This is a genomic window from Falsigemmobacter faecalis, assembly GCF_003863335.1.
Lineage (GTDB): Bacteria > Pseudomonadota > Alphaproteobacteria > Rhodobacterales > Rhodobacteraceae > Wagnerdoeblera > Wagnerdoeblera faecalis.
In genome coordinates this window covers 1-53692 of record NZ_RRAZ01000009.1, presented here as the reverse complement: position 1 = coordinate 53692, position 53692 = coordinate 1, and the positions used below count along the sequence as shown (strand labels likewise).

The window sequence follows — 53692 nt, the reverse complement described above, 5'->3', positions numbered from 1 at the left end:
GATGAGCCGTCTCCCCCCGTCGCAGCGCGCGGATTATCCCGTCTTTGAGGCGCTCGCGCTTCGCTGGGATGACAATGATATTTACGGCCATCTGAACAACACGGTGCATTACCGGCTGACGGATACGGCGGTTAATCAATGGCTGCTGCGTGAGGGGCTGCTGGATCTGCACCACTCTGCGCATCTCAATATGGTGGTCGAGACCGGCTGCCGCTTTCACGCCGAGGCCGGATTTCCCGACCGGGTCTGCGCGGGGCTGAAAGTGCTGCAGATCGGCACCTCTTCGGTGCGCTGGCAGATCGGGCTTTTTCGCAACGACGACGCGAGCGCTTTTGCGGATCTGAGCTTCAGCAATGTCCGGGCGGGCAGGCTGTCGCGCCGCCCCGAGCCGCTGCCTGAAGATCACCGGGCGGCGCTTTCACGGCTGATCTTTCAGGGTTAAAACCCCTCGCCCTCTGCTTGTCATCGCCCGCGGCTGCCGCTAGGGTTTCGCACGCTTTCCTGCGGCGCTTTACGGGCTGCGGAGTGAGATTGAAGATCGGGCCAGCGGCCCGCCCCCAGGCGGTGCCGCACAGCCCGCAGAAAGGACATAAACAGATGTTCGCAACCCCCGCATTCGCTCAGGCCGCCGGTGGCGGTGCAGCCAGCGCCGTGACCAGCTTTCTGCCGCTGATCCTGATCTTCGGGATCATGTATTTCCTGCTGATCCGTCCGCAGCAGAAGAAGATGAAAGAGCACCGCGCCATGGTAGAAGCGCTGCGCAAAGGCGACAGCGTTCTGACCCAGGGCGGCATCATCGGCAAAGTGACCCGCGTCAAAGAAGACGGCGAAGTCGAAGTTGAGATCGCAGACGGCGTGAAAGTCCGCGTTCTGAAAGCGACCATCTCGCAGGTTCTGAGCCGCACGGAGGCTGCTTCGGCCTGAGTGGCTGGCAGTCGTAAGATTTCGGGCGCAGCGGTCACAGCCGCTGCGCTTTTTCATATCCCGCAGCCCGCAGAGCTTGCATTTCAGGCCCGCGCCTGGCATCGATCGGCCCAAGAGCGCGGCGACGGGACGGGGCCATGACTGATATTCTCCTTTCGCATCTCACGCTGGCGGCGCAGACCCCGGGTCTGTCCTGGCTGATCGGTGCGGCCTTTATGGCGGGGCTGACGCGCGGTTTTGCGGGCTTTGGCTCGGGCCTTGTCTTCATGCCTTTCGCGGGCGCGGTGCTGGCTCCTGCGCAGGCGGTGGGGGTGGTGGTGGTGATGGATCTCATCGGCTCGCTGGCCAATATTCCCGGAGCGATGCGTCTGGCGCGCTGGCAGGACCTGAAATGGCTGGGGCTGGCGCTGATCCCGGGCGTTCTGGCCGGGCTTTGGCTGCTCTTCTGGATTGAGCCTCTGGTCTTTCGCTGGGGTGTCAGCCTGCTGGCGCTCAGCACGGTGGCGGCGCTGGTCTGTGGCTGGCAGTGGCGCGGGCGGCGCGGCATTCGCGAAATCCTTGGCGTGGGCTTTCTGGCCGGGATCTTCGGCGGGGCCACGGCGCTGCCGGGGCCGCCGGTGATCCTTTTTTATCTCTCCAGTCAGTTGCCGGTGCAGGTGATGCGGGCCACGATGACGATCTTTATGGTCAGCGTTGATCTGCTTTTGGGGATCTCGCTCGGCCTGACGGGCCAGCTTGGGGCCGGGCTTGTGGCGCTGTCGGCGATCCTTCTGGTGCCTTTCGCGCTTGGCAATGCGATCGGGTCGTTTTTATTCCGGCCGGATCGCGTGAAAGTCTATAAAGTGGGATCGTGGCTTGTGATCGGAGGCTCGGCGCTTTATGGGCTGCCACTCTGGCAAGGCTGATGCAGCGTGCGGCTGCGGACCCGTCTGCGGGCCCGGGATGGACGCTGACTTTTACGTAGAGGCAGGCGGATGAATCTCACGGAAGTGCAGTTCGGGGCGCTGAAACCCATCGATGGTTATGGTCCGGGGTTTTTCCGCGTCGGCGGTGAAGTCTTTGAGGGCGCGGTTCTGGTCACGCCCGAGGGCACGATGCGCTGGAGCGGCAGTGCGGATCCGGCGGAACTTCTGGCGCTGCGGGGGGTGGTCGATGTGATCTTTTACGGCGCGGGCGCCGATGTGGCGCATCCGCCCAAAGCCCTGCGCGAGGCCCTGGAAGCGGCCGGGATCGGCCTTGAGCCGATGAGCACCTCTGCCGCCGCGCGCGCCTATAACGTCTGCCTCTCGGAAGGCCGCCGGATCGCGGCGGCGCTTTTGCCGGTTTGACAGGGTCAATGCTCAGCCTCAGCAATCTTACGGTGGCCCGCGGCGGCATTGCGGTGCTTGAGGGCGTCAGCCTGTCGCTTGGGGCGGGTGAGGCTCTGGTGCTGCGCGGCCCCAATGGTCTGGGCAAAACCACACTTCTGCGCACCATCGCCGGGCTGCAGCCCGCCATGGCCGGAGAGATCCATGCCGATCCCGAGAGCCTGGTCTATGCCAGTCACGCCGACGGGTTGAAGCCCACGCTGACGGTGCAGGAAAACCTGACCTTCTGGGCCTCGGTTTTCGGGCAGGGGCAGGCGGCTGTTACGGCGGCGCTGCGTGCGATGGATCTCGAAAAACTCACCGATCGTCCGGCGCAGAATCTGTCCGCCGGACAAAAGCGCCGTCTGGGTCTGGCACGGCTTCTGGTCACCGGACGCCCGGTCTGGCTGCTGGATGAGCCGACCGTCTCGCTGGACGCGGCCTCTGTGGGGCTTTTTGCCGCAATGGTAAAGCGTCACCTCGCCAGCGGCGGGGCGGCTGTGTTAGCGACACATATCGACCTGGGGCTTGAGACAGCGACAGTGCTGGATCTGAGCCCCTTTCGGGCCCGTCCCCCCTCTGAGGGGGGCATGGGCGGCGCTTTCGACGAGGCTTTTCTGTGACCCTTTGCCGGTTCCAACCTGATTTGTGTCTGCGGGAGCTGCCATGCTGGCACTGCTGATCCGCGATCTTCGCATCTCGGTTCGTGCGGGTGGTGGCTTTGGCCTCGGTCTCGGCTTTTTTCTGATTATCTGTATCCTTGTGCCGCTGGGTGTCGGGCCGGAGCGTGAAGTTCTTGCGCCGGCGGCTCCGGGGATCCTCTGGGTCGGCGCGCTGCTGGCCTGCCTGCTGTCGCTGGATCGCATTTTTGCGCTGGATCACGAGGATGGCTCGCTGGATCTGCTGGCGACCGCGCCGCTGCCGCTGGAGGCCGTGGCCTTTATCAAGGCGCTGGTTCATTGGATGACGACCGGGCTGCCGCTGGTGCTGATCTCGCCGCTTTTGGGTGTTTTGCTGCATCTGCCGGATGCGGCCATGGGCTGGCTGATGCTCTCGCTGCTGCTGGGCACGCCTGCGCTTTCGGTGATCGGGGCTTTTGGCGCGGCGCTGACGGTCGGGCTGCGACGCGGCGGGCTGTTGCTCTCGCTGCTGGTTCTGCCACTTTATATGCCGACATTGATCTTCGGGGCCGAGGTGATCCGCCGCGGTGCCCTGGGGATGGATGTCTCAACGCCGCTGGCGCTGCTGGCGGGGATTTCTCTGGGTTCGGTGGCGCTTTTGCCCTTCGCCGCCGCCGCCGCTCTGCGTATTAACCTGCGCTGAGGGGCGGACGGGCAGCCAATAAAAGGCCGCGACAGGCGGCGGGAAGGAGGGGGAATGTCACTTTGGGATTACGCGAACCCCCGGAAGTTCATGGAGACTTCCGCGAAGGTTCTGCCGCTGATCTGGACGCTGGCGGGCCTGTGTCTCACCATCGGGCTGATCTGGGGCTTTTTCTTTACCCCCGACGACTACAAACAGGGCTCAACCGTCCGGATTATCTATCTGCATGTGCCCGCCGCCATGATGGCGATCAATGCCTGGGTGATGATGCTGGTGGCTTCGCTGATCTGGCTGATCCGGCGCCACCATGTCTCGGCGCTGGCGGCCCGCGCGGCGGCCCCGGCGGGCATGGTCTTCACGCTGATCGCGCTGGCAACCGGGGCCTTCTGGGGCCAGCCCATGTGGGGCACCTGGTGGGAGTGGGATCCGCGGCTGACCGCCTTTTTGATCCTGTTTCTCTTCTACATCGGCTATATCGCCTTCTGGCAGGCGATTGAGGATCCCGACACCGCCGCCGATCTGACGGGCATTTTGTGCCTTGTGGGTTCGGTCTTTGCGGTGCTGTCGCGCTATGCGGTGAATTTCTGGAACCAGGGCCTGCATCAGGGCGCATCCCTCAGCCTTGATAAGCAGGAGAATGTCTCGGATGTTTTCTGGTATCCGCTGCTGGTCTGTATCGCGGGCTTTGTGCTGCTGTTTTTCGCCCTGGTGCTGACGCGCACCCGCACGGAAATCCGTATGCGGCGCATCCGCGCCCTTGAAGCCCGGGAGCGCCTGGTATGATACCTGATCTTGGAAAATATGCCTTCGCGGTGCTGGCCTCTTATGGCAGCGGTCTCGGACTTCTGATCGCGCTGGTGGTTGCAACCGTGCTGCGGGGCCGTAAAGTGCGCCATCGCCTTGAGGCGATTGAGAAACGACAGGGACGGACCAATGGCTAAGAAATGGCTGATGTTTCTGCCGCCCGCGATCTTCGGCGTGCTGGTGGGGGTTTTCGCAGCCGGGATGTATCGCGACAATCCTGATGCGCTGCCCTCGGCTCTGGTCGGGCGCGAGGTTCCGGCCTTTGAGCTGACGGCGATGGAGGGCGCGCCCTTGCTGACGTCCGAGGCGCTGCGCGAGCCGGGGCTGAAGCTGGTGAACTTCTGGGCCAGCTGGTGTGCGCCCTGCCGGGTCGAGCATCCCTTCCTGATTGAGATGGCGGGCGAAGGCATCAAAATTCACGGCGTGAATTACAAAGACCAGCCCGGCCAGGCCCAAAGTTTTCTGAAAGAACTCGGCAGCCCCTATAGCACCATGGGCGCCGATGCCGCTGGCCGCATGGCGATCAACTGGGGCGTCTACGGCGTGCCCGAGACCTATCTGATCGACGGCGAAGGCCGCATCCTTCTGCGCCACGCAGGCCCCATCACCCGCCAGGAATATGAGCGCGTGGTTCGCCCGGCGATTGATAAGGCGCTTGGCAAAACCGGCAGCTGACACCTCTGCAACCTTTGCATGTCAGAATATTTGCAGCACGGCGGAGCGCTCAGCGTTTCGCCGTGTTCTCTTTCGGAAACAAAGCAGAGCGGATTGCAGCTATGAGCGGATTACTGGCGCTTCTTGACGATGTGGCGGCCATTGCAAAGGTCGCGGCGGCGTCAGTGGATGATATTGCGGCAGCGGCGGGCAAGGCGGGCAGCAAGGCGGCGGGCATCATCATCGATGATGCGGCCGTGACGCCGAAATATGTCACCGGGGTTCCCGCCTCGCGCGAACTGCCGATGATCTGGCGTATCGCGGTGGGATCGGTCCGCAATAAGCTGGTCTTCCTGCTGCCCGCGCTGATGCTGCTGAGCTATTTTTTCCCCATCGCCATCATGGTGCTTTTGCTGATGGGCGGCGCCTATCTCAGCTTTGAGGGGGCCGAAAAGGTCCTGCACTGGATCCTGCCGCATCAAAGCGATGCCGCTGCCGCCCATGAGACCAAAGACCCCGAGCGTCTTGAGGAAGAGCGCGTGGCCGGGGCGATCAAGACCGACTTCATTCTCTCGGCTGAGATCATGACGATCTCGCTGGCACAGATCCCGGAATTCCCGATCTGGATGGAGGTGATTGCCCTGGCTGTGGTGGCCATTGCGGTGACGGCCGTCGTCTACGGCGCGGTGGCCCTGATCGTGAAAATGGACGATGTGGGGGTCTTTATCGCGCGCCATGGCCGTCTGGCCGCCACCCGGGGCTTTGGTCGTCTGCTGGTCAAAGGCATGCCGGTCGTCATGACCACGCTGTCGATCGTCGGCACGCTGGCCATGCTCTGGGTCGGCGGCTCGATCATCACGCACAGCCTGCATGAGCTGGGCTGGCATCTGCCCTATGAGGGAATCGCGAATTTCGCCGCCGGATACTCGGCGCCTGGCAGCTTTCTGCACTGGCTGATCGTGGCGGCACTTGACGGTGTGGTGGGTCTGGCGCTTGGCCTGCTCATTATCCCTGTGGTTGAGCGCGTGTTGAAGCCGCTCTTTGGCCGCCGGGCGCATTAATCAGGACGTTTCGCCCTTGAAGCCCGCTCAGCATCCCGACAGACTGCGGGCAACTGAAAGTGGGAGCTGCTTCAATGGTCTGGAATGTTTTTGATGGCCACAACGATCTTCTGCTGCGGCTGGCCCAGGCCCCGGGACGCCGCGCAGAGATCTGGCTGACCGGAGAGGGCCGCGGGCATCTGGACCTGCCGCGGATGATCGAGGGCGGTTTTGCGGCGGGATTCTTTGCGATCTATATCCCCTCGCCGGTCCCCCATGATTCCCCTGACTTTGACGCCGTCATGGCCAATCCGCCCTATAGCCTGCCGCTGCCGGATCTGATTGGCGCCCAGGCGGCGCAGCCACTGGCCCTCTCAATGGCGGGGCATCTTTTGTGGATGGAGCGCGCCTCTGAGGGCCGGTTCAAAGTGGTCCGCAGCCGGGCAGAGCTGAAAGACTGCCTCGCCAGGGGCGTCATCGCCGGGATCATGCATATGGAGGGCGCCGAGGCGATCGACGAAAGCCTTGATGCGCTGCATAGCTTCCATGCGCTTGGGTTGCGCAGCCTTGGCCCGGTCTGGTCGCGCCCGACGATCTTTGGCCATGGCGTGCCCTTTGCTTATCCGGGCAATCCCGACACCGGCCCCGGTCTGACCGATGCGGGCAAGCGGCTGGTGAAGGAATGCAACAGCCTCGGCATCATGCTCGATCTGAGCCATCTCAATGAGAAGGGTTTTGACGATGTGGCAAAGCTCTCGGATGCGCCCCTGGTGGCCACCCATTCCAATGCCTGGGCGATCACACAATCGACGCGCAACCTGACCGACCGTCAGCTGGCGGTGATCCGCGACAGCAAAGGCATGGTGGGGCTGAACTTCGCCACGGTTTTCCTGCGGGAAGACGGGCTGCAGGGCGGTGACATCAGCCTTGATGTGATGCTGCGCCATCTCGATCACCTCATCACGCATCTGGGCGAAGACCATGTGGGCCTTGGCTCGGATTTCGACGGCGCGGGCATCCCGGATCCGATCAAAGACGTGGCGGGTCTGCCGCGCCTGACCGAAGCGATGGAGCGTCACGGCTACAACGCCGCGCTGATGAAAAAGCTGACCTGCGACAACTGGGTCTCGCTGCTCGACCGCACCTGGAAAGACTGACCCTTTGGTGCCGCCCCTTCGGGGGCGGCGTCAGAGTTTCTGGTGCAAAATAAGAACGAGCAGCAAAAACGCGCCAATCAGGGTCAGCGCCAGAAGACCGGTGAGCACGAGGCCACTCGCGCCCAGCCCGAAAATCCACAGAAGAAACGACACCTCTTCTCCGCCAAAAAGCCGGGTCGTGAAGATCCAGGCTGTGACCAGAACAGCGGGCAAAAACAGCAGCTTCGCTATCCCGCGCAGCAGGCTTCCGAGCGCGGCAAAAAATCCGGCCATCGCCAGAACGTGGCGATGCTCGCGCAGCTCACGCGGGAAAATCGGCACGCCCGTACGCAGCTTCAGAAGCGTTTTCCCGGCCAGGTCGCGCAGGGCGTTCAGCCGTGTTTTATGCTGCGGCAGCAGGCGCTGCGCCGTCATGGCCCGGGCGCGGCGGGCAGATCTTTTCTTCATGGGCCCCTCATCGGCATCTGACAAAAACGGCAGGGCGGGCGTTACTTCATGCGCATTTTCACAATCAGCATGATGAGGAGATAGATCGGCGCTGCAAGGATCTGAAGCAGCAGCGACAGGCCGTCTTTGAGGCTTTGCTTCACGCCCCCCGCCAGCACGATCATGCGCGGGATCTCAAAAATCAGCGGCGTCAGCGCGATCCAGAGCCAGACCGACACCCGCTGACCCTGCCAGAGATACCAGCCGATCAGCGCCGCGATACCGCCCAGGGCATAGGGCAGGAAAAAGCGATAGATTTCATGCAGGCGCGCGGCAAACCAGGACGGCGCGGGAAGCCGCCCGCCAAAAAGCGGCAGCCGCCAGTTGAAGCGCCATTTTGTATAACCTGGCTTTTTACGCCAGTCGGTGCCATGGACATGCGGCTGAAGCCTCTCCAGCCGGTCCAGTCCCGAGCGCCGGCCGCTGCGCTTTTTGTCGGATGGAAGCTTTGCCACGCCTGTTCCCGCAGAAGATCCGGGCCGTCGCGCCCGCAATACAATCCTACGGTGCGCCGGGGCTTTTATGCAATCCCCGGAGGTTAACTGACGCTGCAGCCATGAAAAAAGCCGCCGGAAACCCGGCGGCTTTCGCAAGGGCAGGGCCCCTGTGAAATTACTCAGCCTTCAGGGCTTCGATTTCGATCTGGATCTTCACTTCATCGCCAACCACCGGCGCGAAGGCACCCATGTTGAAATCCGAGCGCAGGAAGCTTGCGGTGGCCGAGAAGCCAAGCGCGGGCTTTTTCATCATCGGGTGATCCGCGGCCTGGTTCATGACGGTGTCCAGCACGACCGGCTTGGTCACGCCGTTCAGCGTCAGATCGCCGGTGATTTTCGCGGTTTTCTCGCCGGTCACTTCGATCGAAGTGGAGACAAATTTCGCAATCGGATTGACTTCAGCATTGAAGAAATCCGAGGTCAGGAAATGCGCGTCACGCTCCGGCCAGCCGGTGGCCAGCGATTTGACGGCGAATTCGGTCTCGACTTTCGAGGCAGCCGGGTTCTCAGCGTCGAAGCTGATTTTGCCTTCAAAACCACCGAACATACCATAGGTGTTCGAATAGCCCATGTGGTTGTAAGAATAGAGAATCTGGGTATGGCTTGCATCAAAAACATAGTCCGCCGGCGCGGCGAAAGCGGGAGCTGCCATCAGCGAAGCGGCCAGGGCGAAGGGGGTCAGACGGATCATTGCTTACTCCTGAGGTTCGGGAAGGACCCGATACCGGACGTTCATGTACCGGACGGCTTATATTGCCAATCCCGATATGACGAACAGTTAACGTGCGCTGGTGAACACATTGCCGTGGGGAGGTCATCTGATACAGGTTCAAAGTATCTTCCCTTGCATCCCCGGTCTGCGCGTGTATAAAGCCCCATCCTTCCGCGTCTGATTTTCACCGGCGCATACCCTCATGGACGGGGTGCGGAAGGAACTGCTCCGTCCTACGAAATGCGCTCTGACATCGGAGTCCGCATGCCGCTTTACGAGCATGTCCTCATTGCGCGTCAGGATCTTTCCACCGCGCAGGCCGAAGGCCTCATCGAGCATTTCACCGCAGTAATCACCGACAACGGCGGCAAAGTCGTTGCTTCGGAATACTGGGGCGTCAAAACGATGGCCTATAAGATCAACAAAAACCGCAAAGGCCACTACGCCTTCCTGCGCACCGATGCTCCGGCAGCGGCTGTTCAGGAGATGGAGCGTCTGGCCCGTCTTCACGACGACATGATGCGCGTTCTGTCGATCAAAGTCGAAAAGCACGAGGATGGCCCCTCGGTTCAAATGCAAAAACGCGACGAGCGTGGCGACCGTGATGGTGCACCGCGCGGCGACCGCGGTGACCGTGGCGGTTTCGACCGTCGCGAACGTCGTTGATAGGGGAGCACTGACCAATGGCTAGCAAACCCTTCTTCCGTCGTCGCAAAGTCTGCCCGTTCTCGGGTGAGAACGCTCCGGCGATCGACTATAAAGACGTGAAACTCCTGCAGCGCTACATCTCTGAGCGCGGCAAGATCGTTCCGGCACGTATCACCGCTGTTTCGGCAAAGAAACAACGCGAACTGGCCCGCGCTATCAAGCGTGCCCGTTTCGTTGCTCTGCTGCCCTACGCTGTGAAATAAGGAGACACTTCGATGCAAGTTATCCTTCTTGAGCGCGTCGCTAAACTCGGCCAGATGGGCGATGTCGTCAACGTAAAGCAGGGTTACGCACGTAACTTCCTGCTGCCGCAGGGCAAAGCTCTGCGCGCTTCGGACGCGAACATCAAATCCTTCGAAGCCCGTAAGGCGCAACTCGAAGCTCAGAACCTTGAGACCAAAGCAGAAGCAGCCGCTGTTGCTGAAAAGCTCGACGGTCAGATCTTCGTGGTCATCCGTACCGCTTCGGACGCAGGTTCGCTCTACGGTTCGGTCACCGCACGTGATGCAGCAGAAGCGGCTACCGCTGACGGCTTCACCGTTGCACGCGGCCAGATCGTTCTGGACTCGCCGATCAAGAACCTGGGCGTGCATGGCATGACCGTGGTTCTGCACCCGGAAGTTTCGGCACGTATCTCCGTGAACGTTGCACGTTCGGCTGAAGAAGCTGAGCTGCAGGCCTCGGGCAAATCGGTTCAGGAACTGGCTGCAGAAGCGGAAGCTGCTGCAGATCTGGAAATCCAGAACCTGTTTGACGATCTCGGCGGCGCTGCCGGCGACGACGAATAATCAGATCTCCTTCGGGAGTTTTGAGGGCCCCCCGCAGCGCATAGCTGCGGGGGGTTTTTATTTATGATCAGTCGGTGACATGGTGACTGCCCTCGGGCAGTTTCCGGTGAATGCGGCGGCGCAGATCCAGCACATAGCCCACAAGTTCGGCCACCGCCGCCCAGTGCTCTTCCGGGATCAGATCTTCTTCTTCGGCCCCGGCATAAAGCGCGCGGGCCAGCGGCGGGCTTTCAATCACCGGCACATCATGATCGAGGGCAATGTCGCGGATGCGAAGCGCCTGAAGATCAGTGCCTTTCGCCAGGCAGACCGGGGCCGCATCCACCCCGCGCTCATAGCGCAGCGCCACCGCGAAATGGGTGGGGTTGGTGATAATCAGCGTGGCTTCGGGCACGGTTTGCATATGCGGACGGCGCAGGGCCCGGCGGCGCAGCTCCTGGCGTTTTGCCCGGATATGCGGGTCGCCATCGGTGTCCTTCATCTCATCTTTCTGATCCTGCTTCGTCATCTTTTGCTTTTTAAGCCACTGAAAGCGCTTCCAGAAAATGTCAAAGGCGACAAAGGGAATCAGGATGAGGGCCGCGGTCATCAGCACCTTCACGGCCGTATCGCCCAGAAGCGCAATCGCCCCCTGAGGGGCCAGGAGAACACCGGGCAACAGGCTGTCGAGCACCATTTTCATCGCCAGAAACGAGGCCGCCCCCAGAAGGGTGACCCGCAGGATATTCTTGGTGAACTCTGTGAGGTTCTGGGCTGAAAACATCCGCTTCAGCCCGGAGGCGGGGTTAAACTTTGAAAGCTTCGGCTTTAACCGCGCGGGGCTGACCAGAAACGGCCCGCTCATCACCATAGAGAGCAGCGCAAAAACAAACAGCACCCCGAGCGCGGGCAGAAGAAATCCCGCCACCAGCAGGGCGAAATCCTCCATGATTTGGGAGAGATCTTCCGATGTCTCCAGCGGCATCTGCGGTGCCAGCGAGAAAACCGAGGAAAGCGCCAGCACAAAGCCCGGGCCATAAATCGGCAGGACCAGCAGGCAAAGCACCAGAAGCCCGAGAAAAGCCATCAGGTGACCGGCCTCCCGCGAGGACCAGGTGTCGCCTTTCTGTCGGGCCTGGGCCAGCTTACGCTCGGAGGCGTCTTCGGTTTTGGAATCCTGGTCGTCAGTGCTCATGGCAGTCTCAAGGGGTGAGGGTCAGGAAAAACGTCGCAAAAAGATCGGCGAAATGGCGCAGGATCGCCTCGGAACTCAGCCATAAAAGCCAAAGCCCCAGCAAAATCGTGGCGGGACCGGCCACGAAAAACACCGGAAGCGCGGGCATAACCCGGTTCGCCACGCCAAGCCCGAGGTTGTAAAGCACGCCAAAGACAAAGAAAGGCGCGCCCAGAAGCACCGCAACGCCCAGACTTTTCACCGCAAGCTGCACCATCTGTGCGGCGAGATCCCCCAGCGGCAGCCAGGCGGGGGACAGCAGATCATAGCTGTGAACCAGCCCGCGCAGCATCAGATGATGGCTGTCGGTGAGAAAGATCAGCGCGCCCGCGGCCACCATCAGCAGCTGCGAAATGGCTGAAGCGCCTTCATAATTCGTATTCCCCGCCGCAAGCGCGCTGGAGAGCGAGCTGACGAAAGAAATGATCGCGCCCAGCGAATGCAGCGCCGCATAAAGCACCCGCGCGCCTGCGCCGATATAAAGCCCGACCAGCGCCTCCCGCGCGATCAGCGCCGTCAGCAGAACGGGGCGGTCCGGCAGCACCACCGGCACCACCGGCAGCAGCACCAGCGAGAGAATGATCCCAAGCCCGAGGCGGATTTTTCCCGGCACCTGGGCATCGCCAAAGCCGGGAAGGAACATCAGGGCGGTGCCCACCCGGGCGAAAACCACCAATGCGCCGGTGATCTGCGCGGCGGTCCATGCGCTGATCGGATCCAATGCTCAGGTCCCGATGGTGGCCACGGTGCGCAGGCGGGCTTTGCGGTGGATCTCGTTGTGCGAAATAACCTGGGTCATCGGCGAGACCCGCTCAATCATCGAGCGCACGATAGGGCGCACCTCGGGTGAGACCAGAAGGGCGGGCCATTCGTCGTTTTGCGCAAATTTCGCCAGCTCCGCCCGGGCGACGGTGACGAAATCCTGCACGCGGGCCGGTGACATCAGAAAGCTCACCTCATCGCCCTGAACCCGGGCCGATTGCGCGAATTCGCCCTCCCACTGACCGCCAAGGGCGACGATGCGGACATAGCCGCTGTCATCTTCCAGCGATTTGCAGATCTGCGACGAAAGCCGCTTGCGGACATGCTCGGTGATAAAGGTCAGGTTCTTGGAGGCCGCACCCGCTTCGGCGAGGGCCTCGGAAATCAGCGGCAGATTGCGGATTGAGACCCGCTCAGACAGCAGGTTCTGCAGCACATTCTGCGCCAGAATCACCGGCGAAGGATTGGGGATATCGTTGATAAGCTTCTGATATTCGCGATCAAGTCCCTTGAGCAGCTCCTGGGTGGCGCCGTAAGTCAGCATCTCGGGCAGATGCTCGCGGATGACTTCGGTCAGATGGGTGATGACCACCGATTCGCCGTCCACCACGGTCAGGCCACGGGCCTCAGCCTTCGGCACCAGCGAGGGATCGATCCAGAAAGCGTTCAGATTGAAGGTCGGCTCTTTCACGCGCTCACCGGGGATATCGGCGGCCTCTCCGGCCGGGTCGATCACCAGACGGCTGGCGGGGCGGAGCTCGCCGCGCGCGGCCTCAACACCCTGAACGATGAGAGCATAGCTCATGGCGGGCAGGGCGGCATTGTCTTTGATGCGAACGGGCGGCAGCAGAAAGCCGTAGTCGGCGGCAAAAAGATTGCGCAGCGATTTCACTTTGCCCGGCAGCGCCGCATCGGGAGAGCCGATCAAGGGGATCAGCGCCGCCCCAAGCTCCAGCCGCAGGGTGTCGATTTTCAACAGATCGGCGGGTTCTTCAGCCGGCGCTTTATCCGCCCGCGCTTTGGTGAGTTCACTCAGCGCGGCGTCTTCCTCGGCCTGCTGCGCCGCGCGGCTGACCGCCCAGCCGAGGGCCGCGAGACCCGCCCCCAGCAGCGTGAAGATGATCAGCGGAAAGCCCGGCAGCAGCCCCAGGCTGAAGACGATCACCGCCGCCATATAAAGTGCCCGCGGCGAGCCGCCGAGCTGACGGATCACCGCTTCATTGGCCGCGCCCTCGGTGCCGCCTTTGGTCACGATCATACCGGCCGCAAGCGAGACAATCAGCGCCGGGATCTGGCTGACCAGACCGTCGCCGATGGTGAGAACCGTGTAATTCTGCAAAGCCGCCATCACCGGCATATCGTGGCGCAGCATGCCAATCAGCAGCCCGCCAACGATATTGATCACCGTGATGATGATCGAGGCGACGGCATCGCCGCGCACGAATTTCGCCGCACCATCCATGGCGCCGAAAAATCCGCTCTCCTGCTCAACTTCGCGGCGGCGGCGGCGGGCCTCTGTCTCATCAATCGCGCCCGCGCCCAGATCGGCGTCAATCGCCATCTGTTTACCGGGCATCGCATCAAGCGAGAAACGCGCCGAGACTTCGGCAATCCGGGTCGAGCCTTTGGTGATCACGATGAAGTTCACCGTCACCAGGATCACAAAGATCACCGTGCCGATGATAAAATCGCCGCCCACCACGAAATAGGCGATCCCCTCAATCACGCCGCCCGCGGCATCGGTTCCGGTGTGCCCCTGCGACAGCACCAGCCGCGATGAGGCGATCGACAGCGCCAGCCGCATCATGGTCACGACCAGCAGCAGCGTCGGAAAAGAGTTAAACTCCAGCGGCTTGCGCACCCAAAGCGCCACCATCAGCACAAGGACCGAGACCGCAAAAGACAGCGCCAGCCCGAAGTCGAGCAGTATCGGCGGCAGCGGCACGAAAAGCATGCCAAGGATCGCCATGACCCCGATGGCAAAGCCGATGTCACGGTTGTCCCCGAGACCGGCAAACCAGCTCAGAACCGGCTGCGCAGGCGCAGGCATTTTGGGGGCAGGGCGTTTCATGCTCAGCTCTCCGGGGGCAAAAAGGCGGGCAGGACCGGCTCAAGATCAAGGGCGGAATAAAGCGTGCGGCGCGCGCCGCCTTCGCCTGCGATGGCCGCGCCCCAGATCGCGCCCTCGGTATGCCAGCTGCCGGGATTGGTGGCGCGGACCTCGGGCAGGGTGTCTGCCCAGTCGGCACCACCAAGGGCAGAGGCGCGGGCGTGAAACTCAGAAAATCGTGCGGTTGCAACGGCCTGGTTGCGCGCGAGCGAGGCAAGATAGATCTGCTGCGGCTCGGGCGAATGCGAGTGATAGCGCCCCGCCGCCAGTTGCCAGCTGCCGGCCTCATCGTAAAGGCCGCGCAGGAAGCGGGCGGCATAAGAGACATTCACCACCGGATCAAAGCCTTCGGCAAGGCTCAGAAAAGCCTCCGGGTGCCAGCGCAGATTGATCTGCAGGCAACCAAGATCGATCGAGCGCACCCCCTCTGACTGGCGCTGGCGCACGAAGGCCATGGCCTCTTCGCGGCTGTCAAAGCGGCGGCCTTCGCCGGCGGCATTCACGCTCCAGGGCCAGACGGTCAGACCACCGGGGGCGTTATATCCCGCCTCCTGAAGACCAAGCGCGAGCAGAAGATTGTTCGGGATCTGATATTGCGCTTCAGCCGCCAGGATCGCCGCAAGGCAAAGCCCGCCGGGATCGCCCTCAGGCGGCGGCGTCAGATCCTCAGCGGCGCGGGCCGCGGGAGGGGCCTCCACCGGCGCGCTGAGCCAGGTCCAGGCCAGAGCGGCCTGGGCAAAGCCGAGATGCGCAAGGCAGCCGCAGAGCAAAAGGCCCCTCACAAGGCCCCCGAGACGATCAGATCAAAGGCCTGATCCGAGACGGTTTTCAGCGTCACAAAGATAAAGGGCAGCGCCAGGCCCAGCACGATGAAGATCGCAAAAATCTTCGGCACAAAGGTCAGGGTCATCTCCTGAACCTGGGTCAGCGCCTGAAAAAGCGCGATGGCAAGACCGACCACCAGAGCCGCCAGCAGCACCGGCGCTGAGGCGACAAGGATCGCCCGCAGCGTCAGCTGGATCATCTGATGCACATCGGCCTGTTCCATCACACGCTCATCCGCATGATTTCCTGATAGGCCTCGACCACGCGGTCGCGCAGAGCGACGGTGGTTTTGACGGCGGATTCCATCGCCAGCGTCGCCTCAACGACCTTTTGCACCGGCATCTGGCCGCGCAGACCGGCAATCGCGGCCTCTTCGCCGGCGCGGATGGTCTGGACCTGGGCGCGGGTGGTCTCGCCGAGAAGTTCGGCAAAACTCGGGCGTGAGGGGGCCTCGGTGAAGTGAACCGCCGGGGCATCGGCCACCGTCAGGCGTCGGGCCGATTGATAGGCGCGCGAGGCGCCAAGCGGGGTCAGTGTGGTCTCCATGGCCTCAGCTCAGCAGATCAAGAAGCTGGCTGCGCATGCGCCGCCCGCTGTCATACATATTCAGGTTCGCCTCATAACTTCTTGAGGCTTCACGCATATTCGCCATTTCGATCAGCGGTTCGACATTGGCGCGCTTGACCATACCAGCGGCATCTGCCGCCGGATGCGAGGGGTCGTGAACCAGCGGAAAGGGCGAGGGATCCTCAGAAATCCGGCCCTGGCCAAGCATCTCGGCCCCGGTCGAGGGGTCCAGCATGCGCTCAAAGCTGATCTCACGGCGGCGGTAGGGATCACCCCCCGCCACGGTCGAGGTGCTCTGGGCATTGGCGATATTCTCGGCCGTTACGCGCAGGCGTTCCGACTGGGCGCGAAGACCGGAGGCGGCGGCAGCGCCGATGGCGCGAAGCGGATCACTCATTTGCCCACCGCCAGTGCGATCAGATCGTGACCCCGACGGTAAAGCCGCGCGGCAAGGCGGTGGCTCTCTTCGGTTTCCGAGGCAAGCAGCGACTGCTCTTCCAGAACCACCCGGTTGTCATCGGCCGAGACATCCCAGACGCTGCCGGTTTCGCGGCTTTCCGCCACGCCGGTGCTCAGGAAGTCCTCAAAGGCGGTGAGATCGCGGGCGCGGTAGCCGGGGGTATCGGCATTGGCGATATTGGCCGCGAGCACCTTCTGGCGCTCGGCAAGCCAGTCCATCCGCTCAGAGGCCAGGCGGAAGAAGGACGGGCTTGTGGCCGTATCGGGTCGGATGGTCATGTAGAATATCCTTGCAATCCTTGACTCTATATAAGCACTATTCATGTAGTCACAAGAGTATTCCCTGCGTTTCGCCGCCCTGAGGGGGGCCTGACAGGCCCGCAGGGCCATCCCCGGAGAGCCGCGATGCCAGCCGATGCCCGCCTTGAGCGCACCCCCCTGAGCCGCCTTGAAACGCTGGTGCGCCAGCACTCGGACGAGCGGATCTGTGGAAGGGTTCTGCAGATCTCGGGGATGGAGCTGCGCGCCGAGGGGCTGCGCTTTGCCGCAAGGATCGGCGATCACGTCGAGGTGGCGGGCCGGGTGCGCGGAGAGGTTGTGGGACTGCGGCCCGAGGGCGTGCAGATCCTGCCCTTCGGCTCCTGGGAGGGGGTGGCCGCGGGGGATCGGGTGCAGCTTTTGCCGGGCGGACAGCAGATCTTTCCCGATGACAGCTGGCTGGGCCGGGTGATCGATCCTTTTGGTGCGCCGCTCGATGCCCGACCCTTGGCCAGCGGCGCGGTGCCGCGCGATATCCGCAGCCCGGCGCCGCCGGCCTTCAGCCGCCGCCGGGTCGGTGCAAAGCTGGAGACCGGGGTGAAAGCCCTTGATATCTTTGCGCCACTTTGTCGCGGACAGCGGATCGGTATCTTCGCAGGCTCCGGGGTGGGCAAATCGACCCTCATGGCGATGCTGGCGCGGCAGACCGATGCTGAAGTGATCGTCATGGGCCTGGTGGGCGAGCGCGGCCGCGAAGTTCAGGACTTTATCGAGCGCGATCTCGGCCCCGAGGGCATGGCGCGGACCTGCCTGATCGTGGCCACATCGGACCTTCCGCCGCTGGCCCGCCGTCAGGCGGCCTGGACCGCGACCACCGTGGCTGAGCATTTCCGCGATCAGGGCAAACAGGTGCTTTTGATGCTCGACAGCGTGACGCGCTTTGCCATGGCGCAGCGCGAAATCGGCCTTTCAGCCGGAGAGCCTCCGGCCTCGCGCGGCTATACGCCCACGGTCTTTGCGGAACTGCCGAAACTTCTGGAACGCTCAGGCCCCGGGCAGGCGGGTCAGGGCGATATCAGCGCGATCTATACCGTGCTGGTCGATGGCGATGACATGAATGACCCGGTCGCCGATGCGGTGCGGGGTATTCTTGATGGTCATGTTATTCTTGATCGTCGAATCGCCGAGAGTGGTCGTTACCCGGCGGTGCATATCCTGAAATCGGTCTCGCGGATGCTGCCGCAGTGCCATACGCCGATTGAGCAGGAAATCATGCGCCAGGCGCGGCGCGCGCTCGCGCGTTATGCCGATGTGGAGGATCTGGCCCGGATCGGCGCGTACCGCCCCGGCACCGACCGCGAAACCGACAGCGCCATCGCCTTTGCCGCCGAGGCGGAGGCTTTTCTGGCGCAGGGCAGGGCAGAGGCGCTGAGCTCTGCCGAAGGGTTCGCAGCCCTTTACGGGCTGCTGACCTCCTCAGGCTATCAGATTGATCTGAAAACGTTCAGCTGAGGTCGCGGCGCGCAAACCGCGCCGTTGTCAGATCTGCGAGCAGGGCCTCCTCGCGGGCGAGCCGTTCCTCGCGCTCGCTGCTGCGGATCTGATCGCCAAGCCGCTCATAGCTTTTGCCGCGGGTGAAACTGGCCATGACGGTGTCGCGCAGCGCGTCGATCCGGCCGGTCATTTCCCGCGTCACCTGGCGCTGACGGTCCTGCTCACGGCGCAGTTCCGCAAGGAAGCGGCCGATATAGGGCAGCGCCTCGGTCACGCAGGAGCGTGCCTCCAGCCCGGCGCGGCTGTCGAGTGCCGCGATCTCGCCCTCGGCCCGGGCGCGCAGCCCCTGGGCCTGGGTCAGATCGCGCGACAGCCGCTCAAGATCCTGATCCTCAAGGCGCTGCATCAGTTGCAGCGCCTGCAGACGGCGGCTCATCAGACCACCGACCTTTGAGCCTGTTCGACCTCTTCAAAGCTCGGCTGAATGAGGCTCGGAAGGTTGCCGCGGGCTACTTCGGCGCAGATATTCGGCGGATTTCCCTTCACGGTAGAGGCGATCATATCGCGGATCGCCTTCATCAGATGGGCGTCCTGTTCCTCAATCTGGTTCAGACGCGAGGCGACCGGCTGCACCATGCAATAGGCCATGAAGACGCCCAGAAAGGTCCCGACCAGCGCGCCCGCAATCATTGCGCCAAGGATCTCCGGCGGCTCATCCACCGAGGCCATGGTCTTGATCACCCCGAGGACCGCCGCGACAATCCCGATCGCCGGAAGCCCGTCCGAGCCGGACAACAGAGCCGAGGCGGGGGCCGCGACTTCGGCCTCATAGATCTCAATCCGGCGGTTCAGCACGTCTTCGACCTGGTAGGGGTCGTCGAATTGCATCGAGATCATGCGAAAGCTGTCGATGATCAGATCTTTTGCCGGACGAAAGGCAAGAATGCGCGGGTAGCGCGCAAAAATATCGCTGGTTTCAGGCCGCTCAATATGCGGCTCGACGGCCAGGATGCCGCGGTTGCGGTAAAGCCGCGTCAATTCGTAAAGCAGCTTCAGCACATCGGCGTAATCCGCCTTGCTCCACCGCGGACCGCGCAGCGCCCGTATCACGCCGTGCCAGCACTCAAACATCATCGGCACCGAGTTCGAGATCACAAAGGCCCCGATTGCCGCACCGCCCACCATCATCCCCTCAAAGGGCAGGGCATGCAGCAGAATATCCATCTTGCCGCCCGAAAGCATATAGCCCCCGAACACCAGCCCGATTACCAGGATCGTCCCGATTATCACCGTCATGCGCTGTTCCCGTCTTGCTGCTGCATGGTTTGAACAAGTATATCTTTATTTATTCTTTGGAAAGCATTGGCTAATGACTAATTATTCATGCTTCCACGACGGAGAGGGTTCCATGGCAGATCAGCACGCACCGATAGTCAGACTTTTCGGACCGGGGGATCTGCCGGTGCGGATCCCGGACTGGCCCGAAGCCGTGGGCATCGCCGTCTGCCGCGCCGAGGGCAAAACCCTGGCCTTTATGCCCTGGCACATCTCGGAAAAGCCCCAGGTGCTGCGTCGCCGCCTGAGCCATGAGGCCGGGCCTGCGCTGCATGGCTTTGCCTTTTATCCCGCCTTCAAGGGCAGCCCGGCTGTGACGCTGCCGCCGGGGGAAGATGCCCGTATCCTGGGGGAACTTGACAGCGCGCTGCGCGGCCTGCCGCGTCTGCTGGAAGAGGCGGGCGATTTCGCCATCAATTTCGAATTCGCCGCCGATGAGGGGCTGAGCCTTGACGCGCTGAGTGATGTCAACCGCCGCAAGGTTGAGTTGAGCGCAAGGGCCGCTCAGACCACGATCACCGACCAGCTTCCCGTCGGCTATGTGCCTTTCGTGAAAGCTGACCCCGATTGTGAGATGATCGCAGGCGCGATGCTGCGTCCGGCAGGTGCGGCCGGGGTGGATCTGGTGCTGCAACCCAATGCCAGCGCGCGCGAACTGCCCGCCGAGGTGGTGGTTCTGGTGCGCGAAGACAGCCTGCGCGTGGCCATTCAGCTTGGCCCGGTTCTGGTGGACGGCCGGCTTCCTGCGGTCCTGCGGCTGCCGACCGGCGCGCTGATGCTGGGCAAAACCGGCGGGCGTCCGGTCCCGGCCATGGTGCTGCGGCGCAGTGGTATGCTGTTCGTGGCGCCGGATTACTCAGCGGTCTCAACCGTGCCGCAACCCATTCCGCGCGAAGAAAATCAGTCTTCATCGCGGCCCTGGGTCTGGATTGCTGCGGGTCTCCTGGGCCTGCTGGCCGCCGTGGCGATTACCGTCGTTGTGGTCCGGGCGCTGCAACCCGCCGCGCCCGCGCCTGTTCCCGTGGCCCCGGTGGATGATCTGCGCTCAAACCTTTTCGCGCCGAACACACCCTGAAACAAAAGCCCCCGCAGTGATGCGGGGGCTTTTTTGTCAGTCGAGCGCAGATCCCAGTTCCAGCGTGACCCGCCGGTTGCGCGGATCCGCGGGCTGAAGCGGATCCAGAGGCCGCGACGTGCCCGCGCCGGAGATCAGCGTAAACCGCTCGGCCGGAAGGCCGAGATCGCGCAGAATGCGCCGCACGGCCTGGGCGCGGGAACCCGACAGATCCCAGGGATCAGCACTTTCCGCGCCTTCCGCGGCGGGCACCGCGCTGTGGCCGGTGATCCGGATCGGATGGGGCAGGGCGATGACGGTCGGCGCCAGGGCGTTCATAATCTCTGTCATGGTCGCGGTCGGGGTATCGCTGCCTTCGCCAAACATCGGCGCGTCACCGAGGTCGAGGATATCGACGACGAGTTTCCCCTCAATCTGGCGCACCAGAAGATTGCCCGCCAGATTGGCGAGAGCGGCACGGTTCTGAATGTTTTCAAGAAATTGCCGGCCCGCGTTCTCCAGGGCCTCGCCCAGCGGGGCGGGGGTGGGGTCACGCCGGCTTTCCTTGGCAAGATCCGCCCAGGGGTTCGGCGCACCCGCCTGGGCGCTGTCGCTTTCGGCCGCAGGAGCGCTGAGGACGTTCTCGTCTTTGGCCACGGCAGAGCCCTGCAAAATCCCCTCACCGCCCGGCTGGCCGGCAATATTCTCAGAAGGGGTGAAGTATTGCGCGATGCCGTTGAGCTTGTTTTTATCGGTTACTGACAAAATCCACAGCAACAGAAAAAAGGCCATCATTGCCGTCATAAAATCGGCATAAGCGACCTTCCAGTGACCACCATGGCGCGGTGCATGACCGGGCTTTTTCTGGCGGCGCACGATGACCGGTGCGGCCTTTTTGGCCATGATATCTCTCCCGCAGCTAAAATCTCTGCGGGGGAGATAGCAAGTTTATCAAGAATAGATAAGGCTATTCTTGATAAACATCAGGTCACTCTGCTTCGGAAGGCTGGCGGCTGTATTTGCCAAAGCCCACCGAGCGGGCATAGCTGGCCTTGCGCTCGGAGTAGCCGGGGGCCACGAGCGGGTATTCATCGGGCAGGCCGAATTTCTGCCGATACTCGCCTTCCGTCATACCGTGTTCCGCGCCGAGGTGGCGCTTAAGCATTTGAAATCCCTTCCCGCAGCACAGGCAGAAAATCCTGTCGCGCCGCACGGCCGCTTCCGGGGTCAGCCCGCTGGCAACCGGGATCGCCGCCGCCGCACGCAGCGGCGCAGTGGCCGAACCCGCAGAAAGTTCCTGCGTGAGGCGGGTGGTCAGGGCAACAATAGCTTCCACGGTTGCATCCGGGCGGGATGCAAAGGCCGATACAATCTGAGCCACCAATGTGGTCTTGTCTGGCGTTTCCATGTCTTAATACTTTCAGACTTAAACTTTATCCGATTTATATGGGCCGGGGGCAAAGATTCGATCAAGCTTAAAAGCGAGAAAATCGGGATAAAATGTCGCAGTCGGCGGGACATTGCCTGCTTTTTGGACGCAACTTGTGAAGTGAATCTGCTGAATTCATAATATTAACAAAAAGTTGCTAGATTTAAGATCAAAGTTCCGCAGAGCGCGGAAACATTTTCCTTTGCAGAACTGCAGGCAGATTGATCATCGCTGTATTTCCCTTCTAAACTTCCTCTCCTTGCGCTTGCACAGCGGTTCCCCGGGGTATAGGCCGGGGAAAGTTTGTGAATTTCGCAGGTTCTTCCTGCGCCATTATGTCCGGGACCGTAGGAAATGATCCTCAACGCACTCTGGAGCGGCGACCTGCAACCGGCGCTCTCGGTTCCTTGCCGATGCAAGCATCTTCTCGCCGTTTTTCCGTTTCCGATTGTCATCCTGGAGGACCAGAGGCACGCAAGTCCGAAGCTTCGGGTCTGCTCAGAACGCCGCCCGGTCACCCCTGGCCTGACGATCGGGGATGTGGTGGCGGAAGAGCTGGGTCTTGATATTCCGCCCGGGGCCTGTGTGGTGATCTGCAGTGATCAGGTGAAGGGCGGTCTGGAAGGAAGCTATGAATTTGCAGCAGAAATCCTTTATTCGGTCATCGTAGAATCTGAATCTGTGACTGAGCTTGCGCTGTTTGACTGGGCTTTGCGCAGTTTTTCCCTGTCCTGGCGGGATACGCTTTGCACCGATCGGGCCGGCATCGACCGGCTGTGTCAAAGTGCCATTGCGCGCGTCTCCGGCTGGCAGCCGGGGGCCTCAGGGCTGCAGGAATATCTGCGCATGGCTGAGCCCGATTACGTCGAATATCCTGCTGATCCTGATCTGGTACGCCGCCTGCTGCCCAACCGGGATATGCAGGACTGGGGCAGCGCGTTGAGCGCGGCTTTTCCGGGAAAACACCGGGCAGAAATTCCGAAAATCAGTGCCAACATCATGAATAGATAAATTTATATTTGACTATCCATTTGGATCTGTCAGGAAGGCAGGGACTTATCCGGTGATGGTCTCCGATGCCCTGTACCTTCCGAAAAATTCTGCCCGATCTCGACCAGGAACGCGCTTTGCTGCAGGCCTGGCAGGGGAGAGGCGACAGCACGGCGCTCACGGCCCTGATGGCTTCCTGTCAGCCGCAGATGCGCGCTATGGCGCGCCGTGTCTCGCGCAGCCACACCGAAGATCTGCTGGCTGAGGGGCAGATCGCCCTGATTGAAGCCGCCGGGCGTTGGCAGGCTCAGGGCAGCGTGCGGTTTTTCTCTTATGCGGCGATCGCGGTGCGGGCGGCGATGCTGCAGGCGCGCTGCCGTCTGCAAAACCCGGTCAGCCAGCCCGAGCGTGCGCTGCGTGATGCGCTTTCGGGGCGTCGCGGAGACGCTCTGGCGCGTCAGGCTGAGGCCGCGCTTCAGGTCGCCGTCATCGACGATACTCTGCCCGATCTCTCGACGCCCGCAGCGGAAGATATCGCGCTTGGGCGCGAGCGGCGGCGCAACCTGCGCCAGGCGCTCGCCGGGGCGCTGCGCCCGCTCGGGCGGGCCGAGCGGCATCTGGTCATGCGCCATCTGCTGCGCGGCGAGGATGACTTTGAGCGGCTGGCCGATGGTCTGGGCATGGCTCCCGCGCGCGCCCGTCAGATTGAGGGGCGCGCCCTTCACAAAATGCGCAACGCTTTGTTGCATGCCGGATTTGGTCCGGGGGATTTGAATTGATCACTGACAGTCTCGTGCCCTCTGCCGCCCGGCAATCCGGCAACGCCCGCTCGCAGCCGGCGGCTGCGGCCGCCCAAACCGTTTTTACGCCTCAGGCGCAGTCGCAGACCACGGATGAAGCGGTGCCCGGTCCCGTCACGCCTGGTGATGAGACCGCCCTCCTTGAGGTCCTGGGTTCGCCGCTGACCGTCACGCCCCCTCAGGCGGTCTCTGCGGTTCTGCGCGCAGAGCTTGGCCTGGCTTCGGCTGAGGGCCTGCAGGAGGGCGAAGATCCGGCTGAGGCGGCCCCCGTGCCGGCACCCCTCGCGCCGCTGTCGTCGTCAGAGCCGCTCGCCCGGTCGCCGGAGCAGATTTTGCCAGTGACGGGTGAGGCCAGCCCCTCTCAGCCGACTGTCGCTGCGGGGGCCGTGCCGCAGCTCGCTGAGGGAGAGCCGCCTCAGCCTGAGACAGACCTCAGTCCGCTCTCCGTGGGGACGGAGCTGGCACCCGCCTTTGATCGCGCATCGCCGCAGGACGCGATGTCAGCACCCGAGCCCCTTGAGGCTGCGCCGAAGATCACTCCGGCCCCGGGCCGTCCTGCCGCACCTGAGCAGGATGCCCGGAGCGCCCCCCCTTCTGAGCCCGTCCCTGCGGCCAATGCCGATCTGATGCCCGCCGCCGAACCCCTCCGGCCCGAGCGCAGCCTTACGGATAAACCGCTGACCGCACCTTCGCCGCGCGCAGAACCCTCGGCTTTGCAGCGCAATCTGCTGGATCGGCTGAGCGAGGTGAACCTTGAAGAGGGCCGGAGCCGCTTTTTGCTGCGCCCGCGGGGGCTTGGTGTTGTCGAGATTGATCTCACCCGGCTGATGGGCGGCCGGATGCAGGTGGTTCTGCGGCTTGAGAACCCGATGGTCCTCGACGGCCTGCGCGCAGAGGCGGACCAGCTGGGTGCCTGGCTGGAAGAGCGCGGCTTTGATCTGGGGGGCGATACGCCGGAATTTGCAGCCTGGGAGGCCCCCGAGACGCCCGGAGAGCGGGGGGAGGACCCCGCATCTGAGGCGCTGCCACCCGCCCTTGAGATCACAACCGATAATGTCCTGACGGCGGGCGGCCGTCTGAACCTTCTGACCTGAGGAGACCTGAATGTCCCTGTCTGCCATCGCAGAAACCACCATCGGCAGCGGCCTGTCGGGCGCCTCGCGCAATACGCTGGCGACGGATTATCAAAGCTTTCTCAATCTGCTGGTGGCCCAGGTCAGCAACCAGGACCCGCTGGAGCCGATGGAATCTTCACAATTCGTGAGCCAGCTGGCGCAGCTGACCCAGGTCGAGCAATCGGTTCAGGTCAATACCCAGATGGAGGCACTGCGCCGCCAGCTGTCGCTGAACGCGGCTCTCTCCGAGACCGCGCTGATCGGGCGCGAGGTGACGGTCCCCTCTGAGACCTTCACGCTCGACGAGACCGGCGGGCGGTTTTCTTATGAACTCGGCGCGGCGGCAGAAACCGTGCAGCTGCAGATCCGCGACGGCTCGGGGGCGCTGGTGGCCGTGATCGATCAGCCCGCCGGAGAGGCTGGTCTGCGCCGCGATGTCACCTGGGACGGGATGACGACCGATGGCCGCCGCGCCGAGCCGGGGCGCTACAGCCTTTCCGTTGCGGCCATCAGCGCCAGCGGTGAGGCGGGCAGCTATCAGTCTTACAGCGCCGGAACCGTGGTCGCGGTGGATTACAGCGGCGGCAGCACCTGGCTGCAGCTGGCCGATGGCAACCGCGTCGCGAGCGGCGATATCATCGGCGCGCGCTGAACCTGCTTTGGCTTTCGGGCGCCTTGTCCGAAAGCAGCCCTCATGCGGGGAATACCCCGTAATTTGGCCGCGTTCCGTGAGACTTTTATGGGACGCGGCTTCGGCCTGAGCCCGCCCGCCGGGGCCTGCGCGGAAGAAGGCTCGGGCGGGGCGGTCTTTACAGTTTGAAAATGTCCTGCTCTGGCAAAGCCGGAGGGGTCTTCGCGCGCTCGCCTGCCTTCGTTGCCGCGGGCTTTGCATGGAGGCCAGACCTCAGCCTGTTTTGCACGAGACCGCGCAGGGCATGAGGAAGGCGATGAGCGCTTCTGAAACCCGCCGGTTGCGTCACCAATTCCCTCAGCCGTCCGGGAGAGAAGGCCCCGATGAGCGACCCGGCGAGGGTAACTTTTCTGTCGAAAAGCACCGCCTTCTACCGTCCCGCGCGGGGTATCGGCGCGTTCACAGGCCCCCCGGACTGACGACAAAGCGGATCAGCCGATCCGGGCCTGCTCAGCGATCTCCCCGGATTGAAGCGCCAATCTCTTTCAGCTTATCGCCTGGCGCGCGGATGTCTGAGCGGCGCATGTGAATATCCACGAGCCAGGGGTAATGCGAAGCCGCGACCGCGAGGATGGTCGTCCGCATCGCCTCATCCGGGCTCGAAGAGGTCTGCACCAGCGGCATGGAAGAAGCCGTGATCACCAGCCGCTCCAGCGCATCGCGCAGCTCCAGCGGATTGTCGGGGCCTTCGCGGGTGACGATATCGGCGTCAAACTCCAGCATCCAGCGCGCCTGACCCGCGGGGCGGGCCAGTTCCAGCGTGTAAAGCCCGCCGTTCACCCGCTCCACCAATGTGCCCGCCTCCACCACAGCCACCGGCTCGGGGGAGAAGAGACCGGCGATGCGGTAGCCCGCCTGAATGCCAACAGCCAGCAGCGCCAGCATGCCCGCACCGATCAAAGCGTTGCGCAGGTTTGAGCGGCCCGCCTCGGGACGGCGGCGCAGCACCACAATGCGCGTGCGCGGCGCGCTGAGGGGGGGAGCGGAGCGCGGCATCAGTAGGGCAGGATCACATCAAGCGCATCCGCACCATAGCGCGGCTGCTGCACCCGGCTGAGCTGGCCCTTGCCGCCGTAAGCGATCCGGGCCTCGGCGATTTTCTCGTAGGGAATGGTATTGCTCATCTCAATATCGACGGGGCGGATGATCCCGGCCACACGCAGCTCGCGCAGCTCGGCATTCACGCGCACTTCCTGGCGGCCTGCGATCACCAGATTGCCATTGGCGAGGCGCTGCACGATCATGGCGGCGACCTTCAGCTTGATCTCTTCGCCGCGCCGGATGGAGCCCTGGCCCTTAAAGCTGTCACTGCTCGACAGATCGACCAGATCGCCACTGGGCAGATCTTCGGCCTTCAGCCCCGGCAACACGCGGTCGAGCTTGCTTTCATAGCCCAGAAAGGTCGGCGCATCGACCCCGGTGGAATTTGAGCGCGAGCGGGTCGAGGCATTGCGCAGCTCTGCCTCATCATCGATCTCGATCATCACCGTCAGAATGTCACCGACCCGCGCCGCGCGGTGATCGCCGAAAAACCCGCTCGATCCGGTGGCCCAGAGCGAGGCGCGATCGGCGCGTTTGGGAGGGATATAGGGCTCGGGCTCGGGCATCGGCACCCGGACGCTGCGCGCCTCGGGCACATCAAGCGTCAGATCGCTGAGCTGCGGATCGCGGCTTTCGGCAATCTCGGCGCAGGCGCTGAGCAGCGAAAGCCCGGCCATCAGGACCAGGGGAAAGCGGGGCAGCGGGGTCATCGGTCAATCTCCACCCGTCCGTCGGTCAGCGCCTGACCGGTGACGATTTTTCCTGAACTCAGGTTCTGCACCCGGACGGTTGCGCCCAGGGCTGCATCTTCAAGCGCGCGCGCCGCCGCCGTGACGCGAAGCCCGCGCGCGGTATAAAGCAGCTCCAGCCGGTCCCCGCGCCGGATCACCCGCGGCTCGCGCAGGGATCCCGCGGGCACCGGGCGGCCCTCGGGCAGCAGACGGCGCACCTCGCGGCCCCTGATCTGCTCAAAGCCCAGCACGGCGGTCGCGGTCAGCGCCTGAAGCGGCAGGCGGCGCAATGTGAAATCTTCCGCCCGCGCCATATCGCCGGGCGCAAGGCTGCGCAGCGGCACCGGCACATCGACCATGGCCTGAAAGCGGCCCGCAAGGGTCAGATGGGCGCCCCGCTGCGGCTCAATCACCGCGGCGAAACGGCCATTGGCCAGATCTTCGCGCAGCGAGATCACCCGCAGCGCCTCAGGGGGCAGGCCCTCGGGCAACATCAGCTCGAGCGAAGCGCCAGGCGGCAGGCCGGGGCCTGCCGCCTCGGTCAGCGCGGCCTCCAGCAGCATTTCCAGCGGCACCGGCGTCAGCTCTGCGCGCAGCGGAGTGCCCGCCAGGATCAGGCACAAAGCCAGCCGCCAGCCGCGCATCATCAGCGAACCTGCACGGCGGTCTGCATCATCTGATCGGCGGTGGTGATGGCTTTCGAGTTCATCTCATAGGCCCGCTGCGCCGAGATCAGATCGGTGATCTGACGGATCACATCGACGTTTGACGCCTCAACATAGAACTGCCGCAGGGTGCCGAACCCTTCATCCCCGGCCTGAGCCAGCACCGGCGCGCCGGAGGCGGCGGTCTCGGCGAGAAGGTTATTGCCCATGGGGCGCAGACCGGCCTCATTGATGAAGCCCGCAAGGGTGATCTCGCCCAGCTCCTGGGGCAGGATCTCTCCAGGCAGCAGCACACTCACCACACCATCGGCGCTGACCTGCACGGCCGTGGCATTTTCGGGCACCGCAAGGCCGGGATCGAGGGGGTAGCCGTCATTGGTGACAATCTCGCCCTGAGGCGAGAGGGTGAAATTGCCCGCACGGGTATAGGCGGTGGTGCCATCGGGCAGGGTGATCTGGAAATACCCCCGGCCCTGGATCGCCATATCGAGCTGGTTTCCGGTCTCGGTCAGCCCGCCTTGAGTGTTCAGCCGCATGACCCCGGCAGTCGCCACGCCCAGACCGATATCAACGCCCACCGGGCGGATCGCGCCGTCATCGGCCACAAGCGCGCCGCCGCGGTTGTCGGACTGATAGAGCAGGTCCTGAAAGGCCGCCCGCCCGGCCTTGAAGCCGGTGGTATTGGCATTGGCGATGTTATTGGCGATGACATCGACATTGGTCTGCTGCGCGAGCATCCCGGAGGCCGCAATTCCAAGCGCTTTCATGGCGTCTTCCTTCCTGTGGATCAGGCCCGCTGGCCAAGTTTGCTCAGCGCCGCACGGCGCAGCTCGTCATGGTTGCGCCCCACCGACATCGCCTGTTCAAAGGCGCGCTGGATCTCAATCAGGCGCACCATTTCGGTGATCGGATTGACATTGGAGGCCTCAAGCGCGCCCTGGATGACCTGGGGTGCCTCAAGGACCCCGGGCTCATCAGCGCCGTCGCGCGGCACGAAAAGGCTTTCGCCGCTGCGCTCCCAGGTGGCGAGAGCCGGGGCGGTAAAGACGCCGATCCGCGCAATCAGCGCGCCCTCACGGTCCGAGACGGTGCCATCACGCCCCACAACCGGCAGCCCGCTTTCCTGGGGCAGCACGACCGGGGCGCCGCCATCATCGAGGATCGGCAGACCCGAGGCGGTGACCAGCTGCCCCTCGGCATCGCGCACAAGCTGCGCCGCGCGGCCATAGCCCGTGCGGCCGTCGGGCAGCGCAAAGGCGAAAAGCCCCTCGCCGCCAAGCGCCAGATCCAGTGGATTTCCCGTCGTGCTGAGGCTGCCCGCGCGGGTGTCGGTATAGCTCAGCCGCGGCTGGGGCATCGCCACCGGCACACGGGCCGGGTCTGCGGAGTGCAGCAGATCCTCAAAGACCAGGCGCGAGGCGCGGTATCCGGCTGTCGCGCCATTCGCAAGATTGTTCGAGGTCACATCAAGCGCGCGCTGCAGGCCCGCAGCGGCTGCGAGCGGCAGATATGCGGTGGTATCCATCTCTTGCCTCAATTCATGCGATTTGGATTGATTTCATGCATTAACACAAGTATTGCAAGTATAAATTTGTTGAAACTCTGCGTTAAACCTAATCGGGATCCTGATGAGCGGCCGGCTGCCCACCCCCCTGCATCTTGCCTTCCTCGCCGCCGCCTCCGGCAGCGCAGGCCTGTTGGTGCCCGCAGCCTTCGCTCAGGTGCGCGAGGGCTATGTTGCTGCGGTGATCGAGAGCGAGACCCTGCGCCCGCAGCCGCGCCCGGAGTATCTCGGCTGGGTCACTCGCGAGATCGCGCCCCCCGCGCGCAGGCCCGGAGCCGCTGAGGCTGTTGTCCCGACCCTGGCCTCTGCCCTGGGCCCGGTCGTGCTGCCGCTGGCTGGTGAGGCGGGCGCGGGGCTGAATGCCCCGGCCGCTCTGCCTGAGGTCGTGATCACTGCCGTGCCCGCAGCGGAGGTCGCCAAAGAGGTGCCGCCCGCAGGCCTCCCTGAACCGGTCGCAGCGCCTGCGGTGACCGGCCAGCCTGTCGCTGCCGCAGAGGTGCCGCGGGTCATGCCGCTCGATTCGGTCCTGGCCGCGCCCTTCGCGCTGCCGGGCGCTGGCCCGGCCTTTGCTCTGCCGCAGGCGGCCCCTGCCGATCCGGCAGAGGCGGCTTTGATGGCGGGGGTGCTGCCGCAGGTCTCGACCCGCAATGTGGAGGCGAAGACCTGGGCCACCGACCGCAGTCTGCTGGAGCGGCGTTGGGTCGCGGCCGGGGAAAAGCCGCAAAAGGTCACCGCCGCGCTTGATCTCGCGCAGCTTTACATCGGGGTCATGCTGCTGCCGGAGGCGCTGGACTGGCTTGCGCGCGCCCGCAGCCTTGGTGCCAAGACCGAACCCGCAGCCTATGCGCGGCTCACCGCGCTTGAGCAGGTGGCCTCGGTTCTGGCGCGGCGCGGCATCACCCGCGCTTTGCCGGACTGGCCGGGCGGCGGGCTCTGGCAGGTGGCGGCGGGGCAGACGGCGGGTCTGTCGCGCGGCGAATACACCCTCGAAGAGGCGGTGGCGGGGCTGAATGATCACTCGCAGGCCGTCATCACCCGGCTGATCCCGCTGCTCTTTGATGTGATCCTTGAGGCCCGGGATTACCGCCTGGCTGAGGCGCTGCTGCGCGGGGCCCAGGCGCGGACCCGGCTCGAAGGCATGCCGGTCTGGGGGCTGATGATGGGGCAGCTGGCTCTGGGCTATGACATGCCGCAGCAGGCCTTTGACCATTTCGCCCGCGCGGCGGACGGGCGCGACCTCTCAGCGCAAAAGGCGCGGATTGCGCTCGCAGATCTGGCGCTGACGCGCAAAGATCCGAAGCTGCTGCCTGCGCTGCGCGATATCCTGCGCGAGGGGGTCAATCAGTGGCGCTATGGCCGCGAGGCGCTGGTGCTGCGCGCAAGGCTGGCCCAGGTGGCCGAGGATCTGGGCGATATTCCCATGGCGCTCGATATCATGGGTAAGATCCGCCTCGATCACCCCGGCACGCCCGAAGCCATTCTGGCGCATGAGCGCGGGGCCCTGGCCCTGGCGGCTTTTGCCGTGGCCATGGATGCCGAAGAGATCGATCTTTACACCTATCTGCACAGCCTGCGTGATGTTGAGGCCTTTTACCGGCTCGATCCGGTCTGGCCGATTGCGCGGCTGTCGCTTGCCCGTGCCTGGAGCCGGGCCGGACTTCATGAGGCGGCGGCGGCAGAATATGCCGCGCTGCAGTCCGATTTCCTGCGCCAGGGCGCACCTGAGCCGCTGCCGCGCATCGCAGCCGAGCTGCCCCTGGGCGAGGCAGAGGCGCTGCTGTCTGTCTGGCGCGCGGACCGCGCAAAGGTCGCGCTGGCCCGCCAGGGGCTGCCGCGCTTTGAGGATCTGACCCCGCGCTATGCGGGGGTCGCGCTGCGCGCCGATGCCCCCCAGGCGCTGTCGCTGACCATCGCCGCTGAGGATGGCCCGGGCCAGAAGGCCCGCGCTGCGGCCGCCCGCGCGCTTGGTGCTGATCACGACGCAGCCGAGGCGCATCGCGCGCTCAGCCGTCTGGGCCTTCTTGGTGCCGATACCGCTGAGGCGATCGAGGCGATGCTGCTGGCTCAGGGCGCAGGGGATACCGGCTTTACCGCCGGAACCTGGGCCGATCTGCAGTCCACCGCCGCAGGCCAGGCCAGCGCGGTGGGGCCTGATCTCTATAAAGGGCTGACCGAGCCGCTGCCGGAGCTGCGCCCGCTGTCGCGCGGCCTTGCCGATCAGCTTCTGGCGCGCAGCGAGGCCACGGCCGCCGCCGCGCGGGCGCTGCTCGCACGTCCAGCCCCCGATGCTTCGGGCGCTGCGAAACCGTAATTTGACTGCCCGCAGCCATGAGGCCGGGGCAAAGAAAGGGAAGAGTGCAATGAGCGTTTCCGCCGCCATGAAAACCGCCGTCAGCGGCCTCGTCGCCAATGCGACCGCCGTTGCGCGGGTCTCGGAAAACATCGCCAATGCCAATACCATCGGCTATAAGCGCAGCTTCGCGGACCTCGTGACCTCGACCTCGCCGGGGATTGGCTCGGTTTCGGGCGTGTCGGCGAAAAGCGGCTCGGAAATCTCGGGCGGCGGCGCGATCAACAGCACCACCAATACCCAGGATCTGGCCGTTTCGGGCACGGGCTTTTTCGTCGTCTCCAAAACCCCCAACGAGCCGCTGCTGTCGAATTACTTTCTGACCCGTGCGGGCTCTTTCCGTCAGGATGAGAGCGGCTTTCTGGTCAACAGCGCCGGCTATTATCTGGCCGCTTTTGAGATTGATGCGGCAACCGGCACGCTGGGTGCCGTGGACCGCGGCGGCTTTGGCAGCCTGAAAAGCGTGAAGCTGGGCGAGATGATGCTTCCGGCAGAGCCCACCACCACGGCTGCCGTCAGTGGCAATCTGCCCGCCCAGGAGACCGGCACGGCGACGCCCGGCGCGCCCTTCCTGTCGAGCATGGAATTCTACACCCAGCTGGGCAACAGCGAGAATATGACGCTGTCCTGGCAGCCGACGGCTGTCGACAATACCTGGGATCTGACGCTGTCAGACAGCACCGGGCGGCTGCATGGCACCGTGGAAGTGGCGTTCCACAACTCCGGCGCCACGCCCGGCGCGCCCGCGGAATATCGTCTGAAAACCCCGCAGCCCGATGGCGCGGCGGGGCTGACGCTTGATGCCGCCACCGGCGCGGTGCGCCTGAGCGTGGATGCGCGCGGCGATGAGCTGCCGATCACCCTCAACCTCGGGGTCCCGGACAGCTATGAGGGCGTGCAGCAGTTTGTGGGCGATTTCACCCCGCAGAAATTCAAAACCGACGGCTCGGCGCAGACGGCTCTGACGCGGACCGAGATTGACGGGCAGGGCAATCTGACCGGGGTCTTTGACGATGGCCGCCGCAAGACGCTTTATGAGATCCCGCTGGCGCAGGTGACCAATGCCGACGGGCTGACGCTGATTGACGGCAATGCCTGGACCGTCAGCCGCGCGGCGGGCGATCTGTCGCTGCAGCCTGCGGGCAGCGGCAAAAACGGCGTGATCGTCTCGGGCGCACTGGAGGCCTCGAATGTTGAGATCACCAATGAGCTGACCGACCTCATCCGCGTGCAGCGGGCCTATTCCTCCAACGCCAAGATCATCACCACTGCAGACGAAATGCTGCAGGAAGTGACCGGTCTGAAGCGCTGATCCTGAGGGCAGATCATGGGTATCTCAAGCGCCTTCTCCATCGCCACCGCGGGTCTGCGCGCCACCTCGATCCAGAGCGATCTGGTCGCGCGCAATATCTCCAACGCCCAGACCGAGGGCTACAGCCGCAAATCGGCAGAGCTGACCACCCGCAATGGCGCGGTTCTCGTCTCGGGCGTCAGCCGCGAGGTGGATCCGCTGCTCGACCGCCTCGACCGGAGCAACCGCTCGGAACAGGCGCGCGCCTCGACCATTGCGGGGGCGCTGTCGACCTATACCGATTATCTCGGCCAGCCGGATGATCAGACCTCTCCGGTCAATGCGCTGAACCGGCTCTATACTTCGGTGCTGACGCTGTCTTCCAGCCCGGGGGCTGCGGCCGCGCAGCTCGGCGTTGCCGAAGCCGCCCGGTCGCTTGCGGGGCAGGTCAATGATCTGGCCGTCACGCTGACCGAGCTGGGCCGCGAAGTGGATCTCAACATCCGCTATGATGTGGCTTCGGTGAACGACAGCCTGACCCGGATCGGGCAGATCAACGCGCGTCTGTCGCAGATCGGCGGCGAGGGGCTGGAGGGCGTGGATCTCCAGGATGAGGCCGCACGGCTGATCGACGGGCTGTCGGACTACATGGATATCCAGGTCACCGGCTTTGCGGATGGCTCGGTCAATCTTTATACGACCGGCGGCACCGAGCTGCTGACGCAGCGCCGCGTGACTCTGGTGAGCTATGACCCGGGCGAGGGCAGGCTTTTCGCCGGAAAGGCCGAGATCACCCCGGGGGCCACGGGCGTGCGCGGCTTCAGCGCAGGAAGTCTGGCGGGGCTTTTTGAGCTGCAAAGCAAAACCCTGCCGCAGCTCTCGCAGGAACTCGACGGCTTTGCCACGCTGCTGACAGAGCGGTTCCGCGCCGCAGACGGCAGCCTTGCGCCGGGAGAGCCGGGGCTTTTCACCGACAGCGCAGGCGAGGGCCGCGATGCGGGCGGTCTGGCGCTGCGCCTGAGCGTCAATGCTGCCGTCGATCCGGCGCGGGGCGGTGATCCCGCCCGTCTGGCCACGGGTCTGGGCAGCGGGCAGGAGCTCAGCCAGGGCGATCCGGCGCTGATCTTTGCCATGCTCGGCGCGATTGATGAGCGGGTGGCCGGCGTCACCGCCTTTGGCGAGCGGCAGTCGCTGAGCGATTATGCCACCTCCATGGTCTCGGGCCACCAGCAGCGCCGCGTCAGCGCCGAAGCTGTGGCGGGCCAGGCGGCGATTTCGGGGGCCACCATCTCGGCCTCGCGGCGCAATCTTCAGGGGGTGAACCTGGATGATGAGCTGCAGAGCCTTCTGGTTCTTGAGCAGAGCTTTGCCGCCAACAGCCGCGTGCTGAGTTCACTGCAGTCCATGATGGACGATCTTTTTAAAGCTGTCTGAAGGAGCTGCCTGATATGACCGCCCTGACCACTTTGTCGACGCTGCAACGCTCTCTCTCGATGCGCGAGACCGTTTCGCGCACCGATCAGGCTTTGCAAAAAGCGCAGAAGGAGATGACCACCGGCCTGCGCCAGGACGTCTATGCCGAGACCGGCTTTCGCGCGGCCCAGTCGCTCGATATGCGCAACCGGATGGAGCGCATCGACAGTTTTGCGGTGAACAACCAGCTTCTCGCCGGGAAAATCTCGGTCATGAGCGATCAGCTGGGCCATATCCGCACCTCGGTGCAGGAGTTCCTGGCCAATGCGCTGTCGCTTTCGGGCGGCGGTGAAGGGGCTGCCGCGGTGGCCCGCGAAGCCGGTGCGCTGATTTCGGCGATCTCGACGCAGCTGAACACGGCCTATGCGGGGGAGTTTTTGTTCTCCGGCATGGCCACCGGCTCGGCTTCGGTGACCGGAACGGGTCAGCTGGCGACCCTCAGCACGCTGCCCGCAGGCGCGGGTACTGCTGAAATCACAGCCGAGCGCGAGCGGCTGAATGCCTGGTATGGCCTGAGCGGCGATCCGCAGGACGCGCCCTATACCCGCACCGTCTTCGGCGGCAGCACCGCAGGGCTGCAAAGCGCGCAGATTGATGAATACAGCCGCCTCGATTACGGTGTCAGCGCCAATGACCCCGCGATCCGTCAGATCTTTAAGGGTCTGAGCATGTTCGCAAATACCGGCTATGACGGTGCGGCTTCGCCCCTCGATCGTACCGCCTGGATTGAGGACGCCATGGCCGCTCTCTCAGGCGGCGTCAGCGGTCTGCAGGCCCATGAGGCGGGTCTCGGCAACCAGCAAAGCCTGCTGGAAGGCGCGACCCAGCGGCAAAAGAACCTCAGCACGATCTACAACAACCGCGTGGTCGAGATCGAAGGCGTTGACGGCTATGAGGCCGCCACCCGCTTTGAGCAGCTGAGCGCGCAGCTGGAGGCCAGCTATAAGGTGACCGTGCGGCTGCAGTCGCTGTCGCTTCTGAACTTCCTCTGACGAAAAAGGCCCCCGCCCGGGGGCCTTTTTTATCGGCTCCGGCTCAGGCGATCGCCAGCGCCGGGTCGGGGCAGAGCGTCTGCGCCGGGGGCAGCCGATAGCCGCGCCCGGCCACCGTCTCAATCAGCACCTCACCCGGCGGCAGATCGCGGGCGAGCTTTGTGCGCAGACGGCAGATATAGACATCGATGATTTTCTCAAACGGCGGCTCAGCGCTGAGGCTGTAAAGCGCATCATAGATCGCAGCCTTTGAGACCACGCGGCCCGCGTTCAGCGCCAGAAACTGCAGGATCTCATATTCGCGCCGACTGATCCGGACGGAATTTTGCCCGATCTCGGGGTGGCGGCCGTCCAGGTGGAAGGTCATTGAGCCGATCTGCACCTCGGGTCGGCTGACACCATGGATCCGCCGCATCACCGCATTGAGCCGCGCCATAAGATCGGCACCGCTCGCAGGCCAGGCGAGGACATCATCCGCGCCCGCGTTCAAAAGCGAGGCCGCCGCCGCGCCCGCACCGCAGATCACCAGAACCGGGCCCTGAAACCCCGTGGCCCTCAGGCGCTGCAGGGTGGCTTTCAGGGTCAGAACATCGCTGCCATCGGCGCGGCCGACCAGAAAGACCGGCAGCAGGCGGTTTTCGCGCAGCGCTGCCGCCCCCGCAAAGAGGGCCTTCTCGCTGATGGCTTCCACCATCAGCCCGGAGGGGTCAGACGCCGTGGTCAGGGGCAGAGCCGAAGGGTTCACACAGAGGACGCGCAATTTTTGCTCCCTTGATCACAACGATCCCGCCCCGGTGGGGAGGTCGCAGCGCCCGTTTCATCACAAGAATTTACATCAATCAATACATGTATTATATAATCTATACTTGTTTCTGCTTGAATCGCTGTCCCGATCACCGCCGCGCCGGAGTGCCCCGTTTTGACCCGACACGCCCTGACGATCCCGCTCTTCGCTGCCTGCCTGATCGCGGCCGCGCCGCTTCCGGCCATCCCGCAGGTCCGGATCAAAGATATCGCGCATTTTGAAGGGGTGCGGGAGAACCAGCTGATCGGATATGGTCTGGTGGTGGGGTTGAACGGCACCGGCGACAGCCTGAAGAACAGCCCCTTCACCCGCAAATCCATGGAGGGCATGCTGGGCCGTCTGGGCGTCGGCAATCTCTCGGATGAGCAAATTAAGTCGAAAAACACCGCCGCCGTGATGGTCACCGCCAATCTGGGCGCTTTTGCGCGGCGCGGCGCGACGCTGGATATTACCGTCTCCTCGCTCGGCGATGCGACTTCGCTGCGCGGCGGCACTTTGCTGGTAACGCCGCTCTCGGGTGCGGATGGCAATATCTATGCGGTGGGTCAGGGGCCGGTCTCTGTCAGCGGCTTTTCGGTGCGCGGGCAGGCGGCTTCGGTCACCGACGGGGTGCCGACGGTGGCGCGGATCTCCAATGGCGCCATTGTCGAGCGTGAGGTGGAATTTGCGCTCAATGAGCTGAATTCGGTGCGCCTGGCGCTTCGGAACCCGGATTTCACCACCGCCAGCCGCATGGCTGAGGCGATCAACCAAAGCCCCGGAAACACAAAGGCGCGGGTGCTGGATCCCGGAACGGTGGAAGTGCAGGGGGCGGGGAAATCCGACATCCCGCAGCTTCTGGCCGGGATTGAGAACCTGACCGTCACCCCCGACAGCGCGGCGCGGGTGGTGATTGACGCCAAGACCGGCACCATCGTCATCGGCGCCAATGTCCGTATCGATGAGGTGGCGATCAGCCAGGGCGGCCTGACCGTCATGGTGCGCGAGGGGGCCGAAGTCAGCCAGCCTCAGCCGGTCTCGGTCGGCGGCACCATCGTCGTGCCGACCACAGAGATTGACCTCGTGCCGCGTGACAGCGGCTTTGCGGTGCTGCAGGGTGATGTGTCGCTGCAGGATCTGGTGGACGGGCTGAATGCCATCGGCATTGGCACCCGCGACACCATCGCCATCCTTCAGGCGCTGAAAGAAGCGGGCGCGCTGCACGCCGATCTGGAGATCATCTGATGCGCCTGAGCCTGCCTGCTGCGACCACGCCCCCCGATCTGACCCCGGCCACCGCCAGGCGGCCCGAGACCGCCGCAGAAACCGCGCGCCGCTTTGAAACGGCGATGCTGACCCCGATGGTCTCCGAGATGCTGCGCACCGCCGGAGAGGAGGCCATGGGCGGCAAAGCCGGCGGTCAGTGGCGCAGTTTCTTCGCTGCGGCCCTCGCTGAGGAGATCGCCGCCACCGGACAGACCGGCATTGCCCAAAGCGTTGAGCGCGCCATTGCGGCCTATGCGAAATGAAGCTGGCCCCCGCCGCTGCGATCAGCCGGATCGCCGCCCGCTTTCAGGAACGCCGCTCCCGCGCCGCGCTTGGCGAGCGGCCGCCCCTGACCGGGGATGATGAGGATAATATCTCGCGCTTTGCAGGTATTGTCGCGGATCTGACCGCGGTGCTGGAACGCGAGAATGAGGCGCTTCTGGCTGGGGATGTCACCCTGGTGGCAGAGCTTTTCGGCCAAAAACAGGTGCTTTTGACCCAGCTTGAGACGCGCCAGCCCGTGGTTGAGCCCTTTTTGCGGGAAAGCGCCGCGGTCACGGAGGCGCTGCGCAGCCGCATTCAGGTGCTCGCCACCCAGATCAACCGCAATGCCGCCCTGCTGGAGGCAATGTCAGATGCAGCCCGTGCCATCCGCCTTGAGGTCAGCCGCGTGCGCGACCGTCATTCCCTGAACGGCATGTATGACAAAAGCGGCCATACCCGCGGGCAGGGCCCGGCGGGCCCGCCGCGCGAGATCGACACCAATCTTTGACAGCGCTCTGCATGCCAGCGCCCGCCATCGGCGGGCGTTTTACGTCTGAGGCATTTTATTTTGCGAAAAAGTCAAATTGGCCAGAACGTTAACCCGGCATTAACCATCCCTGCCATGAACCCCTGTGAAAGCCACAACGGCTCTCTTTCGGCAGAAGCCGGAATGACTGCAGAAGCAAATAGGGAATGATCTGATGTCCTCGATCAATACCAACACCCAGGCCATGAACGCGCTCTCGACCCTGCGCAACGTCAACAACAACCTGTCGACCACGCAGGAGCGTATCGCGACCGGCCTGAAAATCACCTCGGCGAAAGACAACGCTGCCTATTTCTCGATCTCCGAGAAAATGAAGGGCGACAGCGGCATGTATTCCTCGATCGAGGAAGGCCTGACCCTGACGAAAAACTCGCTCTCGGCAGCCCGTCTTGGTGCAGACACCTTCGTTGACCTCATCAATGAGTTCACCAAGCAGACCGCCTTTGGTCAGGCTGGTGCGATGAAGCACGAAGATATCCAGAAGCAGCTTGACGAACTGGTCAAGCAGCTCGACACCGTGATCGACCAGTCGTCGTTCAACGGCGAAAGCTGGGTTGATGGCTCGCGCGTTGCAGATGTAACGGAAGTCGCGAAAGTCGACGAGAATGGCGACGCGGTCATGCAGAGCGTGCAAGATCTCGACGTTGACGGCAACACCCAAGACGATGGCGCTGGCGGCATCCTCATGAAGGATGTGCCGGTGATGGAGGAAGTCGTTAAGGGCGTCGTCAACGTCGTTACCGGCATCAGCCGTAAAGAAGGTGAGTTCGACGTTACCAAAATCAAGGTGGAAGGTGTGAACCTTCAGGCAATCGCTGACACCCTGCGCGCGATTAAATTCGACGCTCCGGTCGATGCTGACGGCACGGCAATCACTGATCCGGCCGATCTTGAAGAAAAGCGCGTCGAAATGCTGAAAACGGCGAACGCGCAGCTGGAGAAAGCAACCTCTGCTTCGACCCAGCTCGGCCTGTCGGAAAAGTCGATCGAGAACCAGCAGAAGTTCCTGAAAAAGGTTGTCGACACCATCGACACCGGCGTGGGCGCCATGGTCGATGCGGATATGGAATCCGAAGCTGCCCGTCTGCAGGCTCTGCAGGTTCAGCAGCAGCTGGCAACCCAGGCTCTGTCGATCGCCAACCAGGCGCCGCAGAACCTCGTGTCGCTGTTCCGTTAATCACACGTCACATGATTTCGGGAAGGGCCCTTCGGGGCCCTTCTTCTTTTGTCTCGACCTTCATGAATTACAAGAATAGAGTGAGTTATACTTGTAAGGGAGTGAGCCCATGAGCGTCTCAGCCTATAAGCGCGTGCAGCGCGATCACGAAAGCCCGCGCTCGGTTGAGCGGCGCATCTTCAGCCGCATCACCGCCGATCTGGAGACCTGGGGTCAGGCCTATGACCGCGCAGAGGACGGCCTTGAGCGGCTGACGGCCCTGAAGGGCAGTCTTCAGCTTGCATTGTCCGAAAATATGCGGCTCTGGGCGCTGCTGCGCCGCGACCTCTCGGCACCGGAAAACGCGCTGCCGACTGAGTTGAAAGCCTCGATCATCTCAATTTCGCTGACGGTCGACCGTCTCACCTCTGAAATTCTGCGCGGGCATGGCCAGGTGGCGGATCTGGTGGGCATCAACCGGCCCTTCATCGACGGGCTGGCGGGCATCAGCGGGGCAGAGGGCTGACATGCCGCTGCATCTGTCGCTGCGCCCGGGCGAGCGCATCATCATCAATGGCTGCGTGCTGAAAAACGGTCCGCGGCGTCAGACGCTGGAAATTGAAAACCGCGCTGATGTGCTGCGGGGCGAGGAGATGCTGGAAGAGGCCACCGCCCGCACACCCGCGCGGCGGATCGCCTATCAGATCCAGATCGCCCTCGTCAGCCACGCGCATCGCGCCGATCTGCTGCCGCAGATCACCGAGGGCCTTGAGGCGCTGGCGCGCGCGCTGCCGCGTTTTGCAGCGCCCATCGCAGAGGCCGAGACCTGCCTTCAGGCACAGAATTTCTACGGCGCCTTTCGGGCGCTGTCAGCCGTCATCCGACACGAAGACACCCTTTTCGCGCGGTTTTCCCCGGAGCAGTCGCTTTGATCAATACCAGCTCTCTCCCCGCCACCCTGGCGCTGAAACTCGTGACCACCAAGCGCGAAAGTTTCGAGACCTCGATCCGCAAAGATGTGGTGAACGCCCGCGAGATCAAAGCCTTTGAAGAGCGGATTGCCTCCATCAGTTCCGTCGAAGATCTGGTGAAGGATTATGAGGTCTATGCCTTTGTCATGAAGGCGCATGGGCTGGAGAACCAGATCTTCGGCAAGGCGATGATGAAAAAGGTGCTGGTCTCGGATCCGGCAGAAAAGGGCGCTCTGGTCAACCGCCTGACCGACAAGCGCTTCCGCGACATCCGCAATGCGCTGGAATTTGGCAGTGACGGCAGCGCGCCTGAAAAGTTCCAGGACCCGGACTGGCGCAGTGGACTGGTGCAGAAATATGTCAGCCATAAACTGGTGGAATCCCAGCTTGAAAGTAACGCTCCCGTAGGGATCGCGCTGCATATGCAGACGAAAGCGCCGACCATTACGTCCTGGTTTAATGTGCTGTCCGATACCAAAGCGCAGGACTTTTTCTACACCGCGCTTGGCCTGCCGGAGAGTCTGAAGACCACCGATGTCGATAAGCAGGCGGCCACGCTGGCCAAGCGATTTGATCTGGAAAAGCTGAAAGACCCGGCGGAGCTGGACAAGCTGATCCGGCGTTACACGGCCCTGGCGCAGGTGGGATCTTCGGGCGGTGGCAGCTCAAATCCCATCGTGCAGCTTGTTTCGGGGGGCGGCGGTAACAGCCTGACTTCCATCAACCTCTCGGGGCTGACGGCCCTGAGGGCGGGCAAATACAGTTCATAAAAAAACCGCCCCGGACATTCCGGGGCGGATGCGTTTGACCTGTGTGGCAGCGTTACAGGCGCGAGACCCAGTCATCGACCCGCTTTTCTGCGGCATCTTTGGAGTCGCCGTATTTCTTCTGCATCAGCCCAACCATCTGGTCGCGCTTACCGGCAACACGGTCATATTCGTCATCCGTCAGATCGCCCCAGGTTTCACGGGCCTTGCCTTTGAATTCTTTCCAGCGGCCTTCAATCTGATCCCAGTTCATTGGCTCTTCCCTTATCTTCGTTAGTGACAGGGAAGTAACCCGCCGGGCAGGGGGACGTTCCGCCCCCTCACCTGTCTGTGAGCGGTTGTGAGGGGCAATCAGGCGCCGATCCGCCCCATCGCCGCCTCATCCTCCGCGCTGGATTGCGGGGCACGGGCGGTGAATTTCATCTCAAAGCGCAGACGGTCCGGCGACAGGCTGATGAGATCCATTTCGCCGTCAAGCTGGCGGACGAAATTGCGCAAAAGCCGCGCCCCGATCTGCGAGGGCACGGTGCCATCGGTGCCATTCAGCCGCGGCAGCGCCCCGGCAGGCCCGTCAATCGCAAAGACGGCGTTATGATCGGATGTCATCGACAGATGCACGACCACCGGATCCGCCTCTTCATCGGAATAGGCGCTGTAAAAGGCCGGCAGCACCTCAGAGAGCATCAGCGCCATGGGCACCGCCTGCTGCGGCGGCAGGCTCAGGGTTTCGATCTCGGCCACCACGCTGCGGTTGCGCTCGGGGCGGCTGTGCAAAAGATCCACCCGCGAAATCACATCGTTAAAGAGCCGCTGCATATCGAGGCTGGACACCCCCGAGGTGCGGTAAAGCCCCAGATGCACGGTCGACAGGATCATCACCCGGCCATAAAGGTGATCAAGCACGCCCTTTTGCACCGGGTCCCGGGTCTCGCGGATATGCATCCGCAGAATTGAGGCGATCAGCTGCATGGAGTTGCCGGTGCGGTGGTGTACCTCGCGCAGCAGATATTCTTTCTCGCGCAGCAGATCCTCCAGCTCAGCCTCTTCGCGCTGGATGGTCTCTGTCATCAGATCATAGGCTTCGGCCAGAACCGCAATCTCAGCCGGCGGGTCATGCAGGGTGCTGCGGTAAGACTGCCGCGAGCCGGAGGCAAAAGCCTCCATGGCAGAAGCAAGACTGCGGACGTGGCGCGTCACCAGCCGGTCTGCCGCCAGGGTTGCCGCGGTAAAGCAGGAGATCAGCACCAGACCAAAGATCAGGAACGGCGAGACGCGCAGCGCCGCGAGACCGGAGCCCGCCTCGCGATTCCAGATCCCCAGCAGAAAGAGCTCAGAGGTCAGGGGCACCACGGCATAGCTGCGCTCCGTTCCGGTGAAATCGGTGTCGAGGAAAGACACACTGCCCATCTGTGCCAGTTCAGAGAGTTCCCGCCCCTGGGGCATCAGTTGCAAAGCCCGCGGCACAACAACCGAGGTGGTCAGCAGCTGCCCCTCGCTGTCAAAGGTCAAAAGGCCCTCCGGCACTTCCGAGGGCTCGTCATCGCTTTTGATGCGATCGGTGTGCAGCACATGCTGTGGCACAGAGACCACGATCAACCCGCCGGGGGTCCCGTCGGGCCTCATGACGGCTGATGGCACCGAGAGCACGGGCACGCCGGAGACCGGACCCACCCGCGCAAGCGTGGTCTGCGCACCGCCACTTTGGGTCATCCGCGCCAGGAGATCGGTTCCGGCAAAATTATATTCCCGCCCGTGGGAGCCACAGGTCATCATGCCATCTTCGCCGATATAGCCGACCAGCGAGAAATCCGGATGCGAGGCGGCGGCCAGATCCATGATCCGCCGGCAGCTGTCTTCATCGCGCAACACGCCCGGGGCAATGGCGGCCAGGGTTTCAGAGAGGGTACGGGCGGCGCGGATCAGATTGATCTCAGGTTCGGCGGCGCGCACCGTCATTCCCAGGGCGGCGCGCGCCTGATTGCTTTCGTATTCTTTAAATAATTCCCGCGTCAGCAGCGCCGCAAGCAGCAGCAGCGGAAGCAGAGCTAAAATATTGATCGTCGTCAGCCGTCGGGCCAGGCCCGTGCGAAACGGCCACAAAAAGCGTCTGAGCATCATCCCTGCACGGCGGATTTACTGATAACGGCAGCCATGGCGCCATCGGTTCCTGAAAAAAGATCCTCCCCTTTCTCCAGATGCATCAGTTCTGCAAGTTTCTTCCGGGCCCGGCTTGCCCGGCTTTTGACGGTGCCCACGGCCACGCCCATCATTTCAGAGGCCTCTTCACAGGAATAGCCCGAGGCTCCGACCAGGATCAGCACCTCGCGATGCTCAGGAGAGAGCTGATCGAAGGCGCGCTGAAAATCATTCATCGCCAGGCGGCCGTCATGCGCGGGTTTTTCATAAAGCGAGCCCGCATGAGCGCCGTCAGGATCGCTGACCTCGCGGCGGGATTTGCGCAGCGATGAATAAAACGTGTTGCGCAAAATTGTGAAAAGCCAGGCTTCAAGATTCGTGGCAGGGTCGAATTTCTCGATATTGCGCCAGGCTTTCAGCAGGGTTTCCTGAACGAGGTCATCGGCCTGGGTGACGTTTCGGCACAGACTGATGGCAAAAGCACGCAGGCTCGGCAGTGCGCCTGCAAGCCGCTCACGCGGATCCACCGGCGGGGCGGGTTTGCGATCCGCCATCAGGGTGTTTCCTTCGCCTTCAGTTTCTCCAGCAAATCTTTGAAGCGATCCGGCACCTCTTCGCTCAGCGCAGCTTCATAAACTTTCCTCAGGTTGTCGTCGATCTGCGCCCTCAGGGCGGACCGCGAGGCTAAATTCCCCGCTTTAGTAGGCTTCATAAGTCTGTTCCTGCCATGGCTCCGGGAACCAAACACCTTAAGCGTGCGTTTGGTTCCGACGAATTGAACAAAACGGGAGAGAATTTCTATGACCGCTCAGGGCCAAGTCGATCTGACAGCCTCGATTGCGGGGCACTTGCCCTACCTTCGGCGTTATGCCCGCGCTCTCACCGGCAATCAAACGTCGGGCGACAATTATGCCATCGCGACGCTGGAAGCCGTGCTGGCCGATCCGGGTATCGTTTCCTCCCATCATAACCACAAAGTTGCACTTTTCTCGGTGCTGCATACGGTCTGGGCCGGAACCGGGGCGCCGGTTTCTGAATCGAGCGACAGCCGCCTTGGGGCCGCGGCTCAGGCGCATCTGGCGCGCCTTACCCCCAATTCCCGCGAGGCCCTTCTGCTCAGCACCATTGAGGGGTTCACCGTGTCCGAAGTCGCTTCCATCATCGGGGCGGATGAGGCAGAAGCCTCGGGACTGATTGAGAAGGCAGTAAGCGAAATGGCCGATTCCGTGGCAGGCAATGTGATGATCATCGAAGACGAGGCTGTGATCGCCATGGATCTCAGCGCCATCGTAGAAGAGATGGGCCATGACGTGACCGGCATTGCCCGTACCCGCACCGAGGCCGTTGCACTGGCCCGGCGCGAAAAGCCCGATCTGATCCTTGCGGATATTCAGCTTGCCGATAATTCATCGGGCGTCGACGCCGTCAACGACATCCTGAAGGATTTCCCGGATCTTCCGGTCATCTTCATCACCGCTTTCCCCGAGCGGCTGCTGACGGGCGAGCGTCCCGAACCTGCGTTCCTGATCAACAAACCCTATACGGATGAGCAGGTCCGCTCGGCGGTATCGCAGGCGATGTTTTTTGCCTCAACAGACTCTCTGGTGAGCTGAGAGGCCTGAGGTCCCGGGCCCGGCCTCTGTGCCGGATCCGCTGAGCTTATGTCCGCAGTCCCTTGGGGCTGCGGTCTTTTTTCGTCTTACAGGATGCCGGACCAACGCCGTTCCCGCACTCCGGTTCCGTCTGCGATCTCAGCGTCGCACGAGGCGCGCATTGCCATAAAGGCTTTCCATCGTCACCTGAGTGACCCGCAGATTTCCCGCGCCATCCGGGCGGTAATGCAGCGTGAAGGGAAACCGGGTGCGCTCTGCCATCTCTTCGGCGCTGAAGCCCTCGCGGCGGATATAAGCGCCGTTGCAGATCACGCCGCCGTCCCGGCTGGCTTCGGGCCGCGCGAGGTGCAACTCCATCCGGTAGCGCCCGTCAAACATCACCACACCGCCCTTGCAGGCCTCGGCCTGGGGCACATCGCGCAGGGTGGCGTAGATCGTCGTCAGCGTATCCACCGTGCCGCGCTGGCGGGCGGGATCGGCATCGCGACTGCCCGGGCTGCGGGGCGGCTCGCGCCGGGTGAGGCGGGGCAGGCCGCCGCTCCAGGTCACGGTTTCTTCGCTGTAGCGGTTGCCCGCGCCGCCGTTCTGGTCGTAGCGGGTGGGGGCAAAGCCGCGGGCGGTGATCCGGCCCTGGACCTTCGCGTCATAGCGCATCTTCCGCAGCAGTCCCGCGAGGCCGGTGGTCTGCACCCTGCCGGAAATCGCATAGCTGCCGGCGTTCTCAACGGCGGAATAGACCAGTTGCCCCATGCGGATGCCGCGGATTTCCAGATCAAACCGCGCGTCCTGGCGCGTCTCGGCGCCCGCAGGCAGCGCGGCGATCACCAGGCCTGCCGCGACGGCCATGGCCTTCAGCCGTGAAAACACTGTCATCGGGGTCTCCTTCTGCCCTGGCCCTCTGGACACAGAAGGCTTCCCCAGGCGAGATAGCCGCAAAGGCCATGCCTGGGTCCTTAGATGCGGTGAGAGCCGCCGGGGTGCAAGGGCAGAGGGGGGAAGGAACGGCGATGGATATTCAGGATCTGGCTCAGAGGCTGCAAAACGCAGAGCGCCGCGCGCTTGCCCGTGCGATCACGCTGGTCGAAAGCTCACGGGCCGATCACCGGGCGCTGGCGGCCGAGCTTTTGGAGATTCTGCGCGGCGGTGAGAGGCGCGAAGCGCTGCGGATCGGGCTGTCCGGCACGCCGGGGGTGGGCAAATCGACCTTCATCGAGAGCTTCGGTAAGTTCCTGACCGGGCAGGGCAAACGGGTCGCCGTTCTGGCGGTGGATCCCAGCTCCACCCGCTCGGGCGGCTCGATCCTGGGGGATAAGACCCGGATGGAGCTTCTGAGCCGCGATCCCATGGCCTTCATCCGCCCCTCGCCCAGCCAGGCGCATCTGGGGGGCGTGGCGCGGCGCTCACGCGAGTCGGTCGCGCTGTGTGAGGCGGCGGGTTACGATGTGGTGATCGTGGAAACCGTCGGCGTCGGTCAGTCTGAGACCATGGTCGAGGGGATGACGGATCTTTTCATTCTGCTGCTTGCGCCGGGTGGCGGCGATGAGCTGCAGGGCGTCAAACGCGGCATCATGGAGATGGCCGATATCATCCTGGTGAACAAAGCCGATGGCGATCTGAAGCCCGCCGCGATGCGCACCGTGGCCGATTACGCGGGCGCTTTGCGGCTGTTGCGCAAACGCGCCCAGGATCCGGCGGATTTCCCGAAAGTCCTGCCGGTCTCGGCCCTGGCGGAAGAGGGCATTGCGCGGGCCTGGGAGGAGATGCGCAGCCTTGCCGACTGGCGCGTGGCAAATGGCCATCAGGCCAGCCGCCGCGGCGCTCAGGCCCGGGCCTGGTTTGAGGATGAGGTGCGTCAGGCGCTGCTGGCCAGGCTGACCGAGGATCCGCATCTGCGCGATCTGATGCGCGAGAGTGCCGAGCAGGTCGCCGCCGGGCATCTCAGCCCGGTGGGCGCGGCGGGCACCATTTTGGCACACCTGTAACAGCCGCGGGGGCCTTGTCATAAAACTGTGATCCTTGCGGGTCATAAGGCCCTGAAAGGAGCCCGGGATGAATCCTCAGGACATTGATACCCCTGCGCAAAGCCGCCCGGAGCCCATGGTCGCACCGGGTGAGCTGATCGACGCGGTGCCGCTGCCGATGCTGCTTATCGGCCAGGATGAGCGCATCGCCCGCATCAATGCCCCGGCGCGCGCGGTCTTTGGCGACTGCGAGGGGCGGCATTATCTGATCGTGATCCGCCAGCCCGAACCCGCCTCAGCCATTGAGCGCGCTTTGCGCGGTGAGGCGGCAGGCGCGCTCAGCTGGCGCAACAGCGGGGCGGGGCGGGAGCGGCATTACCAGGGCAAAGTGACGGCGCTGAGCGACGGCAGCGTCAGCTTTGCCTTTCAGGATGTCTCGGACGTCGAACATGCCGCCGATATGCGCCGCGATTTCGTGGCCAACGTCAGCCATGAGCTGCGCACCCCGCTGACCGCGCTGATGGGCTTTGTTGAGACGCTGCGGGGGGCGGCGAAAGACGATCCCGCAGCCCGCGACCGCTTTCTGGGTATTATGGAGCGCGAGGCCCTGCGCATGAACCGTCTGGTCGGAGAGCTGCTCTCGCTCAGCCGTGTTGAGGCCGAAGAGCGCGTGCGCCCGACCGCGCGGATTGAGCCGCAGACCCTTGTGCTCTCGGCCCTGAACACCCTGCGGCCCATGGCCGATGCGGCGGGCGTCAGCCTGGAGACAGATTTTGCGAAATCGCTTCCGGCGATCCGCGCTGACTTCGATCAGATGACCCAGGTCCTGCACAATCTGATTGAGAATGCGGTGAAATATGGCGGCTCCGGCGGGCGGGTTCAGGTGAGCCTGCGCCTGCTGCCCCATGATGCGCAGCTGCGCGGCCCGGCGGTTTCTATTGCGGTGCGCGATTTTGGCGAGGGCATTCCGGCCATCCATCTGCCGCGTCTGACCGAGCGGTTCTACCGGGTCGACAGCCACCGCTCACGCGAGAAGGGCGGCACGGGGCTGGGGCTGGCGATCGTGAAACACATCCTGAACCGCCACCGCGGACGGCTGAAGATTGAGAGCCGCGAAGGCGAGGGCAGCTCCTTTCAGATCATCCTGCCCGCCGCTGATTAAGCCGAAAATCACATGAAAAAACCCACGCAACGCATTCAGGTTGCGGGGGTTTTTGAATTTTCAGCGCTTACTTAACCAGGCTGCCCCAGAGGTCGTAATCCCCGGCTTCATCCACCTCTACGGTGACGATGTCCCCGGTGGACAGCCCCTCAAAATCTTCATCGATAAAGAGGTTGCCGTCGATCTCGGGCGCATCGCCTTTGGTGCGGCAGGTGGCCCCGGCCTCATCGACCTCATCGACGATCACCTGAATGGTGGTGCCGACTTTGGCCTCGAGTTTCGCCGCAGAGATGGCAAGCGCCTTCTCCATGAAGCGGTGATAGCGCTCTTCCTTGACCTCTTCGGGCACATGGTCCGGCAGATCGTTTGAACGCGCGCCGGCGACGTTTTCATATTTGAACGCGCCCACGCGGTCGAGCTGTGCCTCATCGAGCCAGTCGAGCAGGGTCTGGAACTCGGCCTCGGTTTCGCCCGGATAGCCGACGATAAAGGTCGAGCGCAGGGTGATATCGGGGCAGTCGCGACGCCAGGCCGCGATTTCATCCAGGGTCTTCGCCGCCGCTGCCGGACGCGCCATGCGCTTGAGGACATCGGGATGGGCGTGCTGGAAGGGGATATCCAGATAGGGCAGCACCAGGCCTTCCGCCATCAGCGGAATGAGGTTGCGCACATGCGGATAGGGATAGACGTAATGCAGCCGCACCCAGGCGCCAAGGCTGCCCAGATCGCGCGCGAGATCGGTGATATGCGCACGGTGGCCGCGCTCTTCTTTATAGCCGATATCAAGGCCATAAGCCGAGGTGTCCTGGCTGATGACCAGAAGCTCACGCACCCCGGCTTCGACCAGTTTCTCGGCTTCGCGCATCACCGCATGGGCCGGACGCGAAGCGAGTTTGCCGCGCATATCCGGGATGATGCAGAATTTGCACTTGTGATTGCAGCCCTCTGAGATCTTCAGATAGCTGAAATGGCGCGGCGTCAGCTTGACCCCGGTCCCGGGCAGCAGATCCACGAAAGGATCAGGCGAGGGCGGCGAGGCCAGGTGGACAGCATCGAGCACCTGCTCATATTGCTGCGGGCCGGTGACGGCCATGACCTTGGGGTGCACGCCGGTGATATATTCCGGATCCGCACCAAGGCAGCCGGTCACGATGACCTTGCCGTTCTCGCGCAGCGCCTCGCCGATGGCTTCCAGGCTTTCCGCCTTGGCGCTGTCGAGGAAGCCGCAGGTGTTCACAATCACGGCTTCCGCGCCGCGATAATCAGGGCTGATGGCATAGCCTTCGGCCCGAAGGCGCGTCAGAATGCGTTCGCTGTCAACCAGCGCCTTGGGGCAGCCAAGGCTGACCATACCGATTTTCGGCTGACCCGGACGGACCGGCTCCTGAAAACGGGGGCTGGGGGCAATATCCGGGCGGAGGTTTGGCGGGTTCTGGCTCATGACGGGGGCATATAAACCGCAAGCGCCCCCCGCGAAAGAGGCATCTTGCGGGAATGGGGCTGCCGTTACCCGATGTCGCGGAAACGGGGGCTTCTTTTTTGCAATCCGGCCATGACCGCTTCGATCTGATTGGGGCCTGCGATGATCTGCGCCTGATACTCTGCCTCAAGGTTCAGCCCGAGGCCAGGGGCGGCCGTCCAGGCCTCTTCGACGAGGCGTTTTCCGGCTTTCAGCACATCAGGCGAGATCTGGCAGAACTGCGCCGCCATCGCACGGGCGGCCTGCAGCGGGTCTTCGGCCAGTCGCGTCACCAGACCCAGCGACAGCGCCTCAGCGGCGTCGAAAATCCGCGCGGTCAGGATCAGCTCTTTGGCGAGATCGGCGCGCATCAGCCGCGGCAGGCTTTGGGTGATGCCCATATCCGGGATCAGCCCCCAGCGGGCCTCCATCACCGACATCTTCGTGTCGGGCTGCGCGATGCGGAAATCCGCCCCGAGTGCGAGCTGAAACCCCGCGCCAAAGGCCACCCCGTGAAGCGCCGCGATCACCGGCACATCAAGCGCGGCCCAGGTGGTGACCGGACGCTGAAAGCGGTTGGGCTGCCCTGGGGCTGCCGCGCGGATCTCAACGCGGGTGGCGTCGATCTCTGCGGCCATGCGGGTGAATTCAGAGGTATCGATCCCGGCGCAAAAAGCCGCACCCTCGCCGCAAAGGATCACCGCGCGCAGATCGCGCCGCGCCTTCAGCCCTTCGGCCGCCGCCGTCAGCTCATCAAAAAGCGCGAGCGTCAGGGCGTTGCGCTTGTCGGGGCGGTTCAGGCGGACCTCGGCCACGCCGCCCTCAATGCTGATGATGACCTGGTCTGCCATGGCTCTCCCCCCGGATGCTGTCTCAGAAGAGAGGCTATCAGGGCAGGGGCGCGGGACAAGGGAAACGTGGGGTCAGGTGCCGCGCGGCTTTGCCCTGAGCGTGGGGTCTGCGGCGCGGGGATCCTCGGGCCAGGGGTGGCGGGGATAGCGGCCGCGCATGTCCTTTCTGACATCGCCGTAGCTGCCGGTCCAGAAGCCCGGCAGATCCGAGGTCACCGCGATGGGCTTGCCGCCCGGCGAGAGCAGCGACAGCCGGAGCGGCGTGCGGGCAGGGCCGGTGATCGGATGGCTGGTCTGACCGAAAAGCTCCTGAATGCGCAGCTCAATTCCGGGTTGCTCGCCGTCATAATCAATCGCAATGCGCCGCCCCAGCGGCGTGGTGAAATGCGACGGATAAAGCGCCTCCAGCCGCTGCACCGCCTGATAGCCCAGATAAAGCTGCAAAGGCTCAGAGAGGTTGAGCGCGCGCAGATCGTCGCGGCTGCGGATGCGCGTCAGCGCCGGGGTCAGCCAGTCGTCAGCCGCCGCCATCAGGCTGTCGTCATCGACGGGGGGGATATCCTCACCGGCCTCGCGCGCGGCCATGGCCCGGCGGCGCAGCCGCAGCGCCGCGCCGCTGAAGGGCAGGCCATTGCCCTGGCGTAGCTCATCGCGCAGCCCTTCGAGGGCGGCGGCGGCGATGCGATCGGCGGGCGGATCGGCCCAGATCCGATCCTCCAGGATCAGCGCGCCAAGGCTCTGGCGGCGGCGCGACAGGATGCGGCCTTCACGGCGCGACCATTCGCAGAGGTCCTGCCACTCCAGCCGGTCGCCGTAAATCTCGCGCAGCTCCGCCTCAGAGATCGGGATGGCCTGACGCAGCATGGCCTCGCGGGCGTCGCCGTCGAGATCCGTGGCGAGGATCAGCCTTGCGCCCGCAAGCGGCGTGCCCGGTGCCATGGCCGCGCCCTTCCCACCCGAGAGCACCCAGCGGGGCGCATCCCCCTTGCGGCGCAGACCAATGCGGTCGGGATAGGCCAGTGCCACCTGCTGCGCATCACTCAGCCCGCGATCCTCCCCGGCAAAGCGGCTGAGGCGTTTGGCCTCTGTGCGGATCCGCGCGGCGGTCTCGCTGTGAAGGGCAAAGGAATGCCGTCTGCGGTACCCCTCAGGGTCGCGCAGCGCCAGCAGACGCAAAGCGAGATCCGGCGGCGCGCCGATCAGCGGATCCCGCTCTGCCATCAGCGCGGCGGTCAGCGCGGCCGGACGGCCCGCCATCAAAAGCATATGCGAAAGCCGCGGATGAAGCGGCATGGCGGCCATGCGCCGCCCATGATCAGTGATCCGCAGATTGCCGTCCAGCGCGCCCAGGTCCTGCAACAGGTCGCGCGCCGTGCGCAGCGCCGCGGCGGGCGGCGGCGTCAGGAATTTCAGCCCCTCATCCGAGCCCCAGAGCGCCAGTTCCAGCGCCAGCCCCGACAGATCGGCGCTTTCAATCTCGGCAGGCGGAAAGGCGGGCAGGGCGCCTTCTTCCGCTTTTGACCAAAGCCTGTAGCAGACACCCGGCGCCACACGCCCCGCGCGGCCCTGACGCTGCGTGGCCTCAGCGCGGCTGACTTTGGTGGTCACCAGCCGCGTCATCCCCGAGCCCGGATCAAAACGCGCGCGTCTGGCGCGGCCCGCATCGACCACCACGCGGATATCGGGAATGGTCAGAGAGGTCTCAGCGATCGAGGTCGCAAGCACCAGTTTTCGCGCCGTTTCAAGGGGTTGAAGCACCTCTCGCTGGGCCTTGAAATCCATCGCACCATAGAGCGGCTGCACGACACAGCCCGGAACTTTATCTGCCAGAAGTGCTGCGGTCCGGCGAATTTCACCCTCGCCGGGCAGAAAGACCAGGATGCCCCCCTCGGTCTCTGAGGCGGCCTGACGGACCAGGGCTGCCGTTTCCGCCTCAAGTCGCGATCCCTGAGCCAGAGGCCTGGCCAGCCAGCGCGTCTCAACCGGAAAGGCACGGCCCTGAGAAGTGATCACCGGCGCCTCATTCATGAGAGCCGCGACGGGTGCCGCCTCCAGCGTCGCCGACATCACGAGGATCTGCAGATCATCGCGCAGCGCCTCACAGACCTCAAGGACCAGCGCGAGGCCCAGATCGGCGGTCAGCGAGCGCTCATGAAATTCGTCAAAGATCACCAGACCCACGCCGCTGAGGCCCGGATCGGACTGGATCATCCTTGTCAGGATGCCTTCGGTCACCACCTCAATCCGGGTCTGCGCCGAGACGCGGGATTCGCCGCGGATACGGTAGCCGACCAGACCGCCAACCTCAGTGCCGGTGGCCTCCGCCATCCGCTCTGCCGCCGCCCGGGCCGCAATGCGGCGCGGCTCCAGCATCATGATCCGGCCTTCGATCTGATCGAGCAAGGCAAGCGGCACCCGCGTGGTCTTACCGGCCCCAGGCGGCGCCTGAAGCACCGCACGGCCCGCAGCGCGAAGCGCGGTCTTCAGCTCGGGAAGGATGTCATCTACAGGAAGTCGAAGGGTCATCCGCGTTCTATCGCGGTTTTGCCGGATTTTGACCAGAGCGGAGTGGGCCGCGGTGGTCCGGCACTTCGCGAGCAGATTAAATCATATTATTTACATAATACTGATTACACGACATTGATTATCTTTAACGGTAGTGAGCCCCGGTTCTCTGTTTAGCGATAAATCTCTGCCAGATTCCATGGGCGCTGTTGCAGCACTCAGGCGTTGTCCGGCCGCTCCCCTGTCCCGTTGGGGTCAAGATCCCGGCGGTGCCGAGCGCAGTAAAGCGGTTCATGAGTGCACCGCGGCTCCGGGCTTCGGCGATCCGGGTCTCGTGAAGCGATGCGCGCGCCAAAGGCCTTAACAGGCTGCTGAAATAGTCCTGAGTGCAGGACGGTTTTGCTTCATCAGGGCTGATCTGTTCTGCCGTGGGGCTTTCTTCGCCAGACAACATGCATGCCTGGCGGGTTCTCCCAGCCTCAGGCGGCCAGCAGTTTGGGCAGTCTGGCGAGATTGTTTGCGGCCAGTGTCAGAATGAAGCGTGCACGCACCCGCCCGACACCCCGATAGAGGCTCTGGGTCATACCGCCGACCGCCCTGGC

The 53692-nt window shown here is 63.7% G+C and carries 64 protein-coding genes and 1 pseudogene (1 of these 65 cut by a window edge); 35 read left to right on the top strand and 30 right to left on the bottom strand.

The features are described 5' to 3' along the window. From ribD to EG244_RS07750, 12 genes are all read left to right on the top strand, one after another. Positions 1–5 carry the final stretch of a bifunctional diaminohydroxyphosphoribosylaminopyrimidine deaminase/5-amino-6-(5-phosphoribosylamino)uracil reductase RibD gene (gene ribD / locus EG244_RS07805; RefSeq protein WP_325050385.1) on the top strand. It extends 1099 nt beyond the left edge of the window, so the window shows 5 of its 1104 coding nt (coding positions 1100–1104); its start codon lies beyond the left edge, outside the window; its stop codon occupies positions 3–5. Beyond that, positions 2–442, top strand: coding sequence for an acyl-CoA thioesterase (locus EG244_RS07800; RefSeq protein ID WP_124964445.1), 441 nt, complete (start codon positions 2–4; stop codon positions 440–442). Before ribD ends, EG244_RS07800 begins: the two co-directional genes overlap by 4 nt. A 155-nt stretch (positions 443–597) precedes the next feature. Then, the gene (gene yajC, locus EG244_RS07795) at positions 598–924 is read left to right on the top strand and encodes a preprotein translocase subunit YajC (RefSeq protein ID WP_124964444.1); all 327 of its coding nucleotides are present in this window, start codon (positions 598–600) and stop codon (positions 922–924) included. A 137-nt stretch (positions 925–1061) separates the two neighbouring features. Then, positions 1062–1829 (top strand): sulfite exporter TauE/SafE family protein, encoded by a 768-nt coding sequence (locus tag EG244_RS07790; protein ID WP_124964443.1) that lies wholly within the window; start codon positions 1062–1064, stop codon positions 1827–1829. A 69-nt stretch (positions 1830–1898) separates the two neighbouring features. Then, positions 1899–2252, top strand: coding sequence for an Mth938-like domain-containing protein (locus EG244_RS07785; protein ID WP_124964442.1), 354 nt, complete (start codon positions 1899–1901; stop codon positions 2250–2252). A gap of 8 nt (positions 2253–2260) precedes the next feature. Then, positions 2261–2893 carry a heme ABC exporter ATP-binding protein CcmA gene (gene ccmA / locus EG244_RS07780; RefSeq protein WP_124964441.1) on the top strand — a complete coding sequence of 211 codons (633 nt, stop codon included), beginning with the start codon at positions 2261–2263 and terminating at the stop codon, positions 2891–2893. A gap of 43 nt (positions 2894–2936) precedes the next feature. After that, complete coding sequence (gene ccmB, locus EG244_RS07775) at positions 2937–3593, top strand: heme exporter protein CcmB (protein ID WP_124964440.1); 657 nt, start codon at positions 2937–2939, stop codon at positions 3591–3593. A gap of 54 nt (positions 3594–3647) precedes the next feature. Continuing rightward, on the top strand, positions 3648–4376 hold the full coding sequence (locus EG244_RS07770; protein WP_124964439.1) for a heme ABC transporter permease: 729 nt from the start codon (positions 3648–3650) through the stop codon (positions 4374–4376). Beyond that, on the top strand, positions 4373–4534 hold the full coding sequence (gene ccmD / locus EG244_RS07765; RefSeq protein WP_199737872.1) for a heme exporter protein CcmD: 162 nt from the start codon (positions 4373–4375) through the stop codon (positions 4532–4534). Before EG244_RS07770 ends, ccmD begins: the two co-directional genes overlap by 4 nt. Further along, entirely contained in the window at positions 4527–5072 is a 546-nt protein-coding gene (locus tag EG244_RS07760) for a DsbE family thiol:disulfide interchange protein (RefSeq protein WP_124964438.1), read from the top strand. Before ccmD ends, EG244_RS07760 begins: the two co-directional genes overlap by 8 nt. 101 nt (positions 5073–5173) lie before the next feature. Beyond that, positions 5174–6112, top strand: a complete 939-nt coding sequence (locus EG244_RS07755; RefSeq protein WP_124964437.1) for a DUF808 domain-containing protein — start codon at positions 5174–5176, stop codon at positions 6110–6112. Between the two features lie 74 nt (positions 6113–6186). Then, entirely contained in the window at positions 6187–7248 is a 1062-nt protein-coding gene (locus tag EG244_RS07750) for a dipeptidase (protein ID WP_124964436.1), read from the top strand. Positions 7249–7278: 30 nt separating this feature from the next. Here the strand turns inward: EG244_RS07750 and EG244_RS07745 are convergent, their stop codons facing one another. The 3 genes from EG244_RS07745 to EG244_RS07735 form a co-directional block, all read right to left on the bottom strand. Beyond that, on the bottom strand, positions 7279–7695 hold the full coding sequence (locus EG244_RS07745; protein WP_124964435.1) for a hypothetical protein: 417 nt from the start codon (positions 7693–7695) through the stop codon (positions 7279–7281). 41 nt (positions 7696–7736) lie between these two features. After that, positions 7737–8189, bottom strand: a complete 453-nt coding sequence (locus EG244_RS07740) for a hypothetical protein (RefSeq protein ID WP_124964434.1) — start codon at positions 8187–8189, stop codon at positions 7737–7739. Between the two features lie 157 nt (positions 8190–8346). Then, entirely contained in the window at positions 8347–8922 is a 576-nt protein-coding gene (locus EG244_RS07735; RefSeq protein WP_124964433.1) for a YceI family protein, read from the bottom strand. Positions 8923–9207: 285 nt separating this feature from the next. Here EG244_RS07735 and rpsF point away from each other — a divergent pair, with 285 nt between their 5' ends. The 3 genes from rpsF to rplI are packed head-to-tail and all read left to right on the top strand — an operon-like array spanning position 9208 to position 10439. Then, positions 9208–9609, top strand: coding sequence for a 30S ribosomal protein S6 (rpsF, locus tag EG244_RS07730; RefSeq protein WP_124964432.1), 402 nt, complete (start codon positions 9208–9210; stop codon positions 9607–9609). 17 nt (positions 9610–9626) lie between these two features. Next, complete coding sequence (gene rpsR / locus EG244_RS07725) at positions 9627–9854, top strand: 30S ribosomal protein S18 (protein ID WP_124964431.1); 228 nt, start codon at positions 9627–9629, stop codon at positions 9852–9854. Between the two features lie 12 nt (positions 9855–9866). Further along, entirely contained in the window at positions 9867–10439 is a 573-nt protein-coding gene (gene rplI, locus EG244_RS07720) for a 50S ribosomal protein L9 (protein ID WP_124964430.1), read from the top strand. 67 nt (positions 10440–10506) lie between these two features. Here rplI and EG244_RS07715 read toward each other — a convergent pair whose 3' ends face one another. From EG244_RS07715 to EG244_RS07680, 8 genes are read right to left on the bottom strand one after another with little or no spacing between them, the layout of a single operon-like run. After that, on the bottom strand, positions 10507–11613 hold the full coding sequence (locus EG244_RS07715) for an EscU/YscU/HrcU family type III secretion system export apparatus switch protein (RefSeq protein ID WP_124964429.1): 1107 nt from the start codon (positions 11611–11613) through the stop codon (positions 10507–10509). A 7-nt stretch (positions 11614–11620) separates the two neighbouring features. Continuing rightward, entirely contained in the window at positions 11621–12373 is a 753-nt protein-coding gene (locus EG244_RS07710; protein WP_124964428.1) for a flagellar biosynthetic protein FliR, read from the bottom strand. 3 nt (positions 12374–12376) lie between these two features. Next, a complete protein-coding gene (flhA, locus tag EG244_RS07705; protein WP_233588940.1) occupies positions 12377–14485 on the bottom strand; it encodes a flagellar biosynthesis protein FlhA in 2109 nt (702 codons plus the stop codon). 2 nt (positions 14486–14487) lie between these two features. Continuing rightward, positions 14488–15306: a lysozyme family protein gene (locus EG244_RS07700; RefSeq protein WP_124964427.1), complete on the bottom strand. Its 819-nt coding sequence runs from the start codon at positions 15304–15306 to the stop codon at positions 14488–14490. Further along, positions 15303–15572 carry a flagellar biosynthetic protein FliQ gene (locus EG244_RS07695; RefSeq protein WP_124964426.1) on the bottom strand — a complete coding sequence of 90 codons (270 nt, stop codon included), beginning with the start codon at positions 15570–15572 and terminating at the stop codon, positions 15303–15305. Before EG244_RS07695 ends, EG244_RS07700 begins: the two co-directional genes overlap by 4 nt. Further along, entirely contained in the window at positions 15572–15895 is a 324-nt protein-coding gene (locus EG244_RS07690; RefSeq protein ID WP_124964425.1) for a flagellar hook-basal body complex protein FliE, read from the bottom strand. Before EG244_RS07690 ends, EG244_RS07695 begins: the two co-directional genes overlap by 1 nt. A 4-nt stretch (positions 15896–15899) precedes the next feature. Beyond that, positions 15900–16313, bottom strand: a complete 414-nt coding sequence (gene flgC, locus EG244_RS07685; protein ID WP_124964424.1) for a flagellar basal body rod protein FlgC — start codon at positions 16311–16313, stop codon at positions 15900–15902. After that, the gene (locus tag EG244_RS07680) at positions 16310–16654 is read right to left on the bottom strand and encodes a flagellar basal body rod protein FlgB (protein ID WP_124964423.1); all 345 of its coding nucleotides are present in this window, start codon (positions 16652–16654) and stop codon (positions 16310–16312) included. Before EG244_RS07680 ends, flgC begins: the two co-directional genes overlap by 4 nt. A 126-nt stretch (positions 16655–16780) precedes the next feature. Here EG244_RS07680 and EG244_RS07675 point away from each other — a divergent pair, with 126 nt between their 5' ends. Continuing rightward, positions 16781–18145 (top strand): FliI/YscN family ATPase, encoded by a 1365-nt coding sequence (locus EG244_RS07675; RefSeq protein ID WP_124964422.1) that lies wholly within the window; start codon positions 16781–16783, stop codon positions 18143–18145. Here the strand turns inward: EG244_RS07675 and EG244_RS07670 are convergent. Both EG244_RS07670 and motA read right to left on the bottom strand, forming a co-directional pair. Continuing rightward, entirely contained in the window at positions 18138–18563 is a 426-nt protein-coding gene (locus EG244_RS07670; RefSeq protein WP_124964421.1) for a hypothetical protein, read from the bottom strand. The genes EG244_RS07675 and EG244_RS07670 overlap by 8 nt on opposite strands. After that, entirely contained in the window at positions 18563–19423 is an 861-nt protein-coding gene (motA, locus tag EG244_RS07665) for a flagellar motor stator protein MotA (RefSeq protein WP_124964420.1), read from the bottom strand. The genes EG244_RS07670 and motA overlap by 1 nt, the downstream gene beginning before the upstream one ends. A gap of 112 nt (positions 19424–19535) precedes the next feature. Here motA and EG244_RS07660 point away from each other — a divergent pair, with 112 nt between their 5' ends. Further along, positions 19536–20537, top strand: a complete 1002-nt coding sequence (locus tag EG244_RS07660; protein ID WP_124964419.1) for a hypothetical protein — start codon at positions 19536–19538, stop codon at positions 20535–20537. Between the two features lie 36 nt (positions 20538–20573). Here EG244_RS07660 and EG244_RS07655 read toward each other — a convergent pair whose 3' ends face one another. Beyond that, positions 20574–21419: a flagellar motor protein MotB gene (locus EG244_RS07655; protein WP_124964418.1), complete on the bottom strand. Its 846-nt coding sequence runs from the start codon at positions 21417–21419 to the stop codon at positions 20574–20576. Between the two features lie 85 nt (positions 21420–21504). Further along, positions 21505–21924, bottom strand: a complete 420-nt coding sequence (locus tag EG244_RS07650; protein WP_124964417.1) for a MucR family transcriptional regulator — start codon at positions 21922–21924, stop codon at positions 21505–21507. A 375-nt stretch (positions 21925–22299) separates the two neighbouring features. On the opposite strand from EG244_RS07650, the gene EG244_RS07645 reads away from it, so the two are divergent. From EG244_RS07645 to EG244_RS07630, 4 genes are all read left to right on the top strand, one after another. Further along, on the top strand, positions 22300–22956 hold the full coding sequence (locus tag EG244_RS07645) for a hypothetical protein (RefSeq protein WP_124964416.1): 657 nt from the start codon (positions 22300–22302) through the stop codon (positions 22954–22956). Between the two features lie 65 nt (positions 22957–23021). After that, complete coding sequence (locus EG244_RS07640) at positions 23022–23714, top strand: sigma-70 family RNA polymerase sigma factor (RefSeq protein ID WP_124964415.1); 693 nt, start codon at positions 23022–23024, stop codon at positions 23712–23714. Then, on the top strand, positions 23711–24829 hold the full coding sequence (fliK, locus tag EG244_RS07635; protein ID WP_124964414.1) for a flagellar hook-length control protein FliK: 1119 nt from the start codon (positions 23711–23713) through the stop codon (positions 24827–24829). The genes EG244_RS07640 and fliK overlap by 4 nt, the downstream gene beginning before the upstream one ends. Before the next feature lie 10 nt (positions 24830–24839). Beyond that, on the top strand, positions 24840–25502 hold the full coding sequence (locus tag EG244_RS07630; protein ID WP_124964413.1) for a flagellar hook assembly protein FlgD: 663 nt from the start codon (positions 24840–24842) through the stop codon (positions 25500–25502). Between the two features lie 489 nt (positions 25503–25991). On the opposite strand, the gene EG244_RS07625 is transcribed toward EG244_RS07630, so the two are convergent. From EG244_RS07625 to EG244_RS07605, 5 genes are read right to left on the bottom strand one after another with little or no spacing between them, the layout of a single operon-like run. Next, positions 25992–26537 carry a hypothetical protein gene (locus EG244_RS07625; RefSeq protein WP_124964412.1) on the bottom strand — a complete coding sequence of 182 codons (546 nt, stop codon included), beginning with the start codon at positions 26535–26537 and terminating at the stop codon, positions 25992–25994. Then, positions 26537–27292, bottom strand: coding sequence for a flagellar basal body L-ring protein FlgH (flgH, locus tag EG244_RS07620; protein WP_124964411.1), 756 nt, complete (start codon positions 27290–27292; stop codon positions 26537–26539). The genes EG244_RS07625 and flgH overlap by 1 nt, the downstream gene beginning before the upstream one ends. Next, positions 27289–27960 (bottom strand): flagellar basal body P-ring formation chaperone FlgA, encoded by a 672-nt coding sequence (flgA, locus tag EG244_RS07615; protein WP_124964410.1) that lies wholly within the window; start codon positions 27958–27960, stop codon positions 27289–27291. Before flgA ends, flgH begins: the two co-directional genes overlap by 4 nt. Beyond that, a complete protein-coding gene (flgG, locus tag EG244_RS07610) occupies positions 27960–28745 on the bottom strand; it encodes a flagellar basal-body rod protein FlgG (protein WP_124964409.1) in 786 nt (261 codons plus the stop codon). The genes flgA and flgG overlap by 1 nt, the downstream gene beginning before the upstream one ends. Before the next feature lie 20 nt (positions 28746–28765). Then, the gene (locus EG244_RS07605; RefSeq protein WP_124964408.1) at positions 28766–29503 is read right to left on the bottom strand and encodes a flagellar hook-basal body protein; all 738 of its coding nucleotides are present in this window, start codon (positions 29501–29503) and stop codon (positions 28766–28768) included. A 103-nt stretch (positions 29504–29606) separates the two neighbouring features. Between EG244_RS07605 and EG244_RS07600 the strand changes: the two genes are divergently transcribed. The 4 genes from EG244_RS07600 to EG244_RS07585 are packed head-to-tail and all read left to right on the top strand — an operon-like array spanning position 29607 to position 35648. After that, a complete protein-coding gene (locus EG244_RS07600) occupies positions 29607–31853 on the top strand; it encodes a hypothetical protein (protein ID WP_124964407.1) in 2247 nt (748 codons plus the stop codon). Positions 31854–31902: 49 nt separating this feature from the next. Continuing rightward, a complete protein-coding gene (locus tag EG244_RS07595) occupies positions 31903–33204 on the top strand; it encodes a flagellar hook protein FlgE (protein WP_124964406.1) in 1302 nt (433 codons plus the stop codon). 15 nt (positions 33205–33219) lie between these two features. Continuing rightward, positions 33220–34617, top strand: coding sequence for a flagellar hook-associated protein FlgK (gene flgK, locus EG244_RS07590; protein WP_124964405.1), 1398 nt, complete (start codon positions 33220–33222; stop codon positions 34615–34617). Between the two features lie 14 nt (positions 34618–34631). Further along, positions 34632–35648 (top strand): flagellin N-terminal helical domain-containing protein, encoded by a 1017-nt coding sequence (locus EG244_RS07585; RefSeq protein ID WP_124964404.1) that lies wholly within the window; start codon positions 34632–34634, stop codon positions 35646–35648. Between the two features lie 43 nt (positions 35649–35691). On the opposite strand, the gene EG244_RS07580 is transcribed toward EG244_RS07585, so the two are convergent. Continuing rightward, positions 35692–36408, bottom strand: a complete 717-nt coding sequence (locus EG244_RS07580) for a winged helix-turn-helix domain-containing protein (RefSeq protein ID WP_124964403.1) — start codon at positions 36406–36408, stop codon at positions 35692–35694. Between the two features lie 159 nt (positions 36409–36567). Between EG244_RS07580 and EG244_RS07575 the strand changes: the two genes are divergently transcribed. The 7 genes from EG244_RS07575 (at position 36568) to EG244_RS07545 (ending at position 41406) form a co-directional block, all read left to right on the top strand. Next, the gene (locus EG244_RS07575; protein WP_124964402.1) at positions 36568–37677 is read left to right on the top strand and encodes a flagellar basal body P-ring protein FlgI; all 1110 of its coding nucleotides are present in this window, start codon (positions 36568–36570) and stop codon (positions 37675–37677) included. Continuing rightward, the gene (locus EG244_RS07570) at positions 37677–37961 is read left to right on the top strand and encodes a rod-binding protein (protein ID WP_124964401.1); all 285 of its coding nucleotides are present in this window, start codon (positions 37677–37679) and stop codon (positions 37959–37961) included. The genes EG244_RS07575 and EG244_RS07570 overlap by 1 nt, the downstream gene beginning before the upstream one ends. After that, complete coding sequence (locus EG244_RS07565) at positions 37958–38470, top strand: hypothetical protein (RefSeq protein WP_124964400.1); 513 nt, start codon at positions 37958–37960, stop codon at positions 38468–38470. The genes EG244_RS07570 and EG244_RS07565 overlap by 4 nt, the downstream gene beginning before the upstream one ends. Positions 38471–38663: 193 nt before the next feature. After that, complete coding sequence (locus tag EG244_RS07560) at positions 38664–39686, top strand: flagellin N-terminal helical domain-containing protein (RefSeq protein ID WP_124964399.1); 1023 nt, start codon at positions 38664–38666, stop codon at positions 39684–39686. Positions 39687–39795: 109 nt separating this feature from the next. Further along, positions 39796–40191, top strand: coding sequence for a flagellar biosynthesis regulator FlaF (locus EG244_RS07555; protein WP_124964398.1), 396 nt, complete (start codon positions 39796–39798; stop codon positions 40189–40191). Position 40192: 1 nt separating this feature from the next. Next, entirely contained in the window at positions 40193–40597 is a 405-nt protein-coding gene (locus EG244_RS07550; protein WP_158617269.1) for a flagellar biosynthesis repressor FlbT, read from the top strand. After that, positions 40594–41406 carry a DUF1217 domain-containing protein gene (locus tag EG244_RS07545; protein WP_124964396.1) on the top strand — a complete coding sequence of 271 codons (813 nt, stop codon included), beginning with the start codon at positions 40594–40596 and terminating at the stop codon, positions 41404–41406. Before EG244_RS07550 ends, EG244_RS07545 begins: the two co-directional genes overlap by 4 nt. Positions 41407–41458: 52 nt before the next feature. Here the strand turns inward: EG244_RS07545 and EG244_RS07540 are convergent, their stop codons facing one another. From EG244_RS07540 to EG244_RS07525, 4 genes are all read right to left on the bottom strand, one after another. Beyond that, positions 41459–41656, bottom strand: coding sequence for a CsbD family protein (locus tag EG244_RS07540; RefSeq protein WP_124964395.1), 198 nt, complete (start codon positions 41654–41656; stop codon positions 41459–41461). Positions 41657–41754: 98 nt separating this feature from the next. After that, positions 41755–43518 carry a sensor histidine kinase gene (locus EG244_RS07535; protein ID WP_158617268.1) on the bottom strand — a complete coding sequence of 588 codons (1764 nt, stop codon included), beginning with the start codon at positions 43516–43518 and terminating at the stop codon, positions 41755–41757. After that, on the bottom strand, positions 43518–44093 hold the full coding sequence (locus EG244_RS07530) for an RNA polymerase sigma factor (protein WP_124964393.1): 576 nt from the start codon (positions 44091–44093) through the stop codon (positions 43518–43520). Before EG244_RS07530 ends, EG244_RS07535 begins: the two co-directional genes overlap by 1 nt. Then, on the bottom strand, positions 44093–44251 hold the full coding sequence (locus EG244_RS07525) for a NepR family anti-sigma factor (protein ID WP_124964392.1): 159 nt from the start codon (positions 44249–44251) through the stop codon (positions 44093–44095). The genes EG244_RS07530 and EG244_RS07525 overlap by 1 nt, the downstream gene beginning before the upstream one ends. Before the next feature lie 88 nt (positions 44252–44339). Here EG244_RS07525 and EG244_RS07520 point away from each other — a divergent pair, with 88 nt between their 5' ends. Next, positions 44340–45152: a response regulator gene (locus EG244_RS07520; protein ID WP_124964391.1), complete on the top strand. Its 813-nt coding sequence runs from the start codon at positions 44340–44342 to the stop codon at positions 45150–45152. A gap of 138 nt (positions 45153–45290) precedes the next feature. Here the strand turns inward: EG244_RS07520 and EG244_RS07515 are convergent, their stop codons facing one another. Continuing rightward, entirely contained in the window at positions 45291–46025 is a 735-nt protein-coding gene (locus EG244_RS07515; protein WP_124964390.1) for a DUF3108 domain-containing protein, read from the bottom strand. A 134-nt stretch (positions 46026–46159) separates the two neighbouring features. Between EG244_RS07515 and meaB the strand changes: the two genes are divergently transcribed. Next, positions 46160–47134, top strand: a complete 975-nt coding sequence (gene meaB, locus EG244_RS07510) for a methylmalonyl Co-A mutase-associated GTPase MeaB (protein ID WP_124964389.1) — start codon at positions 46160–46162, stop codon at positions 47132–47134. A 115-nt stretch (positions 47135–47249) separates the two neighbouring features. Then, entirely contained in the window at positions 47250–48275 is a 1026-nt protein-coding gene (locus tag EG244_RS07505) for a sensor histidine kinase (protein ID WP_124964506.1), read from the top strand. A 67-nt stretch (positions 48276–48342) separates the two neighbouring features. On the opposite strand, the gene rimO is transcribed toward EG244_RS07505, so the two are convergent. The 4 genes and pseudogenes from rimO to EG244_RS07485 all read right to left on the bottom strand — a co-directional run. After that, entirely contained in the window at positions 48343–49716 is a 1374-nt protein-coding gene (gene rimO / locus EG244_RS07500; RefSeq protein ID WP_124964388.1) for a 30S ribosomal protein S12 methylthiotransferase RimO, read from the bottom strand. Between the two features lie 65 nt (positions 49717–49781). Further along, complete coding sequence (locus EG244_RS07495; RefSeq protein ID WP_124964387.1) at positions 49782–50585, bottom strand: crotonase/enoyl-CoA hydratase family protein; 804 nt, start codon at positions 50583–50585, stop codon at positions 49782–49784. Between the two features lie 72 nt (positions 50586–50657). Continuing rightward, positions 50658–53111 carry an ATP-dependent helicase HrpB gene (gene hrpB / locus EG244_RS07490; RefSeq protein WP_124964386.1) on the bottom strand — a complete coding sequence of 818 codons (2454 nt, stop codon included), beginning with the start codon at positions 53109–53111 and terminating at the stop codon, positions 50658–50660. Between the two features lie 458 nt (positions 53112–53569). Continuing rightward, positions 53570–53692 (bottom strand): annotated as a pseudogene (locus tag EG244_RS07485) (IS5/IS1182 family transposase); the annotation flags it as partial.

Coding starts and splice junctions, on each gene's coding strand:
- EG244_RS07800 (WP_124964445.1), top strand. CDS start 2: ATGAGCCGTCTCCCCCCGTCGCAGCGCGCGGATTATCCCGTCTTTGAG.
- yajC (WP_124964444.1), top strand. CDS start 598: ATGTTCGCAACCCCCGCATTCGCTCAGGCCGCCGGTGGCGGTGCAGCC.
- EG244_RS07790 (WP_124964443.1), top strand. CDS start 1,062: ATGACTGATATTCTCCTTTCGCATCTCACGCTGGCGGCGCAGACCCCG.
- EG244_RS07785 (WP_124964442.1), top strand. CDS start 1,899: ATGAATCTCACGGAAGTGCAGTTCGGGGCGCTGAAACCCATCGATGGT.
- ccmA (WP_124964441.1), top strand. CDS start 2,261: ATGCTCAGCCTCAGCAATCTTACGGTGGCCCGCGGCGGCATTGCGGTG.
- ccmB (WP_124964440.1), top strand. CDS start 2,937: ATGCTGGCACTGCTGATCCGCGATCTTCGCATCTCGGTTCGTGCGGGT.
- EG244_RS07770 (WP_124964439.1), top strand. CDS start 3,648: ATGTCACTTTGGGATTACGCGAACCCCCGGAAGTTCATGGAGACTTCC.
- ccmD (WP_199737872.1), top strand. CDS start 4,373: ATGATACCTGATCTTGGAAAATATGCCTTCGCGGTGCTGGCCTCTTAT.
- EG244_RS07760 (WP_124964438.1), top strand. CDS start 4,527: ATGGCTAAGAAATGGCTGATGTTTCTGCCGCCCGCGATCTTCGGCGTG.
- EG244_RS07755 (WP_124964437.1), top strand. CDS start 5,174: ATGAGCGGATTACTGGCGCTTCTTGACGATGTGGCGGCCATTGCAAAG.
- EG244_RS07750 (WP_124964436.1), top strand. CDS start 6,187: ATGGTCTGGAATGTTTTTGATGGCCACAACGATCTTCTGCTGCGGCTG.
- EG244_RS07745 (WP_124964435.1), bottom strand. CDS start 7,695: ATGAAGAAAAGATCTGCCCGCCGCGCCCGGGCCATGACGGCGCAGCGC.
- EG244_RS07735 (WP_124964433.1), bottom strand. CDS start 8,922: ATGATCCGTCTGACCCCCTTCGCCCTGGCCGCTTCGCTGATGGCAGCT.
- rpsF (WP_124964432.1), top strand. CDS start 9,208: ATGCCGCTTTACGAGCATGTCCTCATTGCGCGTCAGGATCTTTCCACC.
- rpsR (WP_124964431.1), top strand. CDS start 9,627: ATGGCTAGCAAACCCTTCTTCCGTCGTCGCAAAGTCTGCCCGTTCTCG.
- rplI (WP_124964430.1), top strand. CDS start 9,867: ATGCAAGTTATCCTTCTTGAGCGCGTCGCTAAACTCGGCCAGATGGGC.
- EG244_RS07715 (WP_124964429.1), bottom strand. CDS start 11,613: ATGAGCACTGACGACCAGGATTCCAAAACCGAAGACGCCTCCGAGCGT.
- flhA (WP_233588940.1), bottom strand. CDS start 14,485: ATGAAACGCCCTGCCCCCAAAATGCCTGCGCCTGCGCAGCCGGTTCTG.
- EG244_RS07695 (WP_124964426.1), bottom strand. CDS start 15,572: ATGGAACAGGCCGATGTGCATCAGATGATCCAGCTGACGCTGCGGGCG.
- EG244_RS07690 (WP_124964425.1), bottom strand. CDS start 15,895: ATGGAGACCACACTGACCCCGCTTGGCGCCTCGCGCGCCTATCAATCG.
- flgC (WP_124964424.1), bottom strand. CDS start 16,313: ATGAGTGATCCGCTTCGCGCCATCGGCGCTGCCGCCGCCTCCGGTCTT.
- EG244_RS07680 (WP_124964423.1), bottom strand. CDS start 16,654: ATGACCATCCGACCCGATACGGCCACAAGCCCGTCCTTCTTCCGCCTG.
- EG244_RS07675 (WP_124964422.1), top strand. CDS start 16,781: ATGCCAGCCGATGCCCGCCTTGAGCGCACCCCCCTGAGCCGCCTTGAA.
- EG244_RS07670 (WP_124964421.1), bottom strand. CDS start 18,563: ATGAGCCGCCGTCTGCAGGCGCTGCAACTGATGCAGCGCCTTGAGGAT.
- motA (WP_124964420.1), bottom strand. CDS start 19,423: ATGACGGTGATAATCGGGACGATCCTGGTAATCGGGCTGGTGTTCGGG.
- EG244_RS07660 (WP_124964419.1), top strand. CDS start 19,536: ATGGCAGATCAGCACGCACCGATAGTCAGACTTTTCGGACCGGGGGAT.
- EG244_RS07655 (WP_124964418.1), bottom strand. CDS start 21,419: ATGGCCAAAAAGGCCGCACCGGTCATCGTGCGCCGCCAGAAAAAGCCC.
- EG244_RS07650 (WP_124964417.1), bottom strand. CDS start 21,924: ATGGAAACGCCAGACAAGACCACATTGGTGGCTCAGATTGTATCGGCC.
- EG244_RS07645 (WP_124964416.1), top strand. CDS start 22,300: ATGATCCTCAACGCACTCTGGAGCGGCGACCTGCAACCGGCGCTCTCG.
- EG244_RS07640 (WP_124964415.1), top strand. CDS start 23,022: ATGCCCTGTACCTTCCGAAAAATTCTGCCCGATCTCGACCAGGAACGC.
- EG244_RS07630 (WP_124964413.1), top strand. CDS start 24,840: ATGTCCCTGTCTGCCATCGCAGAAACCACCATCGGCAGCGGCCTGTCG.
- EG244_RS07625 (WP_124964412.1), bottom strand. CDS start 26,537: ATGCCGCGCTCCGCTCCCCCCCTCAGCGCGCCGCGCACGCGCATTGTG.
- flgH (WP_124964411.1), bottom strand. CDS start 27,292: ATGACCCCGCTGCCCCGCTTTCCCCTGGTCCTGATGGCCGGGCTTTCG.
- flgA (WP_124964410.1), bottom strand. CDS start 27,960: ATGATGCGCGGCTGGCGGCTGGCTTTGTGCCTGATCCTGGCGGGCACT.
- flgG (WP_124964409.1), bottom strand. CDS start 28,745: ATGAAAGCGCTTGGAATTGCGGCCTCCGGGATGCTCGCGCAGCAGACC.
- EG244_RS07605 (WP_124964408.1), bottom strand. CDS start 29,503: ATGGATACCACCGCATATCTGCCGCTCGCAGCCGCTGCGGGCCTGCAG.
- EG244_RS07600 (WP_124964407.1), top strand. CDS start 29,607: ATGAGCGGCCGGCTGCCCACCCCCCTGCATCTTGCCTTCCTCGCCGCC.
- EG244_RS07595 (WP_124964406.1), top strand. CDS start 31,903: ATGAGCGTTTCCGCCGCCATGAAAACCGCCGTCAGCGGCCTCGTCGCC.
- flgK (WP_124964405.1), top strand. CDS start 33,220: ATGGGTATCTCAAGCGCCTTCTCCATCGCCACCGCGGGTCTGCGCGCC.
- EG244_RS07585 (WP_124964404.1), top strand. CDS start 34,632: ATGACCGCCCTGACCACTTTGTCGACGCTGCAACGCTCTCTCTCGATG.
- EG244_RS07570 (WP_124964401.1), top strand. CDS start 37,677: ATGCGCCTGAGCCTGCCTGCTGCGACCACGCCCCCCGATCTGACCCCG.
- EG244_RS07565 (WP_124964400.1), top strand. CDS start 37,958: ATGAAGCTGGCCCCCGCCGCTGCGATCAGCCGGATCGCCGCCCGCTTT.
- EG244_RS07560 (WP_124964399.1), top strand. CDS start 38,664: ATGTCCTCGATCAATACCAACACCCAGGCCATGAACGCGCTCTCGACC.
- EG244_RS07555 (WP_124964398.1), top strand. CDS start 39,796: ATGAGCGTCTCAGCCTATAAGCGCGTGCAGCGCGATCACGAAAGCCCG.
- EG244_RS07550 (WP_158617269.1), top strand. CDS start 40,193: ATGCCGCTGCATCTGTCGCTGCGCCCGGGCGAGCGCATCATCATCAAT.
- EG244_RS07540 (WP_124964395.1), bottom strand. CDS start 41,656: ATGAACTGGGATCAGATTGAAGGCCGCTGGAAAGAATTCAAAGGCAAG.
- EG244_RS07535 (WP_158617268.1), bottom strand. CDS start 43,518: ATGCTCAGACGCTTTTTGTGGCCGTTTCGCACGGGCCTGGCCCGACGG.
- EG244_RS07530 (WP_124964393.1), bottom strand. CDS start 44,093: ATGGCGGATCGCAAACCCGCCCCGCCGGTGGATCCGCGTGAGCGGCTT.
- EG244_RS07525 (WP_124964392.1), bottom strand. CDS start 44,251: ATGAAGCCTACTAAAGCGGGGAATTTAGCCTCGCGGTCCGCCCTGAGG.
- EG244_RS07520 (WP_124964391.1), top strand. CDS start 44,340: ATGACCGCTCAGGGCCAAGTCGATCTGACAGCCTCGATTGCGGGGCAC.
- EG244_RS07515 (WP_124964390.1), bottom strand. CDS start 46,025: ATGACAGTGTTTTCACGGCTGAAGGCCATGGCCGTCGCGGCAGGCCTG.
- meaB (WP_124964389.1), top strand. CDS start 46,160: ATGGATATTCAGGATCTGGCTCAGAGGCTGCAAAACGCAGAGCGCCGC.
- EG244_RS07505 (WP_124964506.1), top strand. CDS start 47,250: ATGGTCGCACCGGGTGAGCTGATCGACGCGGTGCCGCTGCCGATGCTG.
- rimO (WP_124964388.1), bottom strand. CDS start 49,716: ATGAGCCAGAACCCGCCAAACCTCCGCCCGGATATTGCCCCCAGCCCC.
- EG244_RS07495 (WP_124964387.1), bottom strand. CDS start 50,585: ATGGCAGACCAGGTCATCATCAGCATTGAGGGCGGCGTGGCCGAGGTC.
- hrpB (WP_124964386.1), bottom strand. CDS start 53,111: ATGACCCTTCGACTTCCTGTAGATGACATCCTTCCCGAGCTGAAGACC.